Source organism: Allobosea sp. TWI1241 (assembly GCF_039673065.1).
Lineage (GTDB): Bacteria > Pseudomonadota > Alphaproteobacteria > Rhizobiales > Beijerinckiaceae > Allobosea.
Genome location: NZ_JBDJKW010000014.1, coordinates 55,747 through 100,824, shown reverse-complemented (window position 1 = coordinate 100,824; position 45,078 = coordinate 55,747). Strand labels below are relative to the sequence as shown.

The 45,078-nt window shown below is 70.1% G+C and carries 35 protein-coding genes and 1 CRISPR repeat array (1 of these 36 only partly in view); of the genes, 20 read left to right on the top strand and 15 right to left on the bottom strand.

What is annotated here, in order from left to right:
• On the top strand, positions 1–547 hold a 547-nt coding region (locus tag ABE438_RS16850), incomplete at its 5' end, for a PD-(D/E)XK nuclease family protein (protein WP_346503818.1).
• Here ABE438_RS16850 and ABE438_RS16845 read toward each other — a convergent pair.
• Complete coding sequence (locus ABE438_RS16845) at positions 519–1,403, bottom strand: protein-methionine-sulfoxide reductase heme-binding subunit MsrQ (protein WP_346503817.1); 885 nt, start codon at positions 1,401–1,403, stop codon at positions 519–521. The genes ABE438_RS16850 and ABE438_RS16845 overlap by 29 nt on opposite strands.
• 121 nt (positions 1,404–1,524) lie before the next feature.
• Between ABE438_RS16845 and ABE438_RS16840 the strand changes: the two genes are divergently transcribed.
• The 6 genes from ABE438_RS16840 to ABE438_RS16815 all read left to right on the top strand — a co-directional run bounded on the left by ABE438_RS16840 (position 1,525) and on the right by ABE438_RS16815 (position 11,212).
• A complete protein-coding gene (locus tag ABE438_RS16840; RefSeq protein WP_346503816.1) occupies positions 1,525–2,136 on the top strand; it encodes an HAD family hydrolase in 612 nt (203 codons plus the stop codon).
• A gap of 368 nt (positions 2,137–2,504) precedes the next feature.
• On the top strand, positions 2,505–5,801 hold the full coding sequence (gene cas9 / locus ABE438_RS16835) for a type II CRISPR RNA-guided endonuclease Cas9 (protein WP_346503815.1): 3,297 nt from the start codon (positions 2,505–2,507) through the stop codon (positions 5,799–5,801).
• Positions 5,802–5,806: 5 nt separating this feature from the next.
• Complete coding sequence (gene cas1 / locus ABE438_RS16830; RefSeq protein ID WP_346503814.1) at positions 5,807–6,877, top strand: type II CRISPR-associated endonuclease Cas1; 1,071 nt, start codon at positions 5,807–5,809, stop codon at positions 6,875–6,877.
• A 29-nt stretch (positions 6,878–6,906) separates the two neighbouring features.
• Positions 6,907–7,212, top strand: a complete 306-nt coding sequence (gene cas2 / locus ABE438_RS16825) for a CRISPR-associated endonuclease Cas2 (protein WP_346503813.1) — start codon at positions 6,907–6,909, stop codon at positions 7,210–7,212.
• A gap of 72 nt (positions 7,213–7,284) precedes the next feature.
• A CRISPR array of direct repeats spans positions 7,285–8,046; the repeat unit is 36 nt; unit sequence AGAATAGCGCTTCAGAGATCGCGGTCCAGCGGCAGC.
• Between the two features lie 691 nt (positions 8,047–8,737).
• Complete coding sequence (gene nspC / locus ABE438_RS16820; protein WP_346503812.1) at positions 8,738–9,838, top strand: carboxynorspermidine decarboxylase; 1,101 nt, start codon at positions 8,738–8,740, stop codon at positions 9,836–9,838.
• Between the two features lie 69 nt (positions 9,839–9,907).
• A complete protein-coding gene (locus tag ABE438_RS16815; RefSeq protein WP_346503811.1) occupies positions 9,908–11,212 on the top strand; it encodes a saccharopine dehydrogenase family protein in 1,305 nt (434 codons plus the stop codon).
• Positions 11,213–11,324: 112 nt separating this feature from the next.
• On the opposite strand, the gene ABE438_RS16810 is transcribed toward ABE438_RS16815, so the two are convergent.
• On the bottom strand, positions 11,325–11,972 hold the full coding sequence (locus ABE438_RS16810) for a glutathione S-transferase family protein (RefSeq protein ID WP_346503810.1): 648 nt from the start codon (positions 11,970–11,972) through the stop codon (positions 11,325–11,327).
• 1,660 nt (positions 11,973–13,632) lie between these two features.
• Here ABE438_RS16810 and ABE438_RS16805 point away from each other — a divergent pair.
• The 3 genes from ABE438_RS16805 to serA all read left to right on the top strand — a co-directional run bounded on the left by ABE438_RS16805 (position 13,633) and on the right by serA (position 18,143).
• The gene (locus ABE438_RS16805; protein WP_346503809.1) at positions 13,633–14,721 is read left to right on the top strand and encodes an SDH family Clp fold serine proteinase; all 1,089 of its coding nucleotides are present in this window, start codon (positions 13,633–13,635) and stop codon (positions 14,719–14,721) included.
• Between the two features lie 426 nt (positions 14,722–15,147).
• Positions 15,148–16,326, top strand: a complete 1,179-nt coding sequence (locus ABE438_RS16800) for a phosphoserine transaminase (RefSeq protein ID WP_346503808.1) — start codon at positions 15,148–15,150, stop codon at positions 16,324–16,326.
• Between the two features lie 227 nt (positions 16,327–16,553).
• A complete protein-coding gene (gene serA, locus ABE438_RS16795; RefSeq protein ID WP_346503807.1) occupies positions 16,554–18,143 on the top strand; it encodes a phosphoglycerate dehydrogenase in 1,590 nt (529 codons plus the stop codon).
• A 53-nt stretch (positions 18,144–18,196) separates the two neighbouring features.
• Here the strand turns inward: serA and ABE438_RS16790 are convergent, their stop codons facing one another.
• A complete protein-coding gene (locus ABE438_RS16790) occupies positions 18,197–19,042 on the bottom strand; it encodes an N-acetylmuramoyl-L-alanine amidase (RefSeq protein WP_346503806.1) in 846 nt (281 codons plus the stop codon).
• 155 nt (positions 19,043–19,197) lie between these two features.
• Positions 19,198–20,661, bottom strand: a complete 1,464-nt coding sequence (locus tag ABE438_RS16785) for a HEAT repeat domain-containing protein (RefSeq protein ID WP_346503805.1) — start codon at positions 20,659–20,661, stop codon at positions 19,198–19,200.
• Positions 20,662–20,867: 206 nt separating this feature from the next.
• Between ABE438_RS16785 and bla the strand changes: the two genes are divergently transcribed.
• Positions 20,868–21,875 (top strand): class A beta-lactamase, encoded by a 1,008-nt coding sequence (gene bla / locus ABE438_RS16780; protein ID WP_346503804.1) that lies wholly within the window; start codon positions 20,868–20,870, stop codon positions 21,873–21,875.
• A 202-nt stretch (positions 21,876–22,077) separates the two neighbouring features.
• Here bla and ABE438_RS16775 read toward each other — a convergent pair whose 3' ends face one another.
• Positions 22,078–22,983 (bottom strand): DMT family transporter, encoded by a 906-nt coding sequence (locus ABE438_RS16775; protein ID WP_346503803.1) that lies wholly within the window; start codon positions 22,981–22,983, stop codon positions 22,078–22,080.
• 115 nt (positions 22,984–23,098) lie between these two features.
• Here ABE438_RS16775 and ABE438_RS16770 point away from each other — a divergent pair, with 115 nt between their 5' ends.
• Both ABE438_RS16770 and ABE438_RS16765 read left to right on the top strand, forming a co-directional pair.
• On the top strand, positions 23,099–24,004 hold the full coding sequence (locus ABE438_RS16770) for a type 1 glutamine amidotransferase (protein WP_346503802.1): 906 nt from the start codon (positions 23,099–23,101) through the stop codon (positions 24,002–24,004).
• A gap of 100 nt (positions 24,005–24,104) precedes the next feature.
• Positions 24,105–25,784: a mucoidy inhibitor MuiA family protein gene (locus ABE438_RS16765; RefSeq protein ID WP_346503801.1), complete on the top strand. Its 1,680-nt coding sequence runs from the start codon at positions 24,105–24,107 to the stop codon at positions 25,782–25,784.
• A gap of 7 nt (positions 25,785–25,791) precedes the next feature.
• Here ABE438_RS16765 and ABE438_RS16760 read toward each other — a convergent pair whose 3' ends face one another.
• Positions 25,792–26,370, bottom strand: a complete 579-nt coding sequence (locus tag ABE438_RS16760) for a tyrosine phosphatase family protein (RefSeq protein WP_346503800.1) — start codon at positions 26,368–26,370, stop codon at positions 25,792–25,794.
• 315 nt (positions 26,371–26,685) lie between these two features.
• On the opposite strand from ABE438_RS16760, the gene ABE438_RS16755 reads away from it, so the two are divergent.
• Together ABE438_RS16755 and ABE438_RS16750 are read left to right on the top strand one after the other, a co-directional pair.
• Entirely contained in the window at positions 26,686–27,978 is a 1,293-nt protein-coding gene (locus tag ABE438_RS16755) for an adenylosuccinate synthase (protein ID WP_346503799.1), read from the top strand.
• A gap of 31 nt (positions 27,979–28,009) precedes the next feature.
• Positions 28,010–29,203, top strand: coding sequence for a serine/threonine-protein kinase (locus ABE438_RS16750; protein ID WP_346503798.1), 1,194 nt, complete (start codon positions 28,010–28,012; stop codon positions 29,201–29,203).
• 500 nt (positions 29,204–29,703) lie between these two features.
• On the opposite strand, the gene ABE438_RS16745 is transcribed toward ABE438_RS16750, so the two are convergent.
• Positions 29,704–31,326: a peptide chain release factor 3 gene (locus tag ABE438_RS16745; protein WP_346503797.1), complete on the bottom strand. Its 1,623-nt coding sequence runs from the start codon at positions 31,324–31,326 to the stop codon at positions 29,704–29,706.
• Between the two features lie 156 nt (positions 31,327–31,482).
• Between ABE438_RS16745 and ABE438_RS16740 the strand changes: the two genes are divergently transcribed.
• The 3 genes from ABE438_RS16740 (at position 31,483) to ABE438_RS16730 (ending at position 35,650) form a co-directional block, all read left to right on the top strand.
• On the top strand, positions 31,483–33,159 hold the full coding sequence (locus tag ABE438_RS16740) for a methyl-accepting chemotaxis protein (RefSeq protein WP_346503796.1): 1,677 nt from the start codon (positions 31,483–31,485) through the stop codon (positions 33,157–33,159).
• Positions 33,160–33,368: 209 nt separating this feature from the next.
• Positions 33,369–34,721, top strand: coding sequence for an APC family permease (locus ABE438_RS16735; RefSeq protein ID WP_346503795.1), 1,353 nt, complete (start codon positions 33,369–33,371; stop codon positions 34,719–34,721).
• Positions 34,722–34,747: 26 nt separating this feature from the next.
• Positions 34,748–35,650, top strand: coding sequence for a class I SAM-dependent methyltransferase (locus ABE438_RS16730; protein WP_346503794.1), 903 nt, complete (start codon positions 34,748–34,750; stop codon positions 35,648–35,650).
• A gap of 65 nt (positions 35,651–35,715) precedes the next feature.
• Here ABE438_RS16730 and ABE438_RS16725 read toward each other — a convergent pair whose 3' ends face one another.
• The 4 genes from ABE438_RS16725 to ABE438_RS16710 all read right to left on the bottom strand — a co-directional run bounded on the left by ABE438_RS16725 (position 35,716) and on the right by ABE438_RS16710 (position 39,274).
• A complete protein-coding gene (locus ABE438_RS16725; protein WP_346503793.1) occupies positions 35,716–36,492 on the bottom strand; it encodes an ABC transporter permease in 777 nt (258 codons plus the stop codon).
• Positions 36,489–37,427 carry an ABC transporter ATP-binding protein gene (locus tag ABE438_RS16720; protein WP_346503792.1) on the bottom strand — a complete coding sequence of 313 codons (939 nt, stop codon included), beginning with the start codon at positions 37,425–37,427 and terminating at the stop codon, positions 36,489–36,491. The genes ABE438_RS16725 and ABE438_RS16720 overlap by 4 nt, the downstream gene beginning before the upstream one ends.
• Positions 37,428–37,603: 176 nt before the next feature.
• Entirely contained in the window at positions 37,604–38,299 is a 696-nt protein-coding gene (locus tag ABE438_RS16715) for a hypothetical protein (protein ID WP_346503791.1), read from the bottom strand.
• A gap of 48 nt (positions 38,300–38,347) precedes the next feature.
• The gene (locus ABE438_RS16710) at positions 38,348–39,274 is read right to left on the bottom strand and encodes a pentapeptide repeat-containing protein (RefSeq protein WP_346503790.1); all 927 of its coding nucleotides are present in this window, start codon (positions 39,272–39,274) and stop codon (positions 38,348–38,350) included.
• A 389-nt stretch (positions 39,275–39,663) separates the two neighbouring features.
• Between ABE438_RS16710 and rnk the strand changes: the two genes are divergently transcribed.
• Complete coding sequence (gene rnk / locus ABE438_RS16705; RefSeq protein WP_346503789.1) at positions 39,664–40,071, top strand: nucleoside diphosphate kinase regulator; 408 nt, start codon at positions 39,664–39,666, stop codon at positions 40,069–40,071.
• Positions 40,072–40,078: 7 nt separating this feature from the next.
• Here the strand turns inward: rnk and ABE438_RS16700 are convergent, their stop codons facing one another.
• Positions 40,079–41,155, bottom strand: a complete 1,077-nt coding sequence (locus ABE438_RS16700) for an MBL fold metallo-hydrolase (RefSeq protein WP_346503788.1) — start codon at positions 41,153–41,155, stop codon at positions 40,079–40,081.
• 171 nt (positions 41,156–41,326) lie between these two features.
• Between ABE438_RS16700 and ABE438_RS16695 the strand changes: the two genes are divergently transcribed.
• Positions 41,327–42,280: a tyrosine recombinase XerC gene (locus ABE438_RS16695; protein WP_346503787.1), complete on the top strand. Its 954-nt coding sequence runs from the start codon at positions 41,327–41,329 to the stop codon at positions 42,278–42,280.
• On the opposite strand, the gene ABE438_RS16690 is transcribed toward ABE438_RS16695, so the two are convergent.
• The 3 genes in view from ABE438_RS16690 to ABE438_RS16680 are tightly spaced (at most 43 nt apart) and all read right to left on the bottom strand, a layout consistent with a single transcriptional unit that may run on beyond the window.
• The gene (locus ABE438_RS16690; protein ID WP_346503786.1) at positions 42,274–43,074 is read right to left on the bottom strand and encodes an SDR family NAD(P)-dependent oxidoreductase; all 801 of its coding nucleotides are present in this window, start codon (positions 43,072–43,074) and stop codon (positions 42,274–42,276) included. The genes ABE438_RS16695 and ABE438_RS16690 overlap by 7 nt on opposite strands.
• A 19-nt stretch (positions 43,075–43,093) precedes the next feature.
• Positions 43,094–44,485: an amidase gene (locus ABE438_RS16685; protein ID WP_346503785.1), complete on the bottom strand. Its 1,392-nt coding sequence runs from the start codon at positions 44,483–44,485 to the stop codon at positions 43,094–43,096.
• A gap of 43 nt (positions 44,486–44,528) precedes the next feature.
• A protein-coding gene (locus ABE438_RS16680) for an ABC transporter permease (protein WP_346503784.1) crosses the window boundary here: on the bottom strand, positions 44,529–45,078 show its 3' portion. Its footprint extends 311 nt past the window's final position; 550 of the gene's 861 nt are visible here — the last part of the coding sequence; the start codon falls outside the window, past its right edge — the gene reads right to left on this strand; it ends in the stop codon at positions 44,529–44,531.

Genomic DNA, 45,078 nt, shown 5'->3' with positions numbered 1-45,078 from the left:
GCGCCCGGCCGACGGCCCCTTCGCCGCCGCCGCGCTGGCGGCCGGCCGGCTGGCGCATCTCCTGCTCCAGATCCTGCCCGAGGTGCCGGCGGAGCGCCGCGCCGCCACCGCAGCCGCCCTGGCGCAGGCGCGCGGCGCCGGCCTGCCCCAGACGCGCCGGGACGCCATCGTCGCCGATACGCTGGCCCTGCTCGGACGGCCTGAGATGGCGGTGCTGTTCGGGCCCGGCAGCCTCGCCGAGGTGCCGCTCTCCGGTGAGATCACCCTGCCCGACGGCCGCCGCCGCCCGGTGCATGGCCGGCTCGACCGGCTGGCGGTGACGCCGGACGAGGTGCTGGTCGCCGATTTCAAGACGGCGGCGCGCCCGCCGGCCTCGGCCGAGGCGCTGCCGCAGACGACGCTGACCCAGCTCGCGGTCTACCGGCTGCTGCTGACGGAGATCTATCCCGGCCGGCGCATCCGGGCGCTGGCGGTCTACACCGCCGCGCTGCGCAGCCTGGAGCCGACGCCCGAGGCGCTCAGCGCCGCGCTGGACGCGATGGGCTGACCGGCTGGCCGAGCGCCCTGCTGAGCCTTTTGCCGAGCGCCACGCCGAGCCCGACCAGCGCCACGATCGGCGCCGGGCGCAGCGCGCTCCAGTCGCCATAGACCAGCGGGTCGGCATTGGCCTGCAGCACAGCGAGCGCCGGCGCGCCGGTCGCAAGCGCATACCAGGCGGCCTCGAGCAGCGCGGTCGCCAGCCCGATGGCGAGCGCCGTGGCGGCGAGCGCCGCGGCACCCGGATCGGGCCGGCGCGCCAGCAGGGCCCGATAGGCCATCAGCAGGGCGAAGAAGCCGGCGAGCAGCACCGGCTGCGTCACGTCGATCTTGGATTGCAGCGCGGCGTGGAACAGGCCGAGCAGGGCGATGGCGTAGATGAGCTTGTGCAGGCGCTGCCAGCGCGCCGCGCCGAGCCGGCGGATCATCGCGTCGGTCGAGGTCGCGCCCAGCGCCACCAGCCCGGCGAGCGCCACCAGCCCGACGACGAGATAGAAGCGCTTCACCAGCTCGGAGAGGATCAGCCCCCAGTCGAAGGCGAGGTCGATGCAGTAAAGCACGAGGTGCAGCAGCGCATAGGCCAGCACCGAGAGGCCGAGCATGCGGCGGATGCCGATCAGCCTGTTCCAGCCGAAGATCCGGCGCAGCGGCGTCACCGCCAGCGTGGCGAGCAGGATCCGCAGGCTCCAGCTGCCGCTGTCGTGCACGGCCTGCGTCCAGGGCTTGGCGCCGAGCTGCTGCGTCCAGCCCTGCCAGGCGAGCCAGAGCCCGGGCAGCAGGACGAGCCCGAAGGCGAGCGCGCGCAGCGCCGAGAAGCGGCCCTGCCGGTCGTTCCAGGGCCAGTGTCGCGCCGTCAGCACCGCCATGCCTCTCCCCGCTGCGTTCGCCCGCCATCGGGCGGGCCGTCCTGCGATACGCCGCGCGGCTTGCCTGCGGCACCCGCCTGCGTGCACAAACGCGTGAGGACGAGCGGCAGGGGAGCGCGCAATGGCCCGTCATCGCAAGGTCGTGTTCGACGTCGGCAACGTGCTGCTGCGCTGGGACCCGTTCCATCTCTACCGCCGGCTGATCCCCGACGAGACGCGGCGCGACTGGTTCCTGCGCAATGTCTGCACCGCCGCCTGGAATATCGAGCAGGATCGCGGCCGGCCCTGGCCGGAGGCGGTGACGACGCTGGTCGCGGAGCATCCGGAGTGGGAGCGCGAGATCCGCGCCTTCGACGAGCGCTGGCACGAGACGGTGCCCGAGAGCATCGCCGGCAGCGTCGCGGTGCTGGAAGAGCTCAAGGACCGGGGCGAGGCGGTCTACGCCATCACCAATTTCTCGCGCGAGAAATGGGCCGAATGCCTGATCCGCTTCCCGTTCCTGCAGCGTTTCGACGGCGCGGTGGTCTCGGCGCATGAGGCCCTGCTCAAGCCCGACCCGGCGATCTACCGCACCCTGCTCGACCGCTACGGGCTCGAAGCGGATGGCTGCATCTTCGTCGACGACAGCGCCCGCAATGTCGAGGCGGCGCGTTCGGTCGGCATGCAGGCGGTGCATTTCGTCGAGCCGATCGACCTCCGCAGCGCGCTGAAGGCACTCGGCGCGGCGCTCTGAGTGGTCCGAGCGACGGTCTTCGACGACGAGGGGACGGGGCAAAGCGCCCCGCCTTGCCCGGCCGGCGAGGGCCGGACTCTGGGCGCCCGGCACTTGCCGCATCCCGACCGGGCCGCCCAACGAAAAAGGCAGCGCCGGAGCGCTGCCCTTATCTGGTGCGGATAACCACTTGCTAGCAGCCAGCCCGCGATCTCTGAAGCCACGAGATTAGCGGACCTTATCCTTGCGTCAAGCGGCCCACAGCGTGCCCTTACGGGGCGGCGTCAGGGCGATTGACGCAAGGCGATCCGCCATTCCAGACTGGCCGGCCCGTCGCGACAATCTGCGGTTGCAAGCCGCAGGGCGGCGGCCGGAACCGGGGGGTTGCGATGCGCTGGCGGCTGGGAGCCGATCTCGGAACGAATTCGCTCGGCTGGGCGGTGCTGCGGCTCGACGCCGAGGGCAGTCCGGATGCCGTCATCGCCGCGGGCTCGCGCATCTTCTCCGATGGCCGCGAGCCGAAATCCGGCGCCTCCCTCGCCGGCGGGCGGCGCGATGCGCGGGCGATGCGGCGCCGGCGGGACCGCTTCAAGCAGCGGCAGGCGGCGCTGCTCAAATACCTCACCGCGGCCGGGCTGTTCCCGGCGGACGAGGCGGGGCGCACCGCGCTGGCCGGGCTCGACCCCTACGATCTCCGGGCGCGGGCGCTCGAGGAGGCCCTGCCGCCGCTCCATCTCGGCCGGGCCCTGTTCCACCTCAACCAGCGCCGCGGCTTCAAGTCCAACCGCAAGACCGATCGCGGCCAGGACGACGACACCGGCAAGATCCGCATCGGCGTGGCGCGCCTGCGCGAGAAGATGGACGCGGCCGGCGCCCGCACGCTCGGCGAATACCTGCACATGCGCCGGCGCGCGGCGACCAGCCCCAATGCGATCCCGCATGTGCGCACCCGCCTCGTCGCGCCGGAGGCGGAGGTCGGCAAGGCGAGCGAGGTCTACGATTTCTATCCCGACCGGGCGACGCTGGAGGCGGAGTTCGCGGCGATCTGGGACGAGCAGGCCCAGCACCATCCGCAGCTGCTGACGGATGAGCGCCGGGCGCAGTTCCACGAGATCATCTTCCACCAGCGCCCGCTGAAGGAGCCGGTCATCGGCTTCTGCACGCTGGTGCCGGGCGAGGCGCGCCTGGCCAAGACGCATCCGCTGTTCCAGCGCCGGCGCCTGCTGGAGGAGGTCAACGCGCTGCGCATCGTCCAGGCCGGGCGCGATCCGGTGCCGCTCGACATGACGCAGCGCGACGCGCTGCTGGCCAGGCTCCGCGACCGGAAGAGCGTGACCTATCAGAGCCTGCGCAAGGCGCTGAAGCTGTCGCCCGAGGCCCGCTTCAACAAGGAGAGCGACAACCGCAAGGAGATGAAGGGCGACGAGGTCGCGGCCGCGCTCGCCCATAAGAGCCGCTTCGGCCCGCGCTGGCTGGCCCTGGCGCCCGAGACGCAATGGGAGGTCGTCGCAAGGCTGCGCGCGCTGGAAAGCGATGCGCAGGTCACAGCCTTCGAGGCCTGGCTGCGCGAGCGGCACGGGCTGTCGGCCGAGCAGGCGCGCGCGGTGAGCGGGGCGCCGCTGCCCGAGGGCTATGGCCGCTTCGGCGAGACCGCGACGGGCCGGCTGATCGCGGCGCTCACGGCGGAAGTCGTCGTCTATAGCGAGGCGGTGGCGCGCGCCGGGCTTGGCCATCATTCCGACTTCCGCACCGGCGCGGTCTGGACCGACGAGAAGGGCCGTCCGGCCCTGCCCTATTACGGCGCGGTGCTGGAACGGCACATCATGCCCGGCACCGCCGACCCGCGCGAGACCGACGAGGCGCTGCGCATCGGCCGGCTGACCAACCCGACCGTGCATATCGGCCTCAACCAGCTGCGGCGCGTGCTCAACGCGCTGATCCGGCGCTACGGCCCGCCGGCCGAGATCGCGATCGAACTCGCCCGCGAGCTCAAGCTCGACGAGGAGCGCAAGAAGGAGGTCAACACCCGCAACCGCCAGAACCGCGAGGCGGCCGAGATGCGCTCACGCAAGCTCGCCGAGATCGGCCAGGCCGACAAGGGCGGCAACCGGGCGCTGCTGAAGCTCTGGGAGGAGCTCAACCGCGACAATGTGCTCGACCGGCGCTGCGTCTATTCCGGCCAGAAGATCTCGGTCGAGATGCTGTTCTCGGGTGCGGTCGAGGTCGACCACATCCTGCCCTTCAGCCAGACGCTCGACGATTCCAACGGCAACCGCATCCTCAGCCTGCGCGAGGCCAACCGGATCAAGCGCCGGCGCACGCCGTTCGAGGCGCGCGCCGACCTGCGCGCCCGCTTCGGCCCGGATGCCGACTGGGAGGCGATCGCGGCGCGCGCCGCCGCCCTGCCGCGCGAGAAGCGCTGGCGCTTCGAGCCGGACGCGATGAACCGCTTCGACGCGCAGGGCGGCTTCCTGGCGCGCCAGCTCACCGACACGCAATACCTGTCGCGGCTGGCCCGCGAATACCTCTCGGCGCTCTATCCCGGCTCCGGCGAGGGCTCGAGCCCCGTCTGGGTCTCGCCCGGCCGGCTGACCGAAATGCTGCGGCGGGCCTGGGGGCTGAACCACCACCTGCCCGATCACAATCTGGCGGGCGGCGCCAGCCAGCCCAAGAACCGGCGCGACCATCGCCACCACGCCATCGACGCCATCGTCATCGGCGTGACCGATCGCGGCCTGCTCAACCGCATCGCCCGCGAGGCCGGGCGCGAGGGACTCGACGCGGCCGACCGCGTCGCGGCGCATATTCCCGATCCCTGGGACGGGTTTTCGGCCGAGGTCGGCCGGGTGGTGCGGGAGATCACCGTCAGCCACCGGCCCGATCACGGCACGGCGGGCAAGGCCGGGCTTAAGCCGGGCCGGGACGCCACCGCCGGGCGCCTGCACAACGAGACCGCCTATGGCTTCGACACCGACGACACCGGCGCGCCGACCGGCAAGGTGGTGACCCGCAAGCCGCTCTCCGCCTTCCGCAAGCCGTCAGACCTCGACGCGATCCGCGACCCCGACCTGCGCGAGAAGCTGCGGGACTGGACGGCCGGCAAGGAGGGCGCCGCCTTCGAGCAGGCGATGCGCCTGTTCGGCGATCCCGTGCGCGGCCCGCGCAGCTATCCGGGCCTGCGCCGCATCCGGGTGGCCGAGACGCTGTCGGTTATCCCGATCCGCGACCGGGAGGGCCGGGCCTACAAGGGCTACAAGGGCGATTCCAATTATCGTTTCGACGTCTGGGAGCTGAAGGACGGCCGCTGGGTCGCCGAAGTCCTCTCGATGTTCGAGGCGCACCAGCCGGGCCGCTCATCCGCGATCCGTGCCGAACACCCCACGGCCCGCAAGGTTCTCTCGCTGCATCAGGACGATGTCGTCGCCATCATGCGCAAGGGCGAGCGGCAGCTGATGCGTGTGGTCAAGTTCGGACAGAACGGCCAGGTCACGCTGGCCGAGCCGCAGGAGGCCGGCGATCTCAAGCGGCGCGACGCGGCGCCGAACGAGGAGGATCCGTTCAAGTATTTCGCACCGACGACGGGCGGCCTGAAGAAACTGGAGGCCCGGCAGGTCCGCATCGACGAGCTCGGGCGCGTCTTCGATCCGGGATATCCCGCCCGCGGGCCCAAAGGCAGCGGGGCCTGACGGGGATGGACCGGGTCGTCGACATCGCCACCGACGGCCGCCATCTCTCCGCCCATCGCGGCTTCCTGATCGTCAGCGAGGCGCGCAGCGAGGTCGGGCGCGTCGCGCTCGACGATGTCGCGGCGGTGATCGTCCACGCCCATGGCGTGACGTGGACCACCAGCCTCGCCGTGGCGCTGGCGGAACGCGGCGCGCCGCTGGTGCTGTGCGGGGCGAACCACGCGCCCGTCGGCGTGGTGCTGCCGCTCGACGGCCATCACGGCCAGAACGCCCGCATGCGGGCGCAATGGGAGGCCGGCCGGCCGCTCGCCAAGCAGCTGTGGAGCCGGGTGGTCGTCGCCAAGATCCGCTGGCAGGCCGCCGCGCTGGAGGCGACCGGGCGCGAGCGCGCCGCGCTGGACATGCTGCTGCGCAAGGTCCGCTCCGGCGACCCGGACAATATCGAGGCGCAGGCGGCGCGGCGCTACTGGCCGCTGCTGATGGGCGCCGGCTTCCGCCGCGACCGCGACGCGCCCGACATCAACGGCCTGCTCAACTACGGCTACACGGTGATGCGCTCCTTGCTGGCACGGGCCGTGGTCGCCGCCGGGCTGCATCCGACGATCGGCATCCATCACGCCCATCGCGGCAACGCCTTCGCGCTGGCCGACGATCTGGTCGAGCCCTTCCGGCCGCTGGTCGACCTGCTGGCGCTTCGCCTGGCGGCCCGCGGGCAGGACACGGTGACGCCCGCCACCAAGCGCGCCTTCGCCGCGCTGATCGCCGCCGACCTGCCCGGCCCCGACGGCGGGCTGACGACCGTCTCCGTCGCGGCGCAGCGACTGGCCCAGTCGCTCGCCCGCGCCTTCGAGTCCGGCGAGGCGTCCGTCTTCGTCACGCCGCAGCCGCCGAGCGCGATCGAGCTCGCCGGAATGGCGCTGCCGGAGGCGCTGGTCGGCGTCGCGGAGGCTGCCTCCGGTCCGGCCGGCCTCGCCCATGCGCAGGCGGCGGCGCGCGACGAGGCCGCGGATGATGACGACGAATGCGAGGACGAGGACGAGCGGGAGGCGCCGCCGAGCCGCGGCGACGCCTCATGACGCTGCCCCAGCTCAGCGGATATCGGCTCATGTGGATCTTCGTGATGTTCGACCTGCCGGTGACCAGCAAGGCCGAGAGCCGCGCCGCGACCAGGTTCCGCGAATACCTGCTGGACGAAGGCTTCGAGAAGAGCCAGTTTTCGGTCTATGCGCGGTTCTGCAACGGCAAGGAGCAGTTCGAGGCCTATCTGCGCCGCATCGAGACGCATCTTCCCGAGCGCGGCGACATCCACATCCTCACCTTCACGGATCGGCAATATGAGACCATCATCCGATTCTCGGGCCAGCGCCGCAAACGGCGCCGCAAAAATCCGGACCAGCTCGCGCTTTTCTAAAGGCAGCGCCGGTTTCCGCCGCTCCGCCGCCGCCCCTATCGCCAATCATATCAAGGCGATAGGGGACGAGCGAGAATAGCGCTTCAGAGATCGCGGTCCAGCGGCAGCCCCGTGCGCGACGCGGCCTTTCGCGAGCGGAGAATAGCGCTTCAGAGATCGCGGTCCAGCGGCAGCTATCGACATGGTCGCGATGCTCAGTATTTCAGAATAGCGCTTCAGAGATCGCGGTCCAGCGGCAGCCATTGTCGGGTCGTCCTGACGACGTTGCGCAGAATAGCGCTTCAGAGATCGCGGTCCAGCGGCAGCTTATCGAGGGTGCCCACGCGCTCGACATCAAGAATAGCGCTTCAGAGATCGCGGTCCAGCGGCAGCCAACACCACCGCAAGGCGCCGCTGGCGCCCAGAATAGCGCTTCAGAGATCGCGGTCCAGCGGCAGCTGATCCTCGGTGGGCTGCTCAGCCCTGTTCAGAATAGCGCTTCAGAGATCGCGGTCCAGCGGCAGCGGGGCAGACCTCGGATCACCATCCTGATCTAGAATAGCGCTTCAGAGATCGCGGTCCAGCGGCAGCCACCTCAGCCGCTACTCCAACGGAGCCCACAGAATAGCGCTTCAGAGATCGCGGTCCAGCGGCAGCTCATGCGTGAGATACCATCTGTCGTCTGCAAGAATAGCGCTTCAGAGATCGCGGTCCAGCGGCAGCTCTCACGCAATGCGGCTACGAGCTTCGCCGAGAATAGCGCTTCAGAGATCGCGGTCCAGCGGCAGCGAATCGCTGTTCAACCCGCCCGCGCCTCCGAGAATAGCGCTTCAGAGATCGCGGTCCAGCCTCGGCCGCCAACCGCAGAGCCGCGCCGGTTCGGGCCCGGCGCGCCGTCGCGTGCGGCAGCGTCTAGCCGAGATGTTCCGGTGTCGTCGGCGGCGGCGCGGACGGTTTGCGGGCGGCCGGGGACAGGCTTGCCTACGAAAATCCGGGCCGTGCGGTTGAACGGCGCGCGAACGATGCTATAGCTTGCACGCCTTATTGCAGGTTTCATCTGCTGGTTGGGGAGGACGCGATGTCTCACGACGCCCTCTTCCAATTGGGGATGGGCCCAGTCCGACTGGATGCCACCCAAACGGAAGACGCTCATACCGCGCAGGCCATCCCGGCCGGCGCCGGATCGTCACGCGCCGCCCGTGCGGTCGAGGCCGGACATCCGACCGGGTTCCAGGCCCGGCATCCGGACAGGCATCCGCGCCGGTCGTCCGGCCGCTTCGGCGCCGGCAGGGACAGAGGCAACAGCGCGAAAGCGCTGATCGCGCCGCTCACGGCCGCCTGAGCCGCGTGGGCTTCGCGGCGCCGGACCTGCCCGGCCGCGCGCGCCCGCCGCCTCCACCGCCCATCGCAAGCAAGCCCATCGCAGACCCGCCAGCGGCCCGCACAGGCCGCGCCCAGCGCGTTTCCAGTTCCCGCACGACGCGGCGCAGCGCGCCGCGGCACCGCGCGGGAGCGTCGATCCGAACCGACGAGGCCCGACAGCATCTTGCCGCTCCAGACCCCCTATTACCTCATCGACAAGCAGGCGCTGCTGCGCAATCTGCAGATCATCCGCCAGGTGCGCGAGGCCTCCGGCGCCAGGCTGCTGCTCGCGTTGAAATGCTTCGCGACCTGGTCGGTCTTCGACCTGATGCGGGAGTACATGGACGGCACCACCTCCTCCTCGCTGTTCGAGGTGCGCCTCGGCCGCGAGACCTTCGGCGGCGAGACGCATGCCTACAGCGTCGCCTATGCCGATCACGAGATCGACGAGGTGGTCTCCCATGCCGACAAGATCATCTTCAACTCGCTGCAGCAGTTCGAGCGTTTCGGCGAGCGGGCGCAAGGGATCGCGCGCGGGCTGAGGCTGAACCCCGGCATCAGCTCGTCGAGCTTCGACCTCGCCGATCCGGCCCGCCCGTTCAGCCGGCTCGGCGAATGGGACGCCGGCAAGGTCGCGGCGGTGATCGACCGGATCGACGGGTTCATGATCCACAACAACTGCGAGAACGGCGATTTCGCCCTGTTCGACCAGATGCTCGGCCAGATCGAGGACAAGTTCGGCGCCCTGCTGGAGAAGGTCGACTGGGTCAGCCTCGGCGGCGGCATCCATTTCACCGGCGAGGGCTATCCGCTCGAGGCCTTCTGCGCCCGGCTCAAGGCGTTTTCCGAGCGCTTCGGCGTGCAGGTCTATCTCGAGCCCGGCGAGGCGGCGATCACCCGCACCACCACACTCGAGGTCACGGTGCTCGACACGCTGTTCAACGGCAAGCACCTCGCCATCGTCGATTCCTCGATCGAGGCGCACATGCTCGACCTGCTGATCTACCGGCAGAGCGCCAAGGTCAGCCCAGATGCCGGCCCGCACCGCTACATGCTGTGCGGCAAGTCCTGCCTCGCCGGCGACGTGTTCGGCGAGTTCGCCTTCTCCGGGCCGCTGGCGCCCGGCGACCGGATCTCGATCCAGGACGCCGCCGGCTACACCATGGTCAAGAAGAACTGGTTCAACGGCGTGCAGATGCCCGCGATCGTGCTGCGCGAGCCGGATGGCAGCCTGCGCACCGTCCGCAGCTTCGGCTTCGACGACTACAAGGCGAGCCTCTCCTGAGCGGCAGCGCCGGCCTTCAATCCACGCGACACGACAGACACAGCAGACAAGAGGAGGCTTCGGCCCGAGATGAAGAAGAAGAATGTCCTGATCATCGGCGGCGGCGGCGTAGGCCTGGTGGTGGCCCATAAATGCGCCCAGAACAACGACGTGCTCGGCGACATCCACATCGCCTCGCGCACCCTGTCGAAATGCGAGGAGATCGTCGCCTCGGTGAAGGCCAAGGGCGCGCTCAAGACCCGCGGCGAGATCGCCGCCCACCAGCTCGACGCGCTCGACATCGCCGCCACCAAGGCGCTGATCGCCAGGACCAAGGCCGGGATCGTCATCAATGTCGGCTCCGCCTTCCTCAACATGTCGGTGCTGACCGCCTGCATCGAGACCGGCGCCGCCTATATCGACACGGCGATCCACGAGGAGCCGCTGAAGATCTGCGAGACGCCGCCCTGGTACGGCAACTACGAATGGCGCCGCCGCGAGGAATGCGCCAAGGCCGGGATCACCGCGATCCTCGGCGCGGGCTTCGATCCCGGCGTGGTCAACGCCTATGCGCGCCTGGCCAAGGACGCCTATTTCGACAAGATCGACTCGATCGACATCATCGACGTCAATGCCGGCGACCATGGCCGCTATTTCGCGACGAATTTCGATCCCGAGATCAATTTCCGCGAGTTCACCGGCGTGGTCTGGTCCTGGCAGAACCGCCAGTGGACCCAGAACCAGATGTTCGAGGTCCGCAAGGACTGGGACCTGCCCGTGGTCGGCACCCGCCCGACCTACATGACCGGCCATGACGAGATCCATTCGCTCTCGCGCAATCTCGACGTGCCGGACATCCGCTTCTGGATGGGCTTCGGCGAGCGCTACATCACGGTGTTCACCGTGCTGAAGAATCTCGGCCTGCTCTCCGAGCAGCCGATCCGCACCGCCGAGGGCCAGGAGATCGTGCCGCTCAAGGTGGTCAAGGCCGTGCTGCCCGACCCGTCCTCGCTGGCGCCGACCTATACCGGCAAGACCTGCATCGGCGACCTGGTGAAGGGCAGCAAGGACGGCCGCGCCCGCGAGGTCTTCATCTACAACGTCGCCGACCATGAGGAGGCCTATGCCGAGGTCGGCAGCCAGGGCATCTCCTACACCGCCGGCGTGCCGCCGGTCGCCGCGGCGCTGCTGATCGCCAGCGGCGAATGGGACGTGCGCGGCATGGTCAATGTCGAGGAGCTGCCGCCCAAGCCCTTCCTCGGCCTGCTCGACCGCATGGGCCTGCCGACCCGCATCCGCGACGAGCAGGGCGACCGCGCGCTCAGCTTCGCGGCGCCCGCCCCGGCCAAGGCCGCCGCCGCGCCGGAGCTGCGCGAGCCGGTCGCCGCCAAGTAGGCGGCCGAAGCAACAAGCCGGGCAGGCGGCCTTTCGCGGCCGCTGCTCGCCCCGCAGAGACCACGCCCGCGGCCAGCGCCGCGGGCGTTTTCGCATTGGCGGCGGCGGCGGCTCAGGCGCCCGGCTTCGCCTCCGCCCCCTGCTTCGCCTGGGCGATCAGAGCGTCGTCGAGCGCGGCGGCCCGCTTTGCCGCCGGGCGCTCGGCGAGCCGGCGCGCATAGTCGGCGAAGGCCGGCCGCGCCTCGATCGAGCCGAACTGCAGCCCCCACATGATATGGGCGCCGACATAGAGATCGGCGGCGCTGAAGCGGTCGCCCGCGATGAACGGCCCCTGCGAAACCGCCTGCTCCAGCGTGTCCATCACATCGGCGAAGCGGCCCCAGCCGACCATCTTGATCCGCTCCGGCGGCACCGCGACGCCGAGCGCCCGGACCGCCACCGCCGCCTCGAGCGGGCCGGCGGCGAAGAACAGCCAGCGGTAATAGGCGTCGCGGGCGGCCGGCGGCGGGGCCAGCCCGGCCTCGGGAAAGGCGTCGGCGAGATAGGCGCAGATCGCCGCGGTCTCGCTGACGACGCGCCCGCGATGCACGATCACCGGCACCTTGCCCATCGGGTTGAGCGCGAGGAAGGCCGGCGGCTTCGCCTCGGCGCCGAAGGAGACGATTTCGCTGCGATAGGGCGCACCGACCTCCTCCAGCATCCAGCGGGCGATGCGCCCGCGCGACATCGGGTTGGTGTAGAGCACGATCTCGTCGGCCATCGGCTGTCCTCCTGCATGCGCGAGGCGGCGTCGCCCGCGATCCGGCCGGCACTCTGCGCACGCCGCGTGTCGCCCGCATGGCAGGAGAGAGCGGCGGGGCGGGATGGATGCCCCCCGCGGCCGGCGGGCGCCTGCCCGCCTGGCGACGAGGTTGGCCGCAGCGCGCGGGCGACGGTGCCATGCCGGCGGCGGGTGGGGCGCACGCCATGGGCTTCGGCGGTCACCCACCCCGGCCGCGCCGTCACGCTTGCGGGCGGCGGCGACGTGCCTGCGGCGGGCCCTGACGAGCCGCGCCCTTGCGCATACCGTCGTCGCGGGCAAACGCAGCGCGTCATCAGGGCACGCCTCCGCGGCCCCGGCGGGCGAGACGCCCGCGGGTCGGATCAGCGTGGAGAGGGGCAGCGGAGCGCCGCGCGGCGCTGGTTGTTGGTCCGCTTCCACTGAGCCGGGAAGCGGCGCGGAGGGGTTGAGCCACCCTCCGCACGCCCCGGGGCGCTCCGCCTGCGGCGATTATGCGAACCTCGGGCCGCGCGTCCGATCGGCCGGCTGGCGCCTCGCCGCCCGTCGTCGCCGCGGCCGGTGAGGGCCTGACGGCGGCGCCGGGCCGCGCGATGCGGGCCGGGCCGTCCCACTAGCGAGCTCCTCGCGCAGGGGCCGTATTACCCCCAGGGCGGTTCCCGAAGCCGCCCGGGAGCGGGGCGCAACCCCCGCCCGCAGGCGCCGCACCCACCCCGCCAAACGACATGCCTCCGGATGGCCGCCCCTCGGGGATGGGATGAGGGGCAGGATACGGGCGGTTCGGCGGGCGGGGATAAGGTTGTGGGGTACTCCCGTCGAGCACCAGAACCTCGACGTGGAACCCCTCTCCCGGATGGGAGAGGGGCAGGGGTGAGGGACCGCCGCCGATTATCAGGGCGAGGCGGCGCCGCTGCGGCATCATCCGGATAGGGCAGGCCCTCATCCCTGCCCTTCTCCCACATGGGAGAAGGGTTCCCCGCGCGCTTCCGTCGTGGTCGGGCCTGTCCCGACCATCCACGCCTTCACCCGGCCGGGATAGCCGACAGCCTTCCCCGCGAAACACCCGCCAGCAGCGTCACAAGACGTGGATGGTCGCCACAAGGGCAACCATGACGGGAGAGGTGCCGGAACCGCGCGCGCCTATGCCATCCAGAAAGCACCCGAACCTCGGCCTTTCCTTCTCCCGGAGGGGAGAAGGTGGCGCGGAGCGCCGAATGAGGGTGTGCGCTCACCGCAGAAGGTCGCAGCGGCGCCGTTGCGTTCGGATGACCGGCGGCGGTCCCTCACCCCTGCCCCTCTCCCATCAATGAAGGGGGTCGGCCCCGAGGCATCCTTGCCGACAGGTAGCGCCCAACGCTGAACGGCATCGGCACAGCTACCGTGTCCAGAGCATGGATCGCGCAATTATAGAAATATAATATAGATAAATCTAAAATTCTGATTATTAATATAATATATTGATCCTCAACTACGATTGATTCTATCTATATACTGCACACTATATAATTTATATTACATTCAAACATAAAGTAATTAAAAGCATCGCTATAACAATAAGTCATAAAGCGCCAATAGCCTCTTGGACGCCTGTGCAGTATCGTCTTACGAATCAGCGTGATGAACCAAAAAGCGAGCGGGTGCGATGGGCCACAGCGAACGCATTGAGATAATCAAAAAAATTGAAGCCCTGCGCGGGTCTCACGTAATTTGCTATCTAACGAGCATTCGGCCGAACGCCGGTGGCAACATGGGGGACGATGCCGTAAGGGCTTTTTTTGAACACCTCTCTCTCCTACCTGAGCGTCCCGTAGATAGCTTAGATATATTTATCTGCAGCAATGGCGGAAATGGCGTCGTGCCTTGGCGTCTAATTTCTCTGTTTAGGGAATTCGCGAAAAAAATAGGCGTTCTGGTTCCCTACCGCGCTTACAGCGCCGCAACAATGCTTGCCCTCGGCGCAGATGAAATTGTCATGCATCCATTCGCCGAAATGGGACCCATCGATCCAACTGTAAGCAACGAGTACAATCCAATTGACCAAAATACCATGCAACGAATCGGCATTAGCGTTGAAGACGTTAAGGCATATATTAGCTTTATCAGAGACACAGTCGGCATTCGCCATGAAGACGAGCTCATAAAAGCTGTAGAAATATTAGCGCAAAAGGTACACCCTCTAGCACTTGGAAATGTTGAAAGATTTATTGCTCAAAGCAGAATGATAGCTCGAAAGATACTATTAACGCATATGAATGAAGAGACGCACAAGCACAAGATAGACGACACCATCGATACCCTTGCTTCAAAACTATATTTTCATGGACACCCAATCAATCGCAGAGAAGCCAGAGATGAACTGGGCCTAAAAGTCGTTGACGCACCGCCAGAGCTAGAAACTTTGATGTGGGATTTATATAAAGACTTCGAAGAAGAGCTAAAAAATACAGAGATTTTTGATCCGATGGGAGAGATATATCGTCAGGTTCCCGATCCAGAACCTTTCGATCCAACTGCTGCAATAGCCGTCCCTATAGTTCCAGTAGGCGCGTTCGCGCGATCAGATGACAAACTAGCTATTGTAGAAAGCGGAAGGCTGTCTAGCTCTTTCCGGCGAACACTGCGCTTTGTCGTCGTAGGAACGGGGCAGCAAGGAGAACCGCTTATTAGATCTGAGACTTTGACGCAAGCATGGGATCACCTGCCGGCTCCTGCGCGGGCTCCAGAGGCATAACTGAAGGCGCCAACTCGACAGGATGCTCCTTTGGACCTGTTTGCCTAGATGTCACCGGGCGACCGGAAATCGACGTTTCGGCAGGCTTGCTGCGCGTATGGTTATTCGCCGAAGTGCTATGGCAAATAACCAGCGCATGCAGCCGCCCTCGTACTTGCTTGCTCGTGGGCGCGTACGTCGCTCGATTGGGTGCTCCGGTGAACATTTGCATCCCCCATTAACGGGTCGAATAAGCGAAGCGAGTGCCATTGACAACAGCTAACGCCTGATTCGCCTTTATGATCCATTAATGACTGTAGGATTTTTTTCCTATTTGTCAATTTCTGATTATTAGAGAATTGACTCCCCCCATCCCACCATCCTAACCCCGTCGACGGGACACGCCGCCCCAACGCGGCGCGCCCATCTGCAAGGATGGAGACATCGATGGCGAACACCGCACCGAGCACGCGCCCGCGCGTGCCGAATTTCTCGTCCGGCCCCTGCGCCAAGCGCCCCGGCTGGTCCCTCAAGGCCCTCGCCGACGCCCCGCTCGGCCGCTCCCACCGCGCCAAGATCGGCAAGGACAAGCTGAAGCTGGCGATCGAGCTGACCCGCGAGGTCCTGCAGGTCCCGGCCGACTACCGCATCGGCATCGTGCCCGCCTCCGACACCGGCGCCATGGAAATGGCGATGTGGTCGCTGCTCGGCGCCCGCGGCGTCGACATGCTGGCCTGGGAGAGCTTCGGCTCCGGCTGGATCACCGACGTGGTCAAGCAGCTCAAGCTCGACGATGTGCGCGTCTTCGAGGGCGCCTATGGCGAGCTGCCGAACCTGAAGAAGGTCGACACCAGGACCCGCGACGTCGTCTTCACCTGGAACGGCACCACCTCGGGCGTGCGCGTCCCCGACGCCGGCTGGATCGCCGACGACCGCGAGGGGCTGACGATCTGCGACGCCACCTCCGCCGCCTTCGCCCAGCGCCTCGACTGGGCCAAGCTCGACGTCACCACCTTCTCCTGGCAGAAGGTGCTCGGCGGCGAGGGCGGCCATGGCATGATCATCCTCTCGCCGCGCGCGGCCGAGCGGCTTGTCACCTACAAGCCGGCCTGGCCGATGCCGAAGGTCTTCCGCATGACCTCGGGCGGCAAGCTCTCCGAGGGCATCTTCGTCGGCGAGACGATCAACACCCCCTCCATGCTCTGCGTCGAGGACTATATCGACGCGCTGCTCTGGGCGCAGAAGGTCGGCGGGCTCGACGGGCTGGTGAAGCGCGCCGACGGCAATGCCCGCGTCGTCGCCAAGTTCGTCCGCGAGAACGACTGGATCGACTTCCTGGCGGTGAAGCCGAAGACGCGCTCGAACACCTCGGTCTGCCTGAAGTTCACCGACCCGGCGGTCACTGCCCTGTCGGGCGAGCAGCAGGCGGCCTTCGCCAAGCAGGTCGTCGCGATCATCGAGAAGGCCGGCGCCGGCTACGATCTCGGCCATTACCGCGACGCGCCTCCCGGCCTGCGCATCTGGTGCGGCGCCACCGTGCAGAGCCGCGACCTCAAGGCGCTGATGCCGTGGATCGCCTACGCCTTCCACGAGGCCAAGGCCGGCCTCGGCAAGAAGGCGGCGTAAGCGCTTCACCCTGTCATTCCGGGGCGCGGGCGAAAGCCCGCGAGCCCGGAACCCATGACCACGACATTTCCATCGAAAGCGAGACTGTCGAGCCCATATTTCGAACCATCGTGTTCATGGGTTCCGGGCTCAGCGCTGCGCGCTGCCCCGGAATGACGGTAGCGGTTCCTCCCCCTTCCCGGCGCCGAAACGCTCCTCGTGCAGCGCGGCGCAAGCCGGAGCTTCCCATGCCCGCCCCCAAGGTCCTGATTTCCGACGCCCTCTCCCCCGCCGCCGTGCAGATCTTCAAGGATCGCGGCATCGACGTGACCTTCGATCCCGCCCTCGGCAAGGACAAGGAGAAGCTCAGCCAGCTCATCGGCCAGTATGACGGCCTCGCCATCCGCTCCGCCACCAAGGCCACCGCCAAGCTGCTCGAGCAGGCGACGAACCTCAAGGTGATCGGCCGCGCCGGCATCGGCGTCGACAATGTCGACATCCCCGCCGCCACCGCCCGCGGCGTCATCGTGATGAACACGCCCTTCGGCAACTCGATCACCACCGCCGAGCACGCCATCGCCATGATGTTCGCGCTCGCCCGCCAGATCCCGGCGGCCGATCTCTCGACCCAGGCCGGGAAGTGGGAGAAGAACCGCTTCATGGGCGTCGAGATCACCGCCAAGACGCTCGGCCTGATCGGCTGCGGCAATATCGGCTCGATCGTCGCCGAGCGCGCCATCGGCCTGAAGATGCGCGTCGTCGCCTTCGACCCCTATCTCTCGCCGGAACGCGCCGTGGCGCTCGGCGTCGAGAAGGTCGAGCTCGACGAATTGCTGCGCCGCGCCGACTTCATCACCCTGCACGTGCCGATGACCGAGAAGACGAAGAACGTGCTCTCGGCCGAGAACCTCGCCAAGACCAAGAAGGGCGTGCGCATCGTCAACTGCGCCCGCGGCGGGCTGGTCGACGAGCAGGCGCTGGCGGAGATGATCAAGTCCGGCCATGTCGCCGGCGCCGCCTTCGACGTGTTCTCGGTCGAGCCCGCCGAGACGAACCCGCTCTTCGGCCTGGAGAACGTGGTCTGCACCCCGCATCTCGGCGCGAGCACCAACGAGGCGCAGGAGAACGTCGCCCTGCAGGTCGCCGAGCAGATGAGCGACTACCTGCTCAAGGGCGCCATCACCAACGCGGTCAACTTCCCCTCGATCTCGGCCGAGGAAGCCCCGCGCATCAAGCCCTTCGTCGACCTCGCCGAGAAGCTCGGCTCCTTCCTCGGCCAGCTCACCGAGGCGCCGATCAAGGGCATCCGCATCGAGTACGAGGGCGCCGTCGCCGCGCTCAACCTCAAGGCGATCTCGGCCGCCGCGATCACCGGCGTGCTGCGGCCCTTCCTCTCCGAGATCAACATGGTCAACGCGGCGCTGATCGCCCGCGAGAAGGGCATCGTCGTCGAGGAGCTGACCCGCGAGGCCGCGGCCAATCTCGAAAGCCGCATCAAGATCGTGGTCGAGGCCGAGGACATGCCGCGCGACGCCGCCGGCACCGTCTTCCAGGACGGCAAGCCGCGCATCGTCGAGATCCGCTCGATCGCGGTCGATGCCGAGTTCGCGCCGCACATGCTCTATGTGCGCAACGCCGACAAGCCGGGCTTCATCGGCCAGTTCGGCTCGCTGCTCGGCCAGGCCGGCGTCAACGTCGCGACCTTCTCGCTCGGCCGCAACGCGCCGGGCGGCGACGCGATCTGCTACGTCTCGGTCGACGAGGCGATCTCCGACGAGCTGCTGGCCCGGATCCACGAGATCCCGATGGTCAAGCGCGCCCGCCGCCTGCGCTTCTGACACGTCTGTATCGCCGCCCGCGCCGCAGTCTGCGGCACGGGCGGCGATGGCCGTCAGACCTCGTAAAGGAACCCGCCGTGCACCCAGCCCGTCACCGCGGGCTTGCCGGCCTTGTCGAGCACGGTGACCAGGCACCATTGCCCGTCGCGCTCGTGCAGCATGACCTTCGTTCCGTCGGGAAGCGGCTCCGGCCGCAGCAGGGCGTGCTCGATGCCGGCGCCGGCGCGCAGGTTGAGCCCGGTCAGCGAGCGCACCACCAGCGTCCCTGCCCCGTCCTCCGCCCGCCCCTGCACCCGCGCCCGGAAGGACGCCATGTCCCAGGCCGGGCCCGGATCGGTCTTGTGGGGATAGGAAATATCGTCATGGCCGAGGATCTCCTCGATGCCATAGGCCTCGCAGATCGCCAGGGCCGCCTGCAGCGTCGCCTCGATCTGCGCCTCGGTGAAGACCTCCCAGCCGGCCATCGGGCCCCCCAGCCGATGCCGCGCCTCGATCACCCGCGCCGGATCGACGCTGGCGCCGGTCCACGAGACCCAGCCATTGCCGACACGCTTCAGCTTGCCCCAGTTCTCGATCTCGATGCCGATCGCGTTGCGGTTCAGCCCCTCGTGCAGCTTGCCCTTGCGGTCGATCCAGCGGCTCTTGCCGGCATGCCAGCCCACCATGTCGAAGGGAACGCACTGGGTCACGCTGCCGTCGCGGCCGATGACGAGATGGGCCGAGACCTTCGCTGCCGGTTTGGCGAAATAGCCGGCGATGTCGGCGCCCGGCCCGCTCGCCGTGTAGTGGACCACCAGGAATTGCGGGGCGAGCGTCCCGCCGGTGTTGGCCGACTTGACGAGCGGAACAGTGCCGCCCGCTGCGGCCAGCCTGTGCTTCTTCACGGTGAACATCGACATTCCCCTGCTTCAGCCGCAATGCCCGCGGCAGGCATGCGCGTTCCCGTGCGGACGCAGCCGCGCGCAGGCGGGCTGTCGTCCGCTCCGTCATGTGGGCGGGGTACGGAAGCGCGATCGCCGGCGTGCGGCGGGCCCTAAGGCCGCGCCGCGACGCGCTAGTTCAGTTTCTCGAAGAGTTTCTGCGTCATCGGGCCGGCGTTCTGCCGCGCCGCGGCGAGGTCGCCCGCGGCATCCTGCTTCTGCGCCGCGCTGAGCTTGTGCCAGCCGCCCTGCGCGACCAGCAGCAGGTTGTAGCGCCCGTTCTCATCGCCGGTCCGGGCCGCCAGCGCCACCGCCTCGCGCGCCACCGTCGGGTCGCCGAGATCGTAGAGGAATTCGCTGGCATAGATCCGCAGCGTCCGGTCAGGCGCCCCGGCCGCGTTCAGCAGCAGGGCGCGATCCTCGGGCTTGCCGAGGAGCGGCGCGATCCGCGCCGCATCGGCCTTGTTGCGACGGAGCATCTCGGTCAGCGCGATGCTGCCGCCAAGCTGGAGCCGGTAGTCGTCGGGCCGGGTCCGCATCGCCTCGAGCAGCGGCGGCACGGCTTCGACGGAGGCACCGGCCAGCGCTTCCCGCGCCGAGCGACGCACGGCGAGATCGTCATTGCCGAGATTGGGGATGGCCTCGCGCACTTCGGCGGGCGGCTCCGCCGGTGGCGCTGTCGGTGACTGGGCGAAGGCCTGCGAGACGGGCAGGAACCGCTGCAGCCAACCGAAGCGGGCGCGATCTGCCGCGGCGCCGCCCTGGCACTGGACGCGGCTCCTGTTGAGAATGGTGCCGACGAGGCGTTCGCCGTCATAGAGGGCAGGCTGTGACAGGCCCGGCCCCCGATCGGCTTCGGTGCTTTCGTTCCGGTAAGACCAGGAGATCGGCTTCCCGCTCGCAAAGAACGAGGCGATGCAAGCGACGGGCACGCGGATGCTCAGGTCTTCGACCTCGTCCTTTTCGGCGGCGGCACTTTGAGGAGAGGCTGGTGCCTGGGACACCGCGGGATTGGCCGGTTCCGCCGACCTGGTGCCCGCAGGCCCCCTGGCCTTCACGCGCTTGGTCGCCGCCCAGAAGCCGAGTTCGCTCTGATGTGGCGGGATTTCGAAGACCACGAAGTTGAACTCGGAGCGGTTGGTGTCGTAGCCGCCGAACACGACGCCGTCATAGGCGACGTTGAAATCCATCTTGTCGCGGTTGGGCACGTCCGTGATGGTGCCGCGGACGAAGCGCACGCTCTGCTTGCAATGGCCACCGAGCCCGGCCGGCCAGCAGCCGAAATAGGAGGCCAGCAGCAGCGCGATAGACGAGACGAAGGCGAGCACCACCGACCAGAGCATGAAACCGCCGAGCCGGCGATATTCGGGCGCCCCGGAGCTGATCGCGATGAAGACCGTCAGCAGGAGCATGAAGGCCAGCACGGCGACCGCGCCGAAGATCGCGATCTCGGGACTGCCCTTGGCGAAGCTGAGGGCTGCGGTCGCGGCCTGAACGAGCAGCATGGCGCCGCCGATCAGCTTGAGTCGTCCGTCCTTGGCGATGCCGGCCCAGACGGAACCTGCGATATCGACATGTGGCGAGTTGCCGTCGGACATCGTCTCACTCCCCCCGAAGCGGTGGCCGGCGCAGACGGGCGGGCGGGGCCGCGCGGCGGAGCCGGAGACACGGTTAACGAAACCCTAAGGCGAAAATGCTACCATAGGTTGCATATCTCCGCAATCGCTCACCACCGCGTGCGCCCAGCCCATGCCGCAATCGCGGGCTCCTTTGTCGCCGCCCTCTTCCGGAGAAAGATGCCCCGATGGCCCGTCTCGCCGCTCTCGCCGCTGCCGCCATGCTCACCGCCTTGCCGGCCGCCCTGCCCGCCCGGGCCGATTGGGACAAGGCGAAGCTCGACGCCGGCATCGGGGCTATCGAGAAGGCGTCGCAGGGCCGGCTCGGCGTGGCGCTGATCGATCTCGCGGACCGCACGCGCTGGTCGCATCGCGGCGGCGAGCCCTTCCCGATGCAGAGCGTCTTCAAGCTGCCGCTGGCCTTCACGGTCCTGCAGGCGGTCGAGGCCGGCAAGCTCAAGCTCGACCAGCCGGTCACCGTGACCCGCGCCGATCTCTCGCTCTATCACAGCCCGATCGCCGACGGCTTCCGCGGCGAGCGCCAGGACTTCCCGCTGCGCGATCTGGTCCGCCGCGCCACCGGCGACAGCGACAACACCGCCGCCGACCTGCTGATGCGCCTCGCCGGCGGGCCGCAGGCGGTAACGCGGATGCTGCGCGACGGCGGCATCGAGGGCATCTCGATCGACCGCTACGAGCGCGTCTTCCAGCCGGAGATCCTCGGCCTGCCGGGCTACGGCCCGCAGGAGGCGATCGACCGCAAGGCCTTCCGCGCCCGCGTGCTGGCGGTGCCCGAGGCCGAGCGGCGCCAGCGTCTGGCGGCCTCGCTGAACGACCGCCGCGACGCCGCCACGCCGGAGGCGTCCGTCGCCTTCCTCGAGGCGATGGCCAAGGGCACCTGGCTGCGCGAGCCGGCCCATGCCGCGCTGGTCGAGCGCATCGCCACCGAGACCAAGTCTGGCCCGAAGCGCCTCAAGGCCGGCCTGCCCGCCGGCGCCCGGCTGATCCACAAGACCGGGCTCGGCCCGAGCGCCGCCGGCCTCAACCACGCCACCAACGACATCGGCATCGTCGTGCTGCCGAACGGCCGGCGCTTCGCGGTCGCGGTCTACCTCGCCGGCTCGACGGCCAGCCCCGAAGCCCGCGAGGCCGCCCATGCCGCCGTCGCCCGCCTGGCGGTGGCGAGCCTGCGCTGAGGGGCGACGCCCTCCGCGTCATTCCGGGCTCCGCATGAGCGAAAAGGCGGGGCCATGACCACGGTGCCGACGGCGCGCCGCCGGCTCGATGCAGTCTGTAGTCCATCCGGCGTCATTGCCTCGCGGACGTGCGCGCCGGAACGGCACCCCGGCCATGACGGCGCGAAGCTGCCGGAGCGCCGCTACGCGAAAGCCGAACGCCTCAGCGGCGGCGTTCGGCGATCCAGATGCCGCCCAGCACCAGCGCCAGCGCCAGCCCGTGATAGAGCGCGACGTGCTCGCCGAGGATCAGCACCGCCAGCAGCGGCGCGAAGACCGGCACCAGGTTGACGAAGACGCCCGAGCGCCCCGGCCCGATCAGCTCGACCGCCCGCATGAAGAAGAGCTGCGACAGGATCGAGGGGCCGATCACCACATAGGCGAGGATCAGCCAGCCCTTCCAGCTCGGCCAGATGAAATGGCCGGTGGCCACCTCGTAGCCGAGCAGCGGCAGCGAGATGACGCAGGCCACCATCGCCAGCGTGGTGAAGAACACCAGCCCCGGCACCGGCGGCCGGTTGCGGATGCCGACCGTGTAGCCGGCATAGAACAGGCAGGCGATGATCATCCAGATGTCGCCGGGCACGAAGGTGAGGTGCATCAGCGTCTCGAAGCTGCCCTGGCTCGCCGTCACCACCACGCCGAGGATCGTCACCGCGACTCCGATCGCCTGCAAAAGTCCGATGGGCGTGCCGAAGAAGAGCAGCGCCCCGAGCAGAACGAAGACCGGGATCGAGCCCTGGAGAATGCCGATATTCACGGCCGTGGTCGAATGCGCCGCCACATACATCAGCGCATTGAACGCCGTGAAGCCGAAGGTGCCGAGCAGCACGATCTGCAGACGGTGCCGCTTCAGCACCGGCCAGTAGCGCCGCAGCTCGGCCCGCATCGCATAGGGCAGCACGGCGCAGACGAAGATCCAGCGCATCGAGGTCAGCGCCATGGGCGAGATCTCGCCGACGGCGAGGCGGCTCGCCACGGCGTTGCCGCCCCACATCAGGGTCGTCAGCACCAGCATGAGATAGGCATTGCCCCAGGCGCGCTGCGGCAGGGATTGGACCGGTTGCAAGGCTCGCTTCCTGTAAGGGTTGCGCCATCAATAGCCTTGCGCGGCCCGGTTCTCCTATGAGATGGCGCGCAAGGCCGCCCGTCGCCGGGCGCAAGGCCGTGCAAGAGGGCCCAGCATGACGCCGACCGCCGCCGCCTCGCCCGTCACGCCGCTCGCGCGGCCGCTGCGCCTGCTCGTCGTCGACGGCTATACCCGCGAGCAGCGCGACGACCATGCCCGCGGCTACGGCCTGACCGCCTCGGAAGCCTACGCCGCCGAGCTGCGCCGGATCGAGCCGGCGTCGACCGCCGAGATCTGCTGCCCGGCCGATGCCGATGCCAGCCTGCCGGCCGGCGCCGACCTCGCCTCCTATGACGGCATCTTCCTCACCGGCTCCTCGCTGCACATCTACCAGCTGGAGGAGGCGGTCACCCGCCAGATCGCGCTGATGCGGGCGATCTACGCCAGCGGGACGCCCTGCTTCGGCTCGTGCTGGGGCCTGCAGGTCGCAGCGGTGGCGGCCGGCGGCACCGTCGCCGAGAACCCGAAGGGCCGCGAGGTCGGCTTCGCCCGCGCCATCACCCGTACCGAGGCAGGGCGCGGCCACCCGCTGCTCGCCGGCCGCCCTTCCGCCTTCGACGCGCCCGCCATCCATCTCGACGCCGTTGTCGCGCCGCCGCCGGGCGCGCGGGTGCTCGCCGGCAATGCGCTGGCGCCGGTGCAGGCCGCCGAGATCGTGCATCAGGGCGGCACGTTCTGGGGCGTGCAGTACCATCCCGAATTCTCGCTCGGCCAGCTCGCCGCGATCCTGCGGCGCGGCGACGGGCTGCTGGTGCGCGAGGGCTTCTGCCACGACGCCGAGGCGGAACAGGCCTGGATCGCCGATCTCGAGACGCTCGACCGCAGCCCCGCCCGCCGCGACCTCGCCTGGCGCCACGGCATCGACGCCGAGGTGCTCGATCCGGTGCGGCGGACCACGGAGCTGCGTAACGTCCTGGCGGTACGCATGAAACCCGTCGCCAGCGCCCGGCTGCGCCAGTAACCGGGCCGGCCGTCGCCAGCTTCCGGCCCATTTCCGCCTTCCCCATGCCGAATTCGGCGGCGCTTATCGCGCCCCATGTGACCGAGCAGGGGATGAGATCATGAGAAGCCGACTCGCCGCAGCCTTCATCGTCGCACCCGGCCTCGCCGGGGCGAGCGAGATCGAGATGGCCAGCCGGATCGACCGCGTCACCGTCTATCCCGACGGGGCCGTGGTCACGCGCCTCGGCAAGGTCGACCTCATGGCCGGCGCCTCGCAGATCGTGCTGCGCGGCCTGCCGGCGAGCGTCGACCCCGGCTCCATCCGCGTCGAGGCCAGCGGCGACGGCCGCTTCGCCATCGGCGCGGTCGACGTGCGCAATGTCCCGGGCGACGCCCGACCGGTCGTCGACGCGACGCTCGACGCCAAGATCCGCGCGCTGGAGGAGGAGAAGGCCACGCTCGCCACCCGCATCGCCGCGGTGAAGGGCCAGCGCGCCACGATCGAGCGCTTCGCCCGCACCGGGCCGGAGCGGCTCGGCCCCGACGGCAAGGCGCTGCCGGTGGCCGACTGGCCGGCGGTGTTCGACGCGATCGGCACGGCGCTGGTCAAGGTCCATGGCGAGCTGACCACGCTGGAGCGCCGCGGCGCCGAGATCGACCGCGAGATCGCGGCGCTGGAGGCCGCCCGCCCGGCCGCGCCGCGCGGCGCCGCCCCGCGCCGCGACGTCGCCATCGCGGTCGAGGCCAAGGCGCCGGTCGCGGCCGAGGTCGCGGTGAGCTACCGCGTCGCCGGCGCGAGCTGGCTGCCGGTCTACGAGGCACGGCTGAGCACCGGTGCCGAGGGCAGCGCCCCGGCCCTCGTCTTCACCCGCCGCGCCGAGCTGCGCCAGCGCAGCGGCGAGGACTGGCCGGACGCGCTGATCGCGCTCTCCACCACCCGCGCCAGCCAGGGCACCACGCCGCCGCGGCTCGACCCGCTGCGCGTCGGCTTCCGCGAGCCGCCGGTGGTGGCGCAGGCCCGCGAGCGCCTGAGCAAGGCGCCGCGGCCGCCGGGCGCGATCCCCGCGCCGATGGCGGAGATGGCCGACAGCGCCGCAATCGCCGTGCCGCAGCGCGCCGAGGTGCAGACCGCGAGCCTGGAGGCCGGTGCCTATCAGGCGAGCTTCACGGTGCCGGGCCGCGTCAGCGTGCCGGCCGACGGCTCGTCCAAGGCGGTGATCCTGTCGCAGGCGACCAAGGCGCCGACGCTCTCGGCCCAGGCCGTGCCTGAGCTGGACCCGCGCGCCTATCTCCAGGCCCGGTTCGCGCACGACGCCGACGCGCCGCTGCTGCCCGGCGAGGTGCATCTGCACCGCGACGGCACCTATGTCGGGCGCGGGCGGCTCGGCCTGGTGGCGCCGGGCGAGGCGGTGGAACTCGGCTTCGGCGCCGACGACCGCATCACGGTGACGCGCTCACCGGTGCGCCGCAGCGAGAGCGAGCCGGGCTGGCTCGGCTCGAACCGCAGCGACCAGCGCGAATTCCGCACCGTGGTGAAGAGCCTGCACACGCGGCCGGTGAGCGTGACCGTGAGCGAGCGCATCCCCTTCTCGGAGACGGGTGCGATCACGGTCGAGACCCTGCCGCAGACCACGCCGCCGACCCAGAAGCAGGTGGGCGACCAGCGCGGCGTCTCGGCCTGGACCTTCGAGCTCGCGCCCGGTGCCGAGAAGGAGATCCGCGTCGCCTACCGGCTGACCTATCCCGGCGATCGCGAGATCGGCTTCGACCGGGTGCCGCCGCAGCCGCAGCCGCGCTGATCCCGCCTCAGAGCGCCATGGCGAGCTCGGCCTCGCGCCCGAGCTCGCGCATCCAGGTGTTGAAATGCGGCTGCGCCGCGATCTGGTGGCCGTAATGGCGCCGCAGCGCCGCGACCAGACGGCCGCCGCGGCCGAGCTGGGCGTCGGCGAAGCCGACCATCACCGAGTTCGGCCAGGCCTGCGGGCGCACGCTGCGCAGCCGCGCGAACAGCGCCTCCTCGCTCTCGTCGGGGTGGACCTGCGCCATCAGCGACAGCATCGCCGCGGTCGAGCGCGAGACGCCCATATGGCAATGCACCAGCAGGTGACCCTGCTGCCGTGCCGCCGCCGAATCGCGCAGGCTGCCGCCGAAGTCGAGGATCGCCGCGACATGCTCCTGCGTCGGGTGCACGCGTCCCTGCTGCGGGACGATGATGTCGTGGAAGTGCAGGGTGACGCGCTCATGCGTGCCGTATTCGGCGAAGCTCTCCAGCTCCGGCCAGTCGGGGTCGAGCAGCGAGAGCACATGGCTGACGCTGCGCGCCTTCTGCGCCGGCAACTCCTCGATGCCGCAGATGGTGAGGGTGGAAATCGCGATCGGCTGCATGGCCCTGCTCCTGTCGGTTGACCGCCGGGGTAGCCAAGGCGCCGCCGGCCGGCAACCGCCGCCGGCGCCGGGGACCCCTCCGCCGCTGCGGGGCTGCGACGATTCTTCCCCTGCTATCGCGGACGCGGCCTTGACCTCGCCATGCTCATGGCCGAAGAGGGCTTGCAAGGACCTCACGCGAAACCCCGGCCTTGCGCCGGGGTTTTCGTTTGTGCGGGCGCTTTGCGCCGATGCATTTTCTCCGGCGCCTGCCGGGCGGGGCGACAGGCGCCTACCGCCCCCGGCGCGGACCGAAGCGAGAGAAAGGTCTCCGCGATGACGAACGTGGTCGTGGTCGGCGCCCAGTGGGGCGACGAGGGCAAGGGCAAGATCGTCGACTGGCTGTCGAGCCAGGCCGATGTGGTGGTGCGGTTCCAGGGCGGCCACAATGCCGGCCACACGCTCGTCATCGACGGCAAGGTCTACAAGCTCTCGCTGCTGCCGTCGGGCATCGTGCGCCCGGGCAAGCTCTCGGTCATCGGCAACGGCGTCGTGGTCGATCCCTGGCACCTCGTCGAGGAGATGGCCCGCCTGCGCGACCAGGGCGTGGCGATCTCGCCCGAGAACCTGCGCATCGCCGACAACGCCACGCTGATCCTGCCGCTGCACCGCGAGCTCGACCATTTCCGCGAGACCTCCAGCGCGACGCTGAAGATCGGCACCACCAAGCGCGGCATCGGCCCGGCCTATGAGGACAAGGCCGGCCGGCGCGCCATCCGCGTCATCGACCTCAAGGACCCGGCGATCCTCGCCGCCAAGATCGAGCGCCTGCTCGCCCATCACAACGCGCTGCGCCGCGGGCTCGGCATCGACGAGGTCGACGGCGCCGAGCTGCTCGCCCAGCTCCAGGCCGTCGCGCCGCAGATCCTGCCCTATGCCGACACGGTCTGGGCCCTGCTCGACGCCGAGCGCCGCGCCGGCAAGCGCATCCTGTTCGAGGGCGCACAGGGCGCCCTGCTCGACGTCGACCACGGCACCTATCCCTTCGTGACCTCGTCGAACATCGTCGCCGGCCAGGCCGCGACCGGCTCGGGCCTCGGCCCCTCGGCGGTCGGCTACGTGCTTGGCATCGCCAAGGCCTACACCACCCGCGTCGGCGAGGGCCCGTTCCCGACCGAGCTCAACGACGAGATCGGCGAGCTGATCGGCCAGAAGGGCAAGGAATTCGGCGTCGTCACCGGCCGCAAGCGCCGCTGCGGCTGGTTCGACGCCTGCCTGGTGCGCCAGACCGTCAAGACCTCGGGCATCGACGGCATCGCGCTGACCAAGCTCGACATCCTCGACGGCTTCGACGAGATCAAGGTCTGCACCGGCTACCGCCTCGACGGCGAGGTGCTGGAGCATCTTCCCGCCGGCCAGAGCGACCAGGCCCGCGTCGAGCCGGTCTACGAGACGATTCCCGGCTGGCAGGGCTCGACCGCCGGCGCCCGCTCCTGGGCCGACCTCCCGGCCCAGGCGATCAAGTATGTCCGGCGGATCGAGGAGTTGATCGGCGCCTCGGTCGCGGTGCTCTCGACCAGCCCCGAGCGCGACGACACCATTCTCGTCACGAATCCGTTCGAGGGTTGACGGGCCGGACCAAGACGGACATCTGAGGCCAATGGCGGATTTCCATCCCATTCTGGCGCGGGCGATCGCCGGGCTCACCGACAAGTCGCCGGAAGCGCGGCAGGCGGTCTATGACCGTGCCCGCACCGCGCTGATCGCGCAGCTGCGCGGCCTCGACCCGCCGCTCTCCGAAGCCGACATCACCCGCGAGCGCCTGTCGCTCGACGAGGCGGTGGCGCGCATCGAGGCGGAAATCACCCTGGCCGACGCGATCGAGCCGAGCCTGCCGCCCCTGCCGGCGGCGCGCCCGGCGGTCGAGGAGCCGGAGCCGCCGGGGCGTTCCGTCCCGGCCGACCAGCCCGAGCCGGCCCAGCCGGCCGGCGAGGACCAGGCGGCACTGCGCCCGCGGGTCGCGCCGCAGCGCCGCCGCTCCGTCGATCCCGGCCATCTGCGCACCGCCATCGTCGGCGGCGGCGTCGCCATCGCGGTCGCCGCCATCGCCGGCACGGCCTATTACATCCACAAGGTCAACCCGGGCGACCAGACGGTGCGCACGCGCACCGAGACGCTGCAGCGCCCGGCCCAGCAGCCGCAGGACCAGGCCGGCAAGATCGTCGAGCGCGCCGGCGGCGAGCCGGTCTCCGGCACGCAGCAGGGCCAGCGCAACGGCGCGGCGACGCAGGCCCCGGGCGAAGCCCTGCCGGTCTCGCAGCGCGCCGTGCTCTATATCGAGGTGCCCGAGACCCCGCAGCAGCCGCGCACCGTGCCCGGCCGCGTTTCCTGGCGCCTCGACAGCGATACGGTCGGCCAGGGCCAGCCGGTCGAGACCATCGTGCGCGCCACGATCGAGATTCCCGAGGCCGGCACCTCGCTGGACTTCACCATCCGGCGCAACACCGACGCCGCCTTCCCGGCGACCCACATCATCGGCATGCGCTTCACCACCACCGGCGAGGCGGCGAACGACGCCATCCGCGAGGTCGGCGTGCCGCAGTTCAAGGTCGAGGAGAGCGAGCGCGGCGCCCCGCTCTCGGCCATCGCCTCGGCGCTCGGCGACAACCTGTTCGTCGCGGCGCTGTCGAGCGTGCCGGTCGAGGCCGAGCGCAATCTCGGCCTGCTGCGCGACCGCGCCTGGATCGACCTGCCGGTCCGCTTCGCCTCCGGCCGCCGCGGCATCATCACCTTCGAGAAGGGCGCCGCCGGCGCCCAGACCATGGTCGACGCCCTCAACCGCTGGCAGCGCTGAGCCGCCGATCGGGAGCAGGCGAGCGGGGCCACGGCTCCGCGCTGCGGCCAGGACGTGCCGGCTGCGGCGCGCTGCAGCGCCCAGGCCGATGCGCTGTCCGGTGAGGCGCCACCTTGCGCCGGACGCGCCGCGCCGCGCCCCCCGCCGTCATTCCAAGGCGGGCCGAAGGCCCGAGCCCGGAACCCATGACCGGGTGAGCGATGAGGCGAACCGCCAACGGCCTTCCATCCCTCACTCGACGCGGTCCGGGCTGAAGAGCTGGATCGTCGGGCAAGCCGGCCATGCTGGAAACGGCGGTGCCGGCGCGACGCCACGGCTCGCGGGCCGAGCCACTCGCGATGAGGCGGGACGCGGGCCCGCGGCCGCATGAGGACCCGCGGGGTCACGGGGTCCGGGCTCCTCGCTGCGCGAGGCCCCCGACTGGCGGACGATGGCCGGGAGGGAATAACGGGGAGGTCGGGAGTCCTGTGACGAAGGGCGCCGAGGCGCGCCCGCCGGCCTCAGCCGGCGGCGCCCTTCTGGTAGTCCTTGACGTCGGAGAAGACGATCTCCGGCACCCGTTCGGCGTCGTATTTCAGCGTGAACTGCGAGGAGGCCATGAAGACCGGGTCGCCGTCGAGGTCGTCGGCCATGGCCGAGGGCCGGGCGGAGACGAATTTCTGCAGGGCGGCCGCATCCGTGCTCGAGACCCAGCGCGCGATCGCGAACTGGCAGGGCTCGAAATCGACCGGCAGCGAATACTCGACCTCCATGCGCTCCTTGAGCACGTCGAGCTGCAGCGCGCCGACGACGCCGACGATGGCGGGGGCGCCGTCATGCGGCAGGAAGAGCTGGACCACGCCCTCCTCCGCCATCTGCTGCAGCGCCTCGCGCAGCTTCTTGGCCTTCATCGCGTCCTTGAGCTTGACGCGGCGCAGGATTTCCGGCGCGAAGCTCGGCACGCCCTTGAAGACGACGTCCTCGCCCTCGGTCAGCGTATCACCGATGCGCAGCGTGCCGTGGTTCGGCAGGCCGACGATGTCGCCGGCATAGGCCTCCTCGGCGATCGAGCGGTCGCGCGCGAAGAAGAACTGCGGCGCGTTCAGCGGCATCGGCTTGCCGGTGCGCACCAGCTTGGCCTTCATGCCGCGCGAGAGCTTGCCCGAGCAGACGCGCATGAAGGCGATGCGGTCGCGGTGGTTGGGATCCATGTTCGCCTGGATCTTGAAGACGAAGCCGGTCATCTTCGGCTCGCCCGCCTCGACGGCGCGCTTGTCGGCCTGCTGGGCGCGCGGGCTCGGCGCATGGCGGCCGAGCGCGTCGATCAGGTCGCGCACGCCGTAGTCGCGCAGCGCCGCGCCGAAATAGAGCGGCGTCAGATGCCCCTCGCGGAAGGCCTCGAGGTCGAAGGGCTTCAGCCCCTCGCTGGCGAGGAAGACCTCCTCGCGCCAGGTCTCGGCCGCGCCATGCGGCAGCAATTCGTCGAACAGCGCGTCGTCCGGGCCGGAGACCGTCTGGTCCTGCGCGTTCTCGTCGCCCTTCTGGTTGCGGCGGAAGGTGTTGGCGTGGAGGTCGTAGGTGCCGGCGAACTCGCGCCCGCGCCCGACCGGCCAGGTCATCGGCGCGACGTCGAGCGCCAGCGTGTTCTCGATCTCGGCGATCAGGTCGAAGGGATCGCGGGTCTCGCGGTCGACCTTGTTGATGAAGGTGACGATCGGGATGTCGCGCAGGCGGCAGACCTCGAACAGCTTCTTGGTACGCGCCTCGATGCCCTTGGCGGCGTCGATCACCATCACCGCGCTGTCGACCGCCGTCAGCGTGCGATAGGTGTCCTCCGAGAAGTCCTCGTGGCCCGGCGTGTCGAGCAGGTTGAAGACGTGCCCGCCATACTCGAAGGTCATCACCGAGGTGACCACCGAGATGCCGCGCTGGCGCTCGATCTTCATCCAGTCCGACGAGGTCTGGCGCCGGCCCTGCTTGGCGCGCACCTCGCCGGCGAGCTGGATCGCCCCGCCGAAATACAAGAGCTTCTCGGTCAGCGTGGTCTTGCCGGCGTCGGGGTGCGAGATGATCGCGAAGGTCCGCCGGCGCGCATGCTGAGCGCCGGCAGCCGCACGGCCGTCGAGGGTCTGGTGATCGGTCATGGCCGGTGTGAGACAGGATGCCGGCTCCCGAGTCAATCGCCCGGATCAGGCCGGCCGGCTCAACCCCTTGTTAACCGCGCGGCACCTATCGCTAGGGGAGGTTTCCCGCTGCGCGCCTGACGACGAAGTCGCGGCCGTCGCGCGCGTTGAACAGCCTTGCTGCGAACCATCTCGAGCCAGATCCTCGCAGCCGTGCTGCTCCCCGTCGTCGTCGCCGGCCTGGCGCTCGCCGTCGCCACCGGCACGCTCAACCGCTATTCCGAGCTGACCGGCGCGATGCAGTCCGCCTCGCGCCGTGCCGCGATCAGCGGCCAGGTCGCCGGGCTGGTGAACACCGTCGTGATGGAGTCGCGCGGCGTCTATCTCAGCCGCGATGCCGAGGAGGCCGCGACCTATTCGGCCCATCTGGTGCAGGGCCTGCGCCAGATCGAGCTGCTCCTGACCGAATGGGAGCCGCTGCTCGACGATGACGACCGCGCCAAGTTCACCGAGATTTCGGGCAGTCTCGCGGAGTTCACGGCATTGCGGCGCAAGATCGTCGGGCTTGCCGCGAAGGGCGACATCGCCGGCGCCCACGCGCTCGGCACCGGACCGGCCGTCGTCGCGGCACGCCAGCGCCTGACCGGAGAGCTGCGGCGCATCTCCGGCGAGCACGCCGCCGAGAGCCGCGGCATCACGATCGATCTCGGCCATGTCCGCGCCGGCAACATGAAGCTCATGATCGGTTCCGGGCTGACCGCGCTGGCGGTCGGGCTCGGCCTGGCGCTGCTGATCGCGCGCCGGCGGGTCTCGACGCCGCTGCGGCAGCTGTCGAACAGTATGCAGGCGCTCGCCCGCTCGGCCCCGGTCGGCGACATCCCGCTGACCGACCGCAATGACGAGATCGGCGACATGGCGCGCTCCGTCGCCGTGTTCCGCGACAATGCCCGCGCCCGCGCCACGCTGGAGGCCGCCGCCGCCCGCGAAGAGGCGGCGCGATCCGCCCGCCAGGCCCGCATCGACGAGATCGTCGCGGCCTTCGACGCCAGGCTCGCCGGCGCGCTGCGCACCGTCGCCTCCGGCGTGGACGGGCTGGAGGCCGCCGCCCGCATGCTCAACGGCGTCGCCACCACCGCGACCACGCAGCTGACCGAGGCCCGCCAGGCCTCGCAGGAAGCCTCCGGCAACGTCCACCAGGTCGCCTACTCGGCCGAGAACCTCTCGGATTCGATCACCGAGATCGCGGCGCGCATCACCCAGGCCAACAGCATGGTCGGCGGCGCGGCGCAGGATGCGGCGGGCGCCAGCCGCCATGTCGGCAATCTCGCCCGCGCCTCCGACCAGATCGTCACGGTGATCGACCTGATCCGCGACATCGCCGAGCAGACCAACCTGCTGGCGCTCAACGCCACCATCGAGGCGGCCCGCGCCGGCGAGGCCGGGCGCGGCTTCGCGGTCGTCGCCTCCGAGGTCAAGACGCTGGCGAGCCGCACGGCCGAGGCCACCAACGGCATCGCCTGCCAGATCGCCTCCTTCCACGACGAGGCGGAAGGCGCCGTCACCGCGATCGGCACCATCACCCGCACCATGGCGGAGGTCTCGCAGCAATCCTCCGCGATCGCGGCCGCCACCGAGGAGCAGCGCGCCACCACCTCCGAGATCGCCCGCAACGCCCAGGCCGCGGCCCATGGCTCGGCCACCGTCGCCCAGCGCCTGGCCAGCATCGCCGGCAATTCCGACGACGCGATGCGCTCGGCCGCCGAGGTGCTGCGCACCGCCGAGAACCTCGCCCGCGAGGCGACCGCGCTGCGCGGCGAGATCGACAGCTTCTTCACCCGCATCCGCAGCGCCTGAGGCGCCGCCGCGCCAGCGTGCATGCTCCCGCCTCCGCCTCAGGCCGGGTGACGAAAGGTCACGCGACCGTGAACGAACCCGGGTGGCCTTTCCGGTGTTTCCGTCTTTGATGTCCCGTGACGGTGCGGCAACCGCCCGTCCAGGACGTGACGAAGCCGGGAGGACCGATGGCGACTGGAAGCCGAGCCGAACCACAACCCGTTCTCTCCGTGTTCGACGCCGTGACCATCATGGTCGGCATCGTGGTCGGCATCGGGATCTTCAAGACGCCGTCCCTCGTCGCCGCCAATGTCGATAGCGGCTTCGCCTTCATCGCGGTCTGGGTGCTCGGCGGCGCCGTCACGCTGGTCGGGGCGCTCTGCTATGCCGAGCTCTCCGCCGCCCATCCCCATGCCGGCGGCGAATACCATTTCCTCTCGCGCGCCTATGGCCGGCCGGTGGCCATGCTGTTCGGCTGGGCCCGCGGCTCGGTGATCCAGACCGGCGCGATCGCCGCCGTCGCCTTCGTGCTCGGCGACTATGCCGCGCAGCTCTGGCCGCTCGGCCCCCATGGCGGCGCGATCTGGGCGGCGCTGGCCATCGTGCTGCTCACCGCCGTGAACGTGATCGGCACGGTCGAGAGCAAGCTGACCCAGATCGCGATGACCTTCGTCGAGGTCGGCGCCATCGCCGCGATCATCGTCTTCGGCCTGTTCGGCAGCGCCGACCCCGCCGCTGCGGCGGCCGCGCCGAGCCCGGCCGGCCCGGGCGCAGCGCTCGGCATGGCGATGATCTTCGTGCTGCTGACCTATGGCGGCTGGAACGAGGCGGCCTATCTCTCCGGCGAATTGCGCGACGCACCGCGCCGGATCGGCCGGGTGCTGATCATCGGCACCGCGATCATCACCACGCTCTATGTTCTCGCCAATCTCGCGCTGCTCGGCACGCTCGGCCTCGACGGTTTGCGCAACTCCAGCGCCATCGCCGCCGACATGATGCGGGCGGTGGCGGGTGAATCCGGCGCGGTGCTGGTCAGCGTCGCCATCGTCGCCGCCGCCTTCTCGACGCTGAACGCCACGATCTTCACCGGCGCGCGCGTCTATTACGCCATGGCGCGCGACCTGACCCTGCTGCCCAGCGTCGGCGAATGGAATGCGCGCGGCACCACCCCGGCCAACGGGCTGATCCTGCAGGGGCTGGTGGCGCTGGTCCTCGTCGGCCTCGGCTCGGCGACGCGCGACGGCTTCCAGACCATGGTCGACTACACCGCCCCGGTGTTCTGGGCCTTCCTGCTGCTGGTCGGGATCGCGCTCTTCGTGCTGCGCCGGCGCGAGCCGGACCGGGAGCTGCCCTTCCGCGTGCCGCTCTACCCGCTGACCCCGGCGCTGTTCTGCCTGAGTTGCGCCTATATGCTGCACGCCAGCCTCGCCTATACCGGCAAGGGCGCGCTGTTCGGGCTGGCCGTCGTCGCCGCCGGCGCGCCGCTGCTGCTTTTCCGCCGCCGCGCCGAGGCCGGCGAGACGGCCACCGCAGCATCCGCCGCACACCCTGCCGAGGCCCGCCCCGCCGCGGCCTCCGACTGATCCTCCCCACCGAAAGGACACGACCGATGACGACGATCCGGACCCTTGCGGCGGCCTGTGCCGTTTCCATGCTCTCGCTGGGCCTCGCCATGGCGCAGACGCCGGCGCAGACCCCTGCCCCTGCCCCCGCCGCCGGCGGCGCGGCCAAGGACAAGTCCATGGAGACCTCCGCCCCGAAGGCGGAGAAGGCCTATGAGCCGGTCTCCGGCCAGGCCGGCAAGGACGTGGTCTGGGTGCCGACCGACCTGACCCTGGTCAACGCCATGCTCGACATGGCCAAGGCGACGCCGGAGGACTATGTGATCGATCTCGGCTCCGGCGACGGCCGCACCGTGATCACCGCGGCCAAGCGCGGCATCAAGGCGCTCGGCATCGAGTACAATCCCGACCTGGTGGCGCTGTCGAAGCGCAATGCCGAGCGCGAGGGCGCCGGCGACAAGGCGACCTTCAAGCAGGCCGACATCTTCGAGACCGATTTCTCGCAGGCGACCGTGCTGACCCTGTTCCTGCTGCCGGAACTGAACCTGCGGCTGCGCCCGACCATCCTCGACATGAAGCCGGGCACCCGCGTCGTCTCCAACACCTTCACCATGGAGAACTGGCAGGCCGACCAGACCATCGAGGTCAGCGACGGCTGCGCCTCCTATTGCCGCGCCTACAAGTGGATCGTGCCCGCCAAGGTCGGCGGCAGCTGGAAGATGCCGAATGGCGAGCTCAAGCTCGAGCAGACCTTCCAGATGCTGAGCGGCACGCTGACCACCGGCACCAAGCAGGCCAAGATCGAGGAGGCCAAGATGACCGGCACCCAGATCGAGTTCACCGCCGACGGTCGCCGCTATACCGGCAAGGTCGAGGACGGCCGCATGACCGGCACGACCGAGGTCGACGGCAAGTCGCAGGACTGGAGCGCCACCCGCGCCGGCGGCTGAGCCGACGCAAGGCCGGACATCGGCTTGCGAGGGCCGCCCGGAAGGGCGGCCCTTTTCGCGACTGGTCAGGCCTTCAGCCGGTAGCCGGTGCGGAAGATCCAGCCGGTCGCCGCGATGCAGGCGGCGAGGAAGACCAGCGTCATCGTCAGGCTGACCGCGATGCCGACATCGGCGCTACCGAAGAAGCTCCAGCGGAAGCCGCTGATCAGGTAGACCACCGGGTTGAACAGGGTCAGCGTCCGCCAGAAGGGCGGCAGCATGTCGATCGAATAGAACGAGCCGCCGAGGAAGGTCAGCGGCGTGACGATGAGAAGCGGCACCACCTGCAGCTTCTCGAACCCGTCGGCCCAGATGCCGATGATGAAGCCGAACAGGCTGAAGGTCGTGGCGGTCAGCACCAGGAAGAGCAGCATCCAGAACGGATGCTGGATCTGCAGCGGCACGAAGAGATAGGCCGTCGCCAGGATGATCAGGCCGAGCAGCACCGATTTGGTGGCGGCCGCCGCAACATAGCCGAACACCGCCTCCCACCACGCCACCGGCGCCGAAAGCAGCTCGAAGATCGTGCCGGTGAACTTGGGAAAGTAGATCGCGAAGGAGGCGTTGGCGATGCTCTGCGTCAGCAGCGAGAGCATGATCAGCCCGGGCACGATGAAGGCGCCGTAGGGCACGCCGTCGATCGCCTGCATGCGCGAGCCGATCGCCGCGCCGAAGACGACGAAGTACAGCGAGGTCGAGATCACCGGCGAAAGGATGCTCTGCATCGGCGTGCGCTTCATCCGCGCCATCTCGAAGCGGTAGATCGCGGCGATGGCGCGGTGATTGATCGCGGAGGTGCTCATGCGTTCGCCTTCAGCAGGCCGACGAAGATGTCCTCGAGCGAGGACTGGCTGGTGTTGAGGTCGCTGAAGCCGATGCCCTCGCGGGCGAGATCGGCGAGCAGCGCCGTGATGCCGGTGCGCTCGGCCTTGGTGTCGTAGCTGTAGACCAGCTCGGCCCCCTCGGCCCGCAGGACGAGCCCGTAGCCGGCCAGTGCCGGCGACACCGCCGAAAGGCGCTCCTGCAGGTTCAGCACCAGCTCCTTGCGGCCGAGCTTGCGCATCAGCTCGGCCTTCTCCTCGACCAGGATGATCTCGCCCTTGCGGATGACGCCGACCCGGTCGGCCATCTCCTCGGCTTCCTCGATGTAATGCGTGGTCAGGATCACGGTCACGCCGCTGTCGCGCAGGCCGCGCACCAGCCGCCACATGTCCTGGCGCAGCTCGACATCGACGCCGGCGGTCGGCTCGTCGAGGAAGAGGATCTGCGGCTCGTGCGCAAGCGCCTTGGCGATCAGCACGCGCCGCTTCATGCCGCCCGACAGCGTCATGATCTTGCTGTCGCGCTTCTCCCAGAGCGAGAGCGAGCGCAGCACCCGCTCGATCAGCGCCGGGTCGCGCGGCTTGCCGAACAGGCCGCGGCTGAAGCTCACCGTGTTCCAGACGCTCTCGAAGGCGTCGGAGGTCAGTTCCTGCGGCACCAGCCCGATCATGCCGCGGCTGGCGCGGTAGTCGCGCTCGATGTCGTGGCCGTCGACGGTGACGCTGCCGCCGCTCTTGCGCACCAGCCCGCAGACGATGCCGATCAGCGTGGTCTTGCCGGCGCCGTTGGGGCCGAGCAGGGCGAAGATCTCGCCGCGCGCGATGTCGAGCGAGACGCCCTTCAGCGCCGCGAAGCCCGAATCATAGGTCTTGGAGAGATCGGAGATCCGGATGATCGGGGGAACGGTCGCGCTCATGGCCTCGCTATAGCCCAATCGTCGCGGGCGGGGAGCCCCACAAACGTCAATGGCCGGGGACGACCCCGGCCATCTCGGCATGCTCCTGCCGTGCGCTGTCAGCGCATGAAGAACCACAGCAGGATGATGATCGGAATCGGCACACCAAGCAGCCACAAAGCGATCGAGCGCATTTGTCAGTCCCCGTTCTCGGTTGATCGTGACGGGACAACGCGCATCGGCGAACTCGGGTTCCCCAACAGGAGAAGCCCCGTGGCGCTCGGATGCCAGAGCGGTCGATAGCCGGCTTTCAAGGCGGCGACGCTGGCCGGCGGGGTCAGCAGCGCCACGCTGCCGCGCGGGCGCGCCAGGGCGGTCCGATAGCCGGCCGGCGACCAGAGAAGCGCCTGCGCGCCGGCGATGGCGAGAAAGCCGCCATCGGCCGCGGCGATCATCGCGCCGTCCGGCAGGTCCTCGGCGCTGGCCGCGTGCAGGCGCTTGGCTCGCCCGTCGCGGCGCTCGCGGTCGAGCCTGGCGTCGAGCGCGACGACGGGAGCCGGCTTCCCCTCCCCCTCGGCCGCGGCAAGCGCGGTGCGATAGGCCAGGGCATCGGCCCGCCGGCACGCCATGCAGGGCCGGTGCCCGGCGGCCAGCGCCGTCACCTCGTCGCAGAAGAACAGCTCGGTATAGCCCGTGCCCCAGACCTCGCGGCGCGGCCAGGGCCCGTCGAGCCGGCAGCACAGCCAGTGCCGCGACGCCTGGATGCGCCGCGGCGTCTCGGCGCGCGCCGGGCCGGCAGCGTGGAAGCGGCCGCCGCGATTGCCGAAAAGCAGCCCTCGCGCCGGATCGGCGCGCAGGCTGCCATCGGGGGCGACGCGGTTGGGCAGGGTCATGCCGGCAGGATGGGGCCGGGCGCCGGCGCCCGCCACCCGGTTCCCGCGTCAGCCGGCGACGCGCAGATGGTCGCGCCGCAGCTGCTCGATCTGCGCCGCGACCGGATGGCGCGGCAGCGCCACGTCGATGCCGTCGAAGCAGCGCCGGCCGAGGAAGCGGGTGCGGGCGAACTCGGCATCGCCGCGGAAGGCGGCGCCGTTGAACCAGGCCGTGCGGCCGAAGCGTGCCTGCGAGAAGGTCACGGCGCCGTCGAACACCGCGCCGTCGAAGCCGGCATTGTCGTCGAAGGCGACCTCGGCGAAATCGGCCGGGCCGGTGCAGGCGATGTCGCCGAAGCCCGCCTCCGCCGCGAAGCGCGCGCCGCGGAACACCAGCGCCTGCTCGAAGCGCGAGCGGCGGAACCAGGCGTCGCGCCCGAACTCGGTCTCGACGAAGCCGGCGACGCCGCCGCAGACGATCTCGCGGAACTCCGCCGCCCGGCCGAATCGCGCCGCGCCGAAATCGGCCGCGGCCGAAAAGCGCGTGCCCTCGAACACCGCGTCGCCGGCGAAGACCGCGTCGCGGAAATCCGCCGTGTCCTCGAAGCGGGCCCGCGAGAACCAGGCATCCCCGGCGAAGGCCGCACCGGCGAAGCGCGCCGGGCCGGGGAAGCGGTAATGCGTCACGTCGAAGGCGTCGTCGAAGGACTCGTCGGCGAGGTCGGTCTCGGCGATCAGCCGCCAGAGCCTGAGGGCCGCCGGATCGAGCCCGAGGCGCAGCCGCGCCATCTGGTCGGCCCAGTGGTTCCACAGCCCGGCCCCGGCATGGAGCCGCACCAGGGTCGCGGCGCGCCGGGCCGCCAGCAGCGCCACGACCGCGCCGTCGCGCGAGCCGTCGATCGCCGCGGCGAAAGCCGGGCCGTGCAGCCGCGCCCACGGGTTGATGGCGAGGAGTTGCGAGCGAAAGTTCGGCACCAGCCCGAACAGGTCGGCCATCGGGACCGGTCCACGTTAATCGTCCGTTAAGCATAGGCGCAGCCCGGCTGCGGATCAATCGGCGACGAAGCTGACCCAGCGTCGCCATGCGCGTGGCGTCGGCTCTTCCGGTGGGGGTAGCCTTACTGTCGGCTTGACAGTCGCGCGGGACGACCCAAGTCTAGGCGCATGACGACGAAGCGCCACCTCGTGTTCCGGATCGCACCGATCGCGGAATTCTAGCCCCGGACTCCGGCCATGCGCCCCGAGTTGCGGGGTGCCGTCCTCTCTGCCGTCCGGGCAGGCGAGACGCCGACAGGCGCAAGTTCCCTCATTTCGAGCACCCTCATCGAGACGATGCCGGCCCAGGCACGGGCCGGTCGTCTCATTCCCAGGACAAGACCAAGGCAATGACCCAGAAGCCCCCGCGCAAGCCCAAGATCGTCGTCAGCGAACTCGATCACGAGCGGCTGAGCAGCCTCGCCACCGCCGCCCAGGAGCGCATCCCCGAGGTCGCGGACGAATTGTTGGCCGAGATGGACCGCGCCCGCATCGTCGCCGCCAAGCAGGTGCCGGCCGACGTGGTGCGCATGGGCTCCTTCGTCACCTTCGCCTCCGACAACGCCGCGGCGCGCCGGGTGCAGCTGGTCTATCCGGGCGAGGCCGACATCGAGCAGGGCCGCATCTCGATCCTGACGCCGATCGGCACCGCCCTGATCGGGCTCGCCGCCGGCCAGTCGATCGCCTGGACGGCGCGCGACGGCAAGACGCACACGCTGACCGTCACCACGGTCGAGCCGCCGCCGCAGGCCAGCTGAGCGGCACTCAGGCTTCGGCCCGCGCCAGCGGGCCGGGGCCGACCTTCATCACCCCGCCCTCCGGCTCGGCCCAGGCCAGCTCGCCCAGCGCCAGCATCGCGTTCACATGCGCGAAGACCTCGCTGAAGGCGAAGCTGAGCTGGTGCGGATCGAGCGGGCGGGTGAACATCACCGGCACCAGCTCGGCGACCGAACAGGGCCGCCGCGCCACCGCCCCGGCGATCAGCCGGCAGCGCTCGGCATGATGCGCCACGAGCTGCCCGCAGCGCGCCGCCAGCCCGCGGAAGGGCAGCTGGTGACCGGGCAGCACCAGCGTGTCGTCGGGAATCTGCCGCGGCAGCGCCCGCAGCGAGCGCAGATAGAGCCCGAGCGGATCGCCCTGCGGCTCCACCGCCCAGACGCTGATATTCGGCGTGATCTTCGCCAGCACCTGGTCGGCCGCGAGAAAGATCCCGGCCTCGGGGCAGTGGAACATCAATTGCTCGGGCGCGTGGCCGTCGCCCGAGAGCACATGCACCGCGCGCCCGCCGATGCGCAGCACGTCGCCCTCCACGACGCGGGTGAAGGTCGGCGGCAGCGGCGTCACCATGCGCAGATAGCCATGGCCGAGCGTCGCGACGAGATCGGTGATCTCGCGCGCCAGCCCGTGGCGCAGATAGAAGTCGCGATAGACCGGCGCCTCGAGCGAGCCCGGGCTCTGCGAGATGGTCAGGCAGCTGAGATAGCTGGTCTGGCTGGTCGCAAGCGGCAGGTCGAAGCGCTCCTGCAGCCAGCCGGCCAGCCCGATATGGTCGGGATGGTGATGCGTCACGAACAGCCGGGTCAGCCGGCGCCCGGCGAGCGGACCGGCGGTCAGCGCCAGCCAGGCCTGCCGGGTCGCCTCGTCGCCGATGCCGGTATCGATCACGGCATAGCCGTCTTCGTCCTCCAGCAGGTAGATGTTGACGTGGTCGAGCCGGAAGGGCAGCGCGACGCGGGCCCAGAGCACGCCCGGCGCCACGGTGACGACCTCGCCCGCTGCCGGCGGCTCGGGAAAGGGAAAGACGAGGTCCGGGCTGGCGCTGGCAGGCGAGGCGGCTGGCAAGGCGGGCATCTCCGACGGGACGTTTCCCCCAGTCCTAGCAGGCGCGGCCGCGGCGCGGTACGCATCACGGCACATGGCGCCGGGCCGCCGGCGAAGAGCCCTTGTTAAGCGCTCGCGCCCACAATCGTCCCCGCAATCGCACCCGCAACCGCAAGGCGAGGCCCCGAGGCCGTGACCGATTTCGAGGCGCTGAAACAGGACTGGCTCGGCCATCTGCGCCATGAGCGCCGGCTCTCGCCGAAGACGCTCGAGGCCTATGCCCGCGATCTCGGCCAGTTCACCGGCTTCCTGCGCGGGCATCTCGACGCGGAGCCGACGCTGGCGGCGCTGCGCGCCCTCAAGCCCGCCGATCTGCGCGCTTTCCTCGGCAGCCGCCGCCGCGACGGCGCCGGCAACCGCACGCTGATGCGCCAGCTCGCGGCGCTGCGCTCGTTCGCCCGCTTCGGCGAGCGCAGCGGGGCGCTCAGCGCCGCCGCCTTCGCCGCGACGCGGGGGCCGCGCCTCGGCAGGGGCCTGCCGCGCCCGCTCGACGCCGGCGCCGCCACCGCCGTGACCCGCGCCGACAGCCGCGCCGGCGAGGACCGACCCGACTGGGTGCTGGCCCGCGACGCAGCCGTGCTCTCCTTGCTCTACGGCAGCGGGCTGCGCATCTCCGAGGCGCTCGGGCTCCGGCGCTCGCAGGCGCCGGCCGGGCCCGGCGAGGCGCTGACCGTGCTCGGCAAGGGCGGCAAGACCCGCATGGTGCCGGTGCTGCCGGTGGTGGTCGCGGCGATCGACGCCTATCTGGCGCAATGCCCCTGGCGGCTGGCGCCGGAAGGGCCGCTCTTCGTCGGCGTGCGTGGAGGCGCGCTCTCGCCGCGCATCATCCAGCTCGCCGTCGAGGGACTGCGCGGCGCGCTCGGCCTGCCGGCCAGCGCCACGCCGCATGCGCTGCGCCATTCCTTCGCGACGCATCTGCTCGGCCGCGGCGGCGATCTGCGCGCCATCCAGGAACTGCTCGGCCACGCCTCGCTCTCGACGACGCAGATCTACACCCGCATCGATTCGGCGCGGCTGCTGGCGGCCTATGACGCCGCCCATCCCCGCGCGGCGGGAGCGGCCCGCCGGCCCGATGCGCCTCAGTAGTGGATGACGCCGCGCGTGCCGCCGCCGCAGGCGATGGCGTCGCCGCTGATCGCCACCGAGCGTGGAGAGGCCAGGAAGGCGACGACGTCTGCGACCTCGGCCGCATCGACCAGCCGGCCGATCGAGATGCCCTCCCCCATGCGCCGCTCGATGTCGGCCGGCGCGACGCCGGCCGCCTCGGCGCGGCGCACCAGCAGCTCCGGCGTGCGCTCGGTGCGGGTGATGCCGGGATGGACCACCGTGACGTTGATCCCGCTCGGCCCGAGCTCGTCGGCGAGGTTCCGGGTCATCGCCGCCACCGCGACATTGCGGATCGAGCCGATGGTCGAGCCCGCCATGCGGGCGTTCAGCCCGCTGATGTTGACGATGCGGCCCCAGCCCTGCGCCGCCATCAGCGGCGCGACCTCGCGCGCCATGCGCAGATAGCCCATCACCTTGACGTCGACATCGTCGTAGAACAGCGCGTCGGTGATCTCGGAGAGCTTCGGCGGCTTCGCCCGGCTGGCGGGCTGGGCGGCGGCGTTGACCAGGATGTCGACCCCGCCTAGCGCCGCCACCGTGCCGGCGACCAGCGCCTTCACCGAGGCCTCGTCGCGGGTGTCGACGGTGAGCCCGACGATCCTGCGCCCGCTCTCGCTGGCCAGCTCGGCCGCGGTCGCCGCGACCGCGCCGGCGGTACGGGCCGCGACGACGAGATCGACGCCCTCCGCCGCCAGCTGCCGGGCTATCGCCCGTCCGATGCCCTTGCTGCCGCCGGTGACGATGGCGCGCTTGCCGGCGAGTTTCAGGTCCATGGCCTCATCCTTCCTCGGCTCAGGCCGCCGGCGGCGGCGGGAACGGCACCGATGCGCCGCGCAGGCTCTCCCAGGCCTGCGCCATGCGCAGCACGCCGAGATCGTCGAAGCGCCGCCCGGTGATCTGCAGGCCGATCGGCAGGCCCGAGGCGGTCATGCCGGCATGGACTGAGATCGCCGGCTGGTCCGACATATTGGCCGAGACGGTGAAGGCGATGTGCTCGAAGGGGCGGGCCGGATCGTCGATCGGCGAGGCCATCGCGGCCGGGAAGGCCGGCACCGGCGAGACCGGAGAGAGCACGTAGTCGAAGGGCGCGCAGGCGGCGACGGCCGCATGGCGCATCGCCATCATCTGGCTCATGCCGCGATAGACGCGGGCCCCGTCGAGATCGCGCCCGCCCTCGGCCCAGGCGAGGATATAGGGCAGGATTTTCGCGCGCCGCTCCGGCGGCAGCGCGCCGATATCGGCCCAGGCCCGCTGGCGCCAGAAATCGTCGAGACCGTCCAGCATCTCGCGGGTCAGGAAGGGCGCCATCGGCATGATCTCGGCCCCGGCCGCGGCGAAGCGCGCGGCAGCTTCGACGATCGCCGCGTCGACCTCCGGATCGACCGGCAGGCCGATGCCGGCCTCGCGCTGCAGGCCGATGCGCAGGCCGTGCGGACCGAGATCGAGCGCCTCCCAGGCGATCTCCTGCGGCGGCAGGCTCGTCGGGTCGCGCGCATCGGGCTTCGACAGTTCGCGCATCATCAGCGCGGCGTCGGCGACGCTGCGCGTCATCGGCCCGGCGGCGCGGCCGTAATAGGTCGGGTCGATCGGCACCCGCCCGAAGCTCGGCTTCAGGCCGACCAGCCCGCACCAGCCGGCCGGCAGGCGGATCGAGCCGCCGATATCGGTGCCGACATGGAACGGCCCGTAGCCGGCGGCGCCGGCCGCCGCCGCCCCGGCGGAGGAGCCGCCCGGATTCAGCGCGAGGTCGAACGGGTTGCGCGCCAGCGCATGGATGCTCGACAGGCCGGAGGACAGCATGCCGTAATCGGGCATCGTCGTCTTGGCGAGGATGACGCAGCCGGCCTCGCGCAGGCGCTGCGCCGGCGGCGCGTCGGCCTTGGCTGGCGTCAGCTCGGTCGCCGCGGTGCCGAGCGGCACGGGCGTGCCCTTCGTGGCGATGTTCTCCTTGATCGTGCAGGGCACGCCGTCGAGCGGCAGCGCCTCGCCGGCCCGCCAGCGCGCTTCGCTGGCTAGCGCCGCCGCCCGCGCCTCGGCCGGGTCATAGGCATAGAGCGCGCAGAGCTGCGGCTCCCAGGTCGCGATCCGGGCGATCACAGCCTCGGTCACCTCGACGGGTGAGAGGCTGCGCGCCCGGTAGGCCGCGAGCAGTTCGACGGCGCTGAGATCGGCGGGATCGCTCATGGCGGGCCTTTCGCGGTCATGGCGCGTCGCGCTCCACCAAGGCTCAGGCGCGCGAGCGGCGCGTGCGCGGATCGACCGCGTCGCGCAGCCCGTCGCCGAGCAGGTTGAAGGCGAGCACCGAGAGCGCGATCGCCGCGCCCGGGAAGATGGCGAGCCAGGGCTGGTCCGCCATGAAGGTCTGGGCCTCGTTGAGCATCCGTCCCCAGGAGGGGGCCGGCGGCTGGGTGCCGAGGCCGAGATAGGACAGCCCCGCCTCGGCGAGGATGGCGAGCGCGAACTGGATCGTCGCCTGCACCACCAGCACGCCGGCGATGTTGGGCAGGATGTGGACGCGGGTGATCGTCGCCTCGCTCAGGCCCGCCGCGCGCGCCGCCTGGACATAGTCGAGCTGGCGGCATTGCAGCGCGGCGCCGCGGGCGAGCCGCGCGAAATAGGGCAGGCTGTAGAGCCCGATCGCGATCACCGCATTGTGCATGCCCGGCCCCCAGACGGCGCCGATCATGATCGCCGAGAGCACGGCCGGAAAGGCCAGGCTGAAATCGGCGGCGCGCATCACCAGATGGTCGAGCAGCCCGTCGCGCCGGCGCGAGGCG

What these genes read in the sequence shown, in the direction of transcription:
- ABE438_RS16845 (WP_346503817.1), bottom strand. Translation starts at nt 1,403, where the DNA reads ATGGCGGTGCTGACGGCGCGACACTGGCCCTGGAACGACCGGCAGGGC.
- ABE438_RS16840 (WP_346503816.1), top strand. Translation starts at nt 1,525, where the DNA reads ATGGCCCGTCATCGCAAGGTCGTGTTCGACGTCGGCAACGTGCTGCTG.
- cas9 (WP_346503815.1), top strand. Translation starts at nt 2,505, where the DNA reads ATGCGCTGGCGGCTGGGAGCCGATCTCGGAACGAATTCGCTCGGCTGG.
- cas1 (WP_346503814.1), top strand. Translation starts at nt 5,807, where the DNA reads ATGGACCGGGTCGTCGACATCGCCACCGACGGCCGCCATCTCTCCGCC.
- cas2 (WP_346503813.1), top strand. Translation starts at nt 6,907, where the DNA reads ATGTGGATCTTCGTGATGTTCGACCTGCCGGTGACCAGCAAGGCCGAG.
- ABE438_RS16815 (WP_346503811.1), top strand. Translation starts at nt 9,908, where the DNA reads ATGAAGAAGAAGAATGTCCTGATCATCGGCGGCGGCGGCGTAGGCCTG.
- ABE438_RS16810 (WP_346503810.1), bottom strand. Translation starts at nt 11,972, where the DNA reads ATGGCCGACGAGATCGTGCTCTACACCAACCCGATGTCGCGCGGGCGC.
- ABE438_RS16805 (WP_346503809.1), top strand. Translation starts at nt 13,633, where the DNA reads ATGGGCCACAGCGAACGCATTGAGATAATCAAAAAAATTGAAGCCCTG.
- ABE438_RS16800 (WP_346503808.1), top strand. Translation starts at nt 15,148, where the DNA reads ATGGCGAACACCGCACCGAGCACGCGCCCGCGCGTGCCGAATTTCTCG.
- serA (WP_346503807.1), top strand. Translation starts at nt 16,554, where the DNA reads ATGCCCGCCCCCAAGGTCCTGATTTCCGACGCCCTCTCCCCCGCCGCC.
- ABE438_RS16790 (WP_346503806.1), bottom strand. Translation starts at nt 19,042, where the DNA reads ATGTCGATGTTCACCGTGAAGAAGCACAGGCTGGCCGCAGCGGGCGGC.
- ABE438_RS16785 (WP_346503805.1), bottom strand. Translation starts at nt 20,661, where the DNA reads ATGTCCGACGGCAACTCGCCACATGTCGATATCGCAGGTTCCGTCTGG.
- bla (WP_346503804.1), top strand. Translation starts at nt 20,868, where the DNA reads ATGGCCCGTCTCGCCGCTCTCGCCGCTGCCGCCATGCTCACCGCCTTG.
- ABE438_RS16770 (WP_346503802.1), top strand. Translation starts at nt 23,099, where the DNA reads ATGACGCCGACCGCCGCCGCCTCGCCCGTCACGCCGCTCGCGCGGCCG.
- ABE438_RS16765 (WP_346503801.1), top strand. Translation starts at nt 24,105, where the DNA reads ATGAGAAGCCGACTCGCCGCAGCCTTCATCGTCGCACCCGGCCTCGCC.
- ABE438_RS16760 (WP_346503800.1), bottom strand. Translation starts at nt 26,370, where the DNA reads ATGCAGCCGATCGCGATTTCCACCCTCACCATCTGCGGCATCGAGGAG.
- ABE438_RS16755 (WP_346503799.1), top strand. Translation starts at nt 26,686, where the DNA reads ATGACGAACGTGGTCGTGGTCGGCGCCCAGTGGGGCGACGAGGGCAAG.
- ABE438_RS16750 (WP_346503798.1), top strand. Translation starts at nt 28,010, where the DNA reads ATGGCGGATTTCCATCCCATTCTGGCGCGGGCGATCGCCGGGCTCACC.
- ABE438_RS16745 (WP_346503797.1), bottom strand. Translation starts at nt 31,326, where the DNA reads ATGACCGATCACCAGACCCTCGACGGCCGTGCGGCTGCCGGCGCTCAG.
- ABE438_RS16730 (WP_346503794.1), top strand. Translation starts at nt 34,748, where the DNA reads ATGACGACGATCCGGACCCTTGCGGCGGCCTGTGCCGTTTCCATGCTC.
- ABE438_RS16725 (WP_346503793.1), bottom strand. Translation starts at nt 36,492, where the DNA reads ATGAGCACCTCCGCGATCAATCACCGCGCCATCGCCGCGATCTACCGC.
- ABE438_RS16720 (WP_346503792.1), bottom strand. Translation starts at nt 37,427, where the DNA reads ATGAGCGCGACCGTTCCCCCGATCATCCGGATCTCCGATCTCTCCAAG.
- ABE438_RS16715 (WP_346503791.1), bottom strand. Translation starts at nt 38,299, where the DNA reads ATGACCCTGCCCAACCGCGTCGCCCCCGATGGCAGCCTGCGCGCCGAT.
- ABE438_RS16710 (WP_346503790.1), bottom strand. Translation starts at nt 39,274, where the DNA reads ATGGCCGACCTGTTCGGGCTGGTGCCGAACTTTCGCTCGCAACTCCTC.
- rnk (WP_346503789.1), top strand. Translation starts at nt 39,664, where the DNA reads ATGACCCAGAAGCCCCCGCGCAAGCCCAAGATCGTCGTCAGCGAACTC.
- ABE438_RS16690 (WP_346503786.1), bottom strand. Translation starts at nt 43,074, where the DNA reads ATGGACCTGAAACTCGCCGGCAAGCGCGCCATCGTCACCGGCGGCAGC.
- ABE438_RS16685 (WP_346503785.1), bottom strand. Translation starts at nt 44,485, where the DNA reads ATGAGCGATCCCGCCGATCTCAGCGCCGTCGAACTGCTCGCGGCCTAC.